Annotated in this window: 57 protein-coding genes (2 of these 57 only partly in view); 28 read left to right on the top strand and 29 right to left on the bottom strand. The window is 74.2% G+C overall.

The window, feature by feature from the left end:
- Positions 1-1,215, bottom strand: the 5' portion of a protein-coding gene (locus tag OG774_RS01385; protein WP_328306156.1) for a bifunctional o-acetylhomoserine/o-acetylserine sulfhydrylase. Its footprint begins 93 nt before the window's first position; 1,215 of the gene's 1,308 nt are visible here — the first part of the coding sequence; it begins with the start codon at positions 1,213-1,215; the stop codon falls past the left edge of the window.
- Between the two features lie 250 nt (positions 1,216-1,465).
- Between OG774_RS01385 and OG774_RS01380 the strand changes: the two genes are divergently transcribed.
- Entirely contained in the window at positions 1,466-2,734 is a 1,269-nt protein-coding gene (locus tag OG774_RS01380) for a cytochrome P450 (RefSeq protein WP_328306155.1), read from the top strand.
- 395 nt (positions 2,735-3,129) lie between these two features.
- On the opposite strand, the gene OG774_RS01375 is transcribed toward OG774_RS01380, so the two are convergent.
- Positions 3,130-3,540 (bottom strand): hypothetical protein, encoded by a 411-nt coding sequence (locus tag OG774_RS01375; RefSeq protein ID WP_328306154.1) that lies wholly within the window; start codon positions 3,538-3,540, stop codon positions 3,130-3,132.
- A gap of 682 nt (positions 3,541-4,222) precedes the next feature.
- Here OG774_RS01375 and OG774_RS01370 point away from each other — a divergent pair.
- From OG774_RS01370 to OG774_RS01345, 6 genes are all read left to right on the top strand, one after another.
- Complete coding sequence (locus tag OG774_RS01370) at positions 4,223-4,819, top strand: TetR/AcrR family transcriptional regulator (RefSeq protein WP_328306153.1); 597 nt, start codon at positions 4,223-4,225, stop codon at positions 4,817-4,819.
- 79 nt (positions 4,820-4,898) lie between these two features.
- Positions 4,899-6,077, top strand: coding sequence for an alkane 1-monooxygenase (locus OG774_RS01365; protein WP_328306152.1), 1,179 nt, complete (start codon positions 4,899-4,901; stop codon positions 6,075-6,077).
- A 28-nt stretch (positions 6,078-6,105) separates the two neighbouring features.
- A complete protein-coding gene (locus tag OG774_RS01360) occupies positions 6,106-7,320 on the top strand; it encodes an MFS transporter (RefSeq protein ID WP_328306151.1) in 1,215 nt (404 codons plus the stop codon).
- Between the two features lie 61 nt (positions 7,321-7,381).
- Positions 7,382-7,810 carry a PPOX class F420-dependent oxidoreductase gene (locus tag OG774_RS01355; protein WP_274195588.1) on the top strand — a complete coding sequence of 143 codons (429 nt, stop codon included), beginning with the start codon at positions 7,382-7,384 and terminating at the stop codon, positions 7,808-7,810.
- Between the two features lie 135 nt (positions 7,811-7,945).
- Positions 7,946-9,043 carry a 2,3-diaminopropionate biosynthesis protein SbnA gene (sbnA, locus tag OG774_RS01350; RefSeq protein ID WP_328306150.1) on the top strand — a complete coding sequence of 366 codons (1,098 nt, stop codon included), beginning with the start codon at positions 7,946-7,948 and terminating at the stop codon, positions 9,041-9,043.
- A complete protein-coding gene (locus tag OG774_RS01345; RefSeq protein WP_328306149.1) occupies positions 9,040-10,590 on the top strand; it encodes an IucA/IucC family protein in 1,551 nt (516 codons plus the stop codon). The genes sbnA and OG774_RS01345 overlap by 4 nt, the downstream gene beginning before the upstream one ends.
- 42 nt (positions 10,591-10,632) lie before the next feature.
- Here OG774_RS01345 and OG774_RS01340 read toward each other — a convergent pair whose 3' ends face one another.
- Together OG774_RS01340 and OG774_RS01335 are read right to left on the bottom strand one after the other, a co-directional pair.
- Entirely contained in the window at positions 10,633-11,967 is a 1,335-nt protein-coding gene (locus tag OG774_RS01340) for an FAD-binding oxidoreductase (protein ID WP_328306148.1), read from the bottom strand.
- A 46-nt stretch (positions 11,968-12,013) separates the two neighbouring features.
- Positions 12,014-12,427, bottom strand: coding sequence for a RidA family protein (locus tag OG774_RS01335; protein ID WP_328306147.1), 414 nt, complete (start codon positions 12,425-12,427; stop codon positions 12,014-12,016).
- A gap of 113 nt (positions 12,428-12,540) precedes the next feature.
- Between OG774_RS01335 and OG774_RS01330 the strand changes: the two genes are divergently transcribed.
- Together OG774_RS01330 and OG774_RS01325 are read left to right on the top strand one after the other, a co-directional pair.
- Positions 12,541-13,668 (top strand): response regulator transcription factor, encoded by a 1,128-nt coding sequence (locus tag OG774_RS01330; protein ID WP_328306146.1) that lies wholly within the window; start codon positions 12,541-12,543, stop codon positions 13,666-13,668.
- A gap of 151 nt (positions 13,669-13,819) precedes the next feature.
- Positions 13,820-13,942 (top strand): hypothetical protein, encoded by a 123-nt coding sequence (locus tag OG774_RS01325; protein WP_328306145.1) that lies wholly within the window; start codon positions 13,820-13,822, stop codon positions 13,940-13,942.
- Here OG774_RS01325 and OG774_RS01320 read toward each other — a convergent pair.
- From OG774_RS01320 to OG774_RS01300, 5 genes are all read right to left on the bottom strand, one after another.
- Positions 13,939-15,624, bottom strand: a complete 1,686-nt coding sequence (locus OG774_RS01320; RefSeq protein ID WP_328306144.1) for a serine/threonine-protein kinase — start codon at positions 15,622-15,624, stop codon at positions 13,939-13,941. The genes OG774_RS01325 and OG774_RS01320 overlap by 4 nt on opposite strands.
- A 79-nt stretch (positions 15,625-15,703) precedes the next feature.
- A complete protein-coding gene (locus OG774_RS01315; protein WP_328310716.1) occupies positions 15,704-16,567 on the bottom strand; it encodes a siderophore-interacting protein in 864 nt (287 codons plus the stop codon).
- A gap of 195 nt (positions 16,568-16,762) precedes the next feature.
- On the bottom strand, positions 16,763-17,971 hold the full coding sequence (locus tag OG774_RS01310; protein WP_328306143.1) for an amidohydrolase family protein: 1,209 nt from the start codon (positions 17,969-17,971) through the stop codon (positions 16,763-16,765).
- Positions 17,968-18,261 (bottom strand): hypothetical protein, encoded by a 294-nt coding sequence (locus tag OG774_RS01305; RefSeq protein ID WP_328306142.1) that lies wholly within the window; start codon positions 18,259-18,261, stop codon positions 17,968-17,970. The genes OG774_RS01310 and OG774_RS01305 overlap by 4 nt, the downstream gene beginning before the upstream one ends.
- Positions 18,248-18,682, bottom strand: a complete 435-nt coding sequence (locus tag OG774_RS01300) for a Rieske (2Fe-2S) protein (RefSeq protein ID WP_328306141.1) — start codon at positions 18,680-18,682, stop codon at positions 18,248-18,250. The genes OG774_RS01305 and OG774_RS01300 overlap by 14 nt, the downstream gene beginning before the upstream one ends.
- A 57-nt stretch (positions 18,683-18,739) precedes the next feature.
- Here OG774_RS01300 and OG774_RS01295 point away from each other — a divergent pair, with 57 nt between their 5' ends.
- On the top strand, positions 18,740-19,627 hold the full coding sequence (locus OG774_RS01295; RefSeq protein ID WP_328306140.1) for a LysR family transcriptional regulator: 888 nt from the start codon (positions 18,740-18,742) through the stop codon (positions 19,625-19,627).
- 100 nt (positions 19,628-19,727) lie between these two features.
- Entirely contained in the window at positions 19,728-20,201 is a 474-nt protein-coding gene (locus OG774_RS01290; RefSeq protein WP_328306139.1) for a protein-tyrosine phosphatase family protein, read from the top strand.
- 198 nt (positions 20,202-20,399) lie between these two features.
- Here the strand turns inward: OG774_RS01290 and OG774_RS01285 are convergent, their stop codons facing one another.
- A complete protein-coding gene (locus OG774_RS01285) occupies positions 20,400-20,960 on the bottom strand; it encodes a TetR/AcrR family transcriptional regulator (RefSeq protein WP_328306138.1) in 561 nt (186 codons plus the stop codon).
- 89 nt (positions 20,961-21,049) lie between these two features.
- Between OG774_RS01285 and OG774_RS01280 the strand changes: the two genes are divergently transcribed.
- Positions 21,050-21,949, top strand: coding sequence for an oxygenase MpaB family protein (locus OG774_RS01280; RefSeq protein ID WP_328306137.1), 900 nt, complete (start codon positions 21,050-21,052; stop codon positions 21,947-21,949).
- On the opposite strand, the gene OG774_RS01275 is transcribed toward OG774_RS01280, so the two are convergent.
- From OG774_RS01275 to OG774_RS01265, 3 genes are all read right to left on the bottom strand, one after another.
- Entirely contained in the window at positions 21,909-22,262 is a 354-nt protein-coding gene (locus OG774_RS01275) for a hypothetical protein (RefSeq protein ID WP_328306136.1), read from the bottom strand. The genes OG774_RS01280 and OG774_RS01275 overlap by 41 nt on opposite strands.
- Positions 22,263-22,445: 183 nt before the next feature.
- The gene (locus OG774_RS01270) at positions 22,446-23,060 is read right to left on the bottom strand and encodes an isochorismatase family protein (RefSeq protein WP_328306135.1); all 615 of its coding nucleotides are present in this window, start codon (positions 23,058-23,060) and stop codon (positions 22,446-22,448) included.
- A complete protein-coding gene (locus OG774_RS01265; RefSeq protein WP_328306134.1) occupies positions 23,057-23,719 on the bottom strand; it encodes a GntR family transcriptional regulator in 663 nt (220 codons plus the stop codon). The genes OG774_RS01270 and OG774_RS01265 overlap by 4 nt, the downstream gene beginning before the upstream one ends.
- A 101-nt stretch (positions 23,720-23,820) precedes the next feature.
- On the opposite strand from OG774_RS01265, the gene OG774_RS01260 reads away from it, so the two are divergent.
- Positions 23,821-24,711, top strand: a complete 891-nt coding sequence (locus OG774_RS01260; protein ID WP_328306133.1) for an isocitrate lyase/PEP mutase family protein — start codon at positions 23,821-23,823, stop codon at positions 24,709-24,711.
- A 64-nt stretch (positions 24,712-24,775) separates the two neighbouring features.
- Here OG774_RS01260 and OG774_RS01255 read toward each other — a convergent pair whose 3' ends face one another.
- The 4 genes from OG774_RS01255 to OG774_RS01240 form a co-directional block, all read right to left on the bottom strand.
- Positions 24,776-25,327 carry a hypothetical protein gene (locus tag OG774_RS01255; protein ID WP_328306132.1) on the bottom strand — a complete coding sequence of 184 codons (552 nt, stop codon included), beginning with the start codon at positions 25,325-25,327 and terminating at the stop codon, positions 24,776-24,778.
- Positions 25,324-25,851 (bottom strand): DUF305 domain-containing protein, encoded by a 528-nt coding sequence (locus OG774_RS01250; RefSeq protein ID WP_328306131.1) that lies wholly within the window; start codon positions 25,849-25,851, stop codon positions 25,324-25,326. Before OG774_RS01250 ends, OG774_RS01255 begins: the two co-directional genes overlap by 4 nt.
- A 125-nt stretch (positions 25,852-25,976) precedes the next feature.
- Positions 25,977-27,641, bottom strand: coding sequence for a class I adenylate-forming enzyme family protein (locus tag OG774_RS01245; RefSeq protein ID WP_328306130.1), 1,665 nt, complete (start codon positions 27,639-27,641; stop codon positions 25,977-25,979).
- The gene (locus OG774_RS01240) at positions 27,641-28,603 is read right to left on the bottom strand and encodes a cyclase family protein (RefSeq protein WP_328306129.1); all 963 of its coding nucleotides are present in this window, start codon (positions 28,601-28,603) and stop codon (positions 27,641-27,643) included. Before OG774_RS01240 ends, OG774_RS01245 begins: the two co-directional genes overlap by 1 nt.
- Before the next feature lie 200 nt (positions 28,604-28,803).
- Between OG774_RS01240 and OG774_RS01235 the strand changes: the two genes are divergently transcribed.
- The 4 genes from OG774_RS01235 to OG774_RS01220 are packed head-to-tail and all read left to right on the top strand — an operon-like array spanning position 28,804 to position 33,778.
- The gene (locus OG774_RS01235; RefSeq protein ID WP_328306128.1) at positions 28,804-30,318 is read left to right on the top strand and encodes a class I SAM-dependent methyltransferase; all 1,515 of its coding nucleotides are present in this window, start codon (positions 28,804-28,806) and stop codon (positions 30,316-30,318) included.
- 25 nt (positions 30,319-30,343) lie between these two features.
- Positions 30,344-31,090 (top strand): Crp/Fnr family transcriptional regulator, encoded by a 747-nt coding sequence (locus tag OG774_RS01230; RefSeq protein WP_328306127.1) that lies wholly within the window; start codon positions 30,344-30,346, stop codon positions 31,088-31,090.
- Positions 31,074-32,729, top strand: a complete 1,656-nt coding sequence (locus OG774_RS01225; RefSeq protein ID WP_328306125.1) for an acyl-CoA dehydrogenase family protein — start codon at positions 31,074-31,076, stop codon at positions 32,727-32,729. The genes OG774_RS01230 and OG774_RS01225 overlap by 17 nt, the downstream gene beginning before the upstream one ends.
- Positions 32,729-33,778 (top strand): alpha/beta fold hydrolase, encoded by a 1,050-nt coding sequence (locus tag OG774_RS01220; protein ID WP_328306124.1) that lies wholly within the window; start codon positions 32,729-32,731, stop codon positions 33,776-33,778. Before OG774_RS01225 ends, OG774_RS01220 begins: the two co-directional genes overlap by 1 nt.
- Before the next feature lie 112 nt (positions 33,779-33,890).
- Here OG774_RS01220 and OG774_RS01215 read toward each other — a convergent pair whose 3' ends face one another.
- From OG774_RS01215 to OG774_RS01205, 3 genes are read right to left on the bottom strand one after another with little or no spacing between them, the layout of a single operon-like run.
- Complete coding sequence (locus OG774_RS01215; RefSeq protein WP_328306123.1) at positions 33,891-34,202, bottom strand: STAS domain-containing protein; 312 nt, start codon at positions 34,200-34,202, stop codon at positions 33,891-33,893.
- Positions 34,202-35,224 carry a cobalamin B12-binding domain-containing protein gene (locus OG774_RS01210; protein ID WP_328306122.1) on the bottom strand — a complete coding sequence of 341 codons (1,023 nt, stop codon included), beginning with the start codon at positions 35,222-35,224 and terminating at the stop codon, positions 34,202-34,204. Before OG774_RS01210 ends, OG774_RS01215 begins: the two co-directional genes overlap by 1 nt.
- On the bottom strand, positions 35,221-36,927 hold the full coding sequence (locus OG774_RS01205; RefSeq protein ID WP_328306121.1) for a PP2C family protein-serine/threonine phosphatase: 1,707 nt from the start codon (positions 36,925-36,927) through the stop codon (positions 35,221-35,223). Before OG774_RS01205 ends, OG774_RS01210 begins: the two co-directional genes overlap by 4 nt.
- A 231-nt stretch (positions 36,928-37,158) precedes the next feature.
- Here OG774_RS01205 and OG774_RS01200 point away from each other — a divergent pair, with 231 nt between their 5' ends.
- Together OG774_RS01200 and OG774_RS01195 are read left to right on the top strand one after the other, a co-directional pair.
- Complete coding sequence (locus OG774_RS01200; protein ID WP_328306120.1) at positions 37,159-37,593, top strand: GlcG/HbpS family heme-binding protein; 435 nt, start codon at positions 37,159-37,161, stop codon at positions 37,591-37,593.
- Positions 37,594-37,829: 236 nt separating this feature from the next.
- Positions 37,830-38,468, top strand: a complete 639-nt coding sequence (locus OG774_RS01195) for an OmpA family protein (RefSeq protein ID WP_328306119.1) — start codon at positions 37,830-37,832, stop codon at positions 38,466-38,468.
- A gap of 14 nt (positions 38,469-38,482) precedes the next feature.
- Here OG774_RS01195 and fdh read toward each other — a convergent pair whose 3' ends face one another.
- Positions 38,483-41,758 (bottom strand): formate dehydrogenase, encoded by a 3,276-nt coding sequence (gene fdh, locus OG774_RS01190; protein ID WP_328310714.1) that lies wholly within the window; start codon positions 41,756-41,758, stop codon positions 38,483-38,485.
- 191 nt (positions 41,759-41,949) lie between these two features.
- Between fdh and OG774_RS01185 the strand changes: the two genes are divergently transcribed.
- Positions 41,950-42,294: a YrhK family protein gene (locus OG774_RS01185; RefSeq protein WP_328306118.1), complete on the top strand. Its 345-nt coding sequence runs from the start codon at positions 41,950-41,952 to the stop codon at positions 42,292-42,294.
- A 91-nt stretch (positions 42,295-42,385) separates the two neighbouring features.
- Entirely contained in the window at positions 42,386-42,613 is a 228-nt protein-coding gene (locus tag OG774_RS01180; protein ID WP_274195624.1) for an acyl carrier protein, read from the top strand.
- A gap of 53 nt (positions 42,614-42,666) precedes the next feature.
- On the opposite strand, the gene OG774_RS01175 is transcribed toward OG774_RS01180, so the two are convergent.
- Positions 42,667-43,596, bottom strand: a complete 930-nt coding sequence (locus OG774_RS01175) for an SDR family NAD(P)-dependent oxidoreductase (protein WP_328306117.1) — start codon at positions 43,594-43,596, stop codon at positions 42,667-42,669.
- Positions 43,597-43,817: 221 nt separating this feature from the next.
- Here OG774_RS01175 and OG774_RS01170 point away from each other — a divergent pair, with 221 nt between their 5' ends.
- Positions 43,818-44,501, top strand: a complete 684-nt coding sequence (locus OG774_RS01170) for a hypothetical protein (RefSeq protein ID WP_328306116.1) — start codon at positions 43,818-43,820, stop codon at positions 44,499-44,501.
- A 75-nt stretch (positions 44,502-44,576) separates the two neighbouring features.
- Here OG774_RS01170 and OG774_RS01165 read toward each other — a convergent pair whose 3' ends face one another.
- Genes OG774_RS01165 through OG774_RS01155 form a run of 3 tightly spaced genes read right to left on the bottom strand, consistent with a single transcriptional unit; the run spans position 44,577 to position 46,587 of the window.
- Positions 44,577-45,593 carry an NAD(P)-dependent alcohol dehydrogenase gene (locus OG774_RS01165; RefSeq protein WP_328306115.1) on the bottom strand — a complete coding sequence of 339 codons (1,017 nt, stop codon included), beginning with the start codon at positions 45,591-45,593 and terminating at the stop codon, positions 44,577-44,579.
- Positions 45,594-45,620: 27 nt separating this feature from the next.
- Positions 45,621-45,980, bottom strand: coding sequence for a hypothetical protein (locus OG774_RS01160; RefSeq protein ID WP_328306114.1), 360 nt, complete (start codon positions 45,978-45,980; stop codon positions 45,621-45,623).
- A 28-nt stretch (positions 45,981-46,008) separates the two neighbouring features.
- The gene (locus OG774_RS01155; protein ID WP_328306113.1) at positions 46,009-46,587 is read right to left on the bottom strand and encodes a superoxide dismutase; all 579 of its coding nucleotides are present in this window, start codon (positions 46,585-46,587) and stop codon (positions 46,009-46,011) included.
- A 126-nt stretch (positions 46,588-46,713) separates the two neighbouring features.
- On the opposite strand from OG774_RS01155, the gene OG774_RS01150 reads away from it, so the two are divergent.
- On the top strand, positions 46,714-48,117 hold the full coding sequence (locus OG774_RS01150; protein WP_328306112.1) for an FAD-binding oxidoreductase: 1,404 nt from the start codon (positions 46,714-46,716) through the stop codon (positions 48,115-48,117).
- Positions 48,118-48,224: 107 nt separating this feature from the next.
- On the opposite strand, the gene OG774_RS01145 is transcribed toward OG774_RS01150, so the two are convergent.
- From OG774_RS01145 to OG774_RS01135, 3 genes are all read right to left on the bottom strand, one after another.
- Entirely contained in the window at positions 48,225-48,812 is a 588-nt protein-coding gene (locus OG774_RS01145; protein ID WP_328306111.1) for a thermonuclease family protein, read from the bottom strand.
- Positions 48,813-48,877: 65 nt separating this feature from the next.
- A complete protein-coding gene (locus OG774_RS01140) occupies positions 48,878-50,071 on the bottom strand; it encodes a cytochrome P450 (protein ID WP_328306110.1) in 1,194 nt (397 codons plus the stop codon).
- A complete protein-coding gene (locus OG774_RS01135; protein ID WP_328306109.1) occupies positions 50,068-50,748 on the bottom strand; it encodes a TetR/AcrR family transcriptional regulator in 681 nt (226 codons plus the stop codon). The genes OG774_RS01140 and OG774_RS01135 overlap by 4 nt, the downstream gene beginning before the upstream one ends.
- 127 nt (positions 50,749-50,875) lie before the next feature.
- Here OG774_RS01135 and OG774_RS01130 point away from each other — a divergent pair, with 127 nt between their 5' ends.
- From OG774_RS01130 to OG774_RS01110, 5 genes are all read left to right on the top strand, one after another.
- Positions 50,876-51,874: a zinc-dependent alcohol dehydrogenase family protein gene (locus OG774_RS01130; protein ID WP_328306108.1), complete on the top strand. Its 999-nt coding sequence runs from the start codon at positions 50,876-50,878 to the stop codon at positions 51,872-51,874.
- Entirely contained in the window at positions 51,871-52,884 is a 1,014-nt protein-coding gene (locus OG774_RS01125) for a phosphotransferase family protein (protein WP_328306107.1), read from the top strand. The genes OG774_RS01130 and OG774_RS01125 overlap by 4 nt, the downstream gene beginning before the upstream one ends.
- A 193-nt stretch (positions 52,885-53,077) precedes the next feature.
- The gene (locus tag OG774_RS01120; protein ID WP_328306106.1) at positions 53,078-53,281 is read left to right on the top strand and encodes a hypothetical protein; all 204 of its coding nucleotides are present in this window, start codon (positions 53,078-53,080) and stop codon (positions 53,279-53,281) included.
- Between the two features lie 450 nt (positions 53,282-53,731).
- On the top strand, positions 53,732-54,157 hold the full coding sequence (locus OG774_RS01115; RefSeq protein WP_328306105.1) for a hypothetical protein: 426 nt from the start codon (positions 53,732-53,734) through the stop codon (positions 54,155-54,157).
- Positions 54,145-55,062, top strand: a complete 918-nt coding sequence (locus tag OG774_RS01110) for an SCO6745 family protein (protein WP_328306104.1) — start codon at positions 54,145-54,147, stop codon at positions 55,060-55,062. Before OG774_RS01115 ends, OG774_RS01110 begins: the two co-directional genes overlap by 13 nt.
- 20 nt (positions 55,063-55,082) lie before the next feature.
- Here OG774_RS01110 and OG774_RS01105 read toward each other — a convergent pair whose 3' ends face one another.
- Positions 55,083-55,230, bottom strand: partial view of a hypothetical protein gene (locus OG774_RS01105; protein ID WP_328306103.1) — the 3' portion only. Its footprint extends 29 nt past the window's final position; 148 of the gene's 177 nt are visible here — the last part of the coding sequence; its start codon lies off the right edge, out of view; the stop codon is at positions 55,083-55,085.

Below are 55,230 nucleotides of genomic sequence, written 5' to 3'. Positions count from 1 at the left end.
CGGGGTCACGCCCGCGGACTCCTGCTCGTTCTCCGAGAGCTGGCTGTGCGTCGTCGACGCCGGGTGGGCGATGAGGCTGCGGACGTCGCCGATGTTCACCAGCTGCGAGTGCAGGGTGGTGCCGTCGACGAACGCGCGCCCGGCCTCGACCCCGCCGCGCAGGTCGAACGACACGATCGCGCCGACGCCGCGGGGCAGGTACTTCTTGCCGGCCTCGTACCAGGGGCTCGAGGGCAGGCCCGCGTAGTAGACCTTCTCGACCTCGTCGCGCTGCTCGAGCCACTCGGCCAGGGCCTGCGCGTTCTGCACGTGGCGCTCGAGGCGCAGCGACAGCGTCTCGATGCCCTGGATGATGAGGAAGGCGTTGAACGGGGCGATCGCCGCCCCGGTGTCGCGCAGCAGCTGGACACGCAGCTTGGCCGCGTACGCGCCCGGTCCGAGGGCCTCCCAGTACTTGAGGCCGTTGTAGCTCGGGTCGGGCTCGGTGAAGCCGGGGTAGCGGTCGCCGTGGGCGCCGAAGTCGAACGTTCCGCCGTCGACGACCACGCCCGCGATCGTCGTGCCGTGGCCGCCGAGGTACTTGGTGGCCGAGTGGACGACGATGTCGGCGCCGTGCTCGATCGGGCGCAGCAGGAAGGGCGTCGGCACGGTGTTGTCGACGACCAGCGGGACGCCGACCTCGTGCGCCACACCCGCGACGCCCTCGACGTCGAGGACGTTCGAGCCCGGGTTGGCGATCGTCTCGGCGAAGAACAGCTTGGTGTTCGGCCGCACGGCGTTGCGCCACTGCTCGAGGTCGTCCTGGTCCTCGACGAACGAGACCTCGATGCCCATCTTGGGCAGTGTGTAGTGGAACAGGTTGTACGTGCCGCCGTAGAGGCTCGGGCTCGACACGAAGTGGTCGCCCGCGTGGGCGATGTTGAGGATCGCGGCCGTCGTGGCCGCGCTGCCGCTGGCGAACGCCAGGGCCGCGACGCCGCCCTCGAGGGCGGCGACGCGCTGCTCGAGCACGTCCTGGGTCGGGTTCATGATCCGCGTGTAGATGTTGCCCGGCTCGGCGAGGCTGAAGAGGTCCGCCCCGTGCTGGGTGTCGCGGAAGACGTAGGACGTCGTCTGGTAGATCGGCGTGGCCCGGGCGTTCGTCGCCGGGTCCGGGCTCGCGCCCGCGTGGACCTGCTGGGTCTCGAACGACCAGCCGGTGCTCGCGTCCGTCATGGGGTGCTCACTCCATCGTGGGGGATCGGGGATTCTCGGTCGTACACGTCGCCGGCGGGGTGCTGCCCCTCAGCGACACCATTCGTCGAACGCGTCACCGCGCCTGCTCGGCCAGAAACCTTCGAGATCAACCCGCACCACGTCGGCGATCCTCCCGCCGCAGAGGACGGGGCACAACCGACACCCCCGGGTCACGGGTGTCACGTCGTGCGCATGGCGGGCGGCACCCAGTGTTGGCATCCTGCCAACTATGACGCTCCCGACCGTCGACCTCGGTGACCGCGAGTTCTGGGCCGCGCCCTGGGCGCGCCGGTTCGAGGCGTTCGACGCCCTGCGCGCCGACGCGGGGCTGCCGTGGTTCGCCGAGCCCGAGTTCCCCGGGTTCGAGCGCGGCCCCGGCTTCCGCGCCGTCACCCGGCACGCCGACGTCGAGTACGTCAGCAAGAACCCCGACCTGTTCTGCTCGGGCCGGGGCGCGGTCTCGATCCTCGACCTGCCCGCCGAGGCCCACGAGTTCTTCGGCTCGCTGATCAGCATGGACGCCCCACGCCACACGAAGATCCGGCGCATCGCCGCGCAGGCGTTCACCCCACGGCGCACGGAGGCGCTGCTGTCCGACGTGACGCGCGTCGCACACTCGGTGGTGGTCTCCGCCCGGGAGAAGGCGTTGGCGGGCGACGGCTCCTTCGACCTGGTCACCGACGTCTCGGCACGGATGCCCCTGCTGATCATCTGCGACATGATGGGCGTGCCGGAGTCCCGGCGCGACGAGGTGTTCGCCCACTCCAACGTCATCCTCGCGGGCGACGACCCGGAGTACGTCACCTCGGACAACCCCCTCGGCGACTACCTCACCGCCGGCGCCGGGCTCTCGGGCCTGATGACCGAGCTCGCCGCCGCCCGCGAGGCGTCGCCGACCGACGACATCACCTCGGCGCTGGTCCACGGCACGGTCGACGGCGAGCGGCTGACGCACCAGGAGATCGCGTCGTTCTTCATCCTGCTCTGCGTCGCGGGCAACGAGACCACCCGCAACGCGATCACCCACGGCGTCTGGGGCATGCACCTCGACCCGTCGCAGTGGGAGCTGTGGTCGGGCGACGTCGACGGGATCACGCCCACCGCGGTCGACGAGATCGTCCGCTGGGCCTCGCCGATCAACTGGATGCGGCGGACGGCGGTGGCGGACACGACGGTCGGCGACGTCGCCGTCTCGGCGGGCGAGAAGCTGCTGCTCGTGTACGGCGCGGCGAACCGGGACCCCGCCGTCTTCGCCGACCCGGACCGCCTGGACCTCCGCCGCTCCCCCAACCCGCACCAGGGCTTCGGCGCCCACGGCCCGCACTTCTGCCTCGGCGCGCACCTCGCCCGTCGCGAGGTCGCGGTGCTCTTCCGCGAGCTCTTCGCCGGCATGCCCGACCTGCGCGTCGCCGGCGAGCCCGACCGCCTGCGCAGCATCTTCGTGAACGGGATCAAGCACCTCCCCGTCGCGCTCGCGGGGACCGACGCGGCGCGGTGATCAGCTAGCCGTGGTCGATGACGATCTCCGGGGCGACCGTGAGGGCTCGGTGACCATGGGCGCGCGAGGTACCCGTTCGTGGAGCGTGCGTGTGGGGCGCGGTCGTGTCCGCGCGAAGGGCACCTCCGGCCGACTAGAGAGGCGAAGGGCGCCCTTGGCCGGAACGGCGCGCCGGGTTCGAGCGCGAGATCCAAGTTCGTGGAGCGAGCGTTCCGCTGAGCGGAGCATTCGCTCCACGGACCCAGATCTCGCGGCTCGGCGCCGCGGTGATCGCCCGATTCGGTGCCGACACATGGCAGATCTGCACTGCTTCGTCACCGACGTCGCGATCATCGCCGCTCCTGGCGTCTTCGGTGGCGAAAGCCGCGCTGAGCGCGGGATTCGCCACCGAGCTCTCAGCCCGCCGACTCGGGCTCCGGAGCGGCGGCGAGCCGGACCCGGCGCAGTACCCGGTGGCGCAGAGCGAAGCCCGCGAGCGTGGAGAGGATCAGCACGCCCAGCACCGCCGGCGTCCCCAGCCCGCTCGGGAGGCCGTCGAGCGCCATCGCCTGGACGTCGCTCGACGTCGTGACCGGCGAGCCCGGGGTGACGCCGGTGAGGGTCCGCAGCGGGCTACCGGTCGGCACCATGAGCAGGCGGGGGTCGACGGTGCCGAAGCCCAGCGCGGGCACACGGGCGGCCAGCCCGCCGGGCGCGGAGACGGCGGGGGTCAGCAGGCCGGCCCGGACGTCGGGGGCCTGGACTCCGGACGGCGCGGGGACGGCGGCCTGGGCCGGCCCGCCGGTCGACGCGGCGGTGTTGCTCACGATTTCCGAAGCATTGCCTGCGTCGTTCGTGACGGCGGGCGAGCCATCGCCTGAGTTCTCGCTGCTTTCAGACGGGGTGCCGGTGCTGTTCCCCGGGATCTCCGGCACGGAAGGCAGGATGATCGGGATTCCTCCGGGCGACGAATCGGCGGTCTCGCCACCCGTGTCGCCCGATCCGGTCTGCGGAACCGGCAACGAGATGCGCTCGCACTCATTGGTCACGGGGTCGCGCCTGTACTCGTCGCCAAGCAGCGTCGGCACGTTGTCGAGAAGACACTTGGTAGACCCGAGGAGATCGGTGATCGGGTCCGCTGACGCGGTCCCCGCCCCCAAGGTCAGGGCGCCAGTGACGAGGGCACCGACGATCACACTCGGCAGCAGACGACCGGATCGAACGACCATGTGCGGACCCCTTCGGCCGGACGGTGGACCACCAGGTGCATCCCGGTGATCTGCGCGGACATCGGCATCCGGTCACCGTTGTTACCCGCGAGTCGGACATCCTGAGGAAGTGGGGCGCTTCGGCCCAGTGACTCTCGGCGACCGGCCGCTGACGTTGCGCCGTCCGCGACGTTTGATCGGCCCAACCTGAGTGCCTCCCGCAGGCCAACCGGCACCACCAACCGGGTGCGAGAGGGCTGCTCCTCGCATCGCGCCGGTTGCGGTGAGTGACACTGACCGGATGAGCGGCGAGTCGTTGCGCCTGGAGTTTCGGCGACAGGTGCGCGAACGGGTCCTCGAGACGGCCCACCAGCACACCGTCGAGCGGGGCTGGGAGCGGGTGCGCGTCGGCGAGGTCGCGGTCGACTCCGGGGTCTCGCGCCCGACGCTCTACCGGGAGTTCGGCAACAAGGACGGCCTGGGCGAGGCGCTGATGACCCGCGAGGCCGAGCGGTTCTTCGCCGCGATCGCCGACGCCCTCGATCAGCACGAGGACGTCCCCCGCGCCGTCGCGGCCGCCACCCGCCTGACCCTGCAGGAAGCGGCGGACAACCCCCTCCTGCGAGCGGTGCTCACGGGCAGCCGGTCCGGCGACGCCGGGCTGCTGCCGTTCCTCACCTCGCGGTCGGAGTCGATCCGCGAGTCCGCCCGCGCCCTCCTCGCGGCGTGGCTCGGACGGCGGCAGCCCGAGCTCCTCCCGTCCCGGGTCGAGGAGACCGTGGACGCGCTCGTCCGTCTCGTCATCTCTCATGTGGTGGCGCCGGCCCTGGACCCCGTAGACGTCGGGGAGCGCATGGCCCATCTGGTCGCAGCGCTGTTGGTCCATCCGCGAAACTGAGACAAAAATCGGGTATTGTCTCTAAGCGCATCACCACGCACACTTCGTCACGAGCCGTCGTGTCGAGGGAGACAGGCCCATGAGTACCGAGTTCGTGCCGGACACCGCGCGGGGGAACGATGCCCCGCAGCACCCCTGGCGAGACCGCAAGCGCTACCTGTGGCCCCTGGCCACCCTGATGCCGGCGATGCCGTTCGTCGGCGCGGGGCTGTCCACCGCCACCGCTTGGGCCGGCTGGTGGTGGGTCGGCCCGATGATCCTCTTCGTGATCCTGCCGGGCCTCGACCTGGTCTTCGGCGCCACCGACGACAACCCGCCGGAGTCCGAGCGCGAGCGCCTCGAGGCCGACCGCTACTACCGCTGGGTGACCTACCTGTTCATCCCGATCCAGTACGCGAGCCTGGTGTTCTCGTGCTGGGTCTGGGCGAGCTGGGACCTGCCCTGGCACGCGGACCTCGGTCTCGCGCTGACCATGGGCGTCGTCAGCGGCGTCGCCATCAACACCGCCCACGAGCTGGGCCACAAGCGCGAGGACGTCGAGCGCTGGCTGTCGAAGATCGCGCTCGCGAGCTCCGCCTACGGGCACTTCTACGTCGAGCACAACCGCGGCCACCACGTCCGCGTCGCGACCCCGGAGGACCCGGCGAGCTCGCGGCTCGGTGAGGGCTTCTGGATGTTCCTGCCGCGCACGGTCTGGGGCAGCCTGCGCTCGTCCTGGCACCTGGAGTCGAAGCGCCGGTCCAAGGGCAGCCACACGCCCTTCGACCACGAGATCGGCGTCGCCTGGGCGATGACCGTCGTGCTGTTCCTCGCGCTCGTCGTCGCGTTCGGGCCGGTGATCCTGCCCTGGCTGATCCTGCAGGCGTTCGTGGGCTTCTCGCTGCTGGAGGTCGTCAACTACCTCGAGCACTACGGGCTCAAGCGCCAGCGCCGCGAGGACGGCCGCTACGAGCGCACCGACCCGCGCCACAGCTGGAACGCCGACCACACCGTGTCGAACCTGCTGCTCTACCAGCTGCAGCGCCACTCCGACCACCACGCGAACCCGCTGCGGCGCTACCAGACGCTGCGGCACTTCGAGGAGTCGCCGCAGCTGCCCAGCGGCTACGGCTCGATGATCGTCGTCGCGCTCTTCCCGCCGGTGTGGCGGGCGATGATGGACCGCAAGGTGCTCGCGCACTACGACGGCGACGTCACCCTGGCCAACATCCACCCGCGCCGGCGTGAGCAGTACCTCTCCCGCTACGCCCGGACATAGAACCGACGACGCGGGTGTTGCGCCGTGGGTGACGGCACCCGCTGACAGCCTCGACCCCGTCCGCCGCGGCCGGCTCTTCGCCGCGGTGGCCGGGGTCGTCGTGCTCTTCCTGGCCGCCTCGAGCGTCCCGAGCCCGCTCTACGTCGTCTACCAGGCGCAGTGGGGCTTCTCGGCCGCGACCCTGACGGCGATCTTCGCGGTCTACGTGGTCTTCCTGCTCGCCTCGCTCCTCGTGGTCGGCGGCCTGTCCGACCACGTGGGACGACGGCCGGTGCTGGCGGTCGCGCTGGGCGTCCAGACCGTCGCCGTGGTGCTGTTCCTGCTCGCGACGAACGTGACGATGCTGCTCGTGGCGCGCGCCGTGCAGGGGGCGGCCACCGGCGCGGCGATCACCGCGATGGCCGCGACGCTGGTGGACCTCAGCCCGCGGCGCGCCGGGCTCGCGAACGCGACGACGCCGCTGATCGGCCTGGCGCTCGGCGCGCTGGGCTGCGGGCTGCTCGTCGAGTACGCCCCGGCGCCCACCCGCCTCGTCTACGGCGTCCTGCTCCTGGGCTTCGCCGTCGTCGGCGTGGTCCTGGCGCTGCTGCCCGAGACGGCCCCGCGACGCACCGGTGCGCTCGCCTCACTGCGTCCACGCGTCCGGATCCCGGCGGGCCTGCGCGCCGAGGTGCTCGCGATCGTGCCGACGCTGGCGGCGAGCTGGGCGCTCGGCGGGCTCTACCTCTCGCTCGGCCCGTCGGTGGCCGCCGAGATCCTCGGGCTGCGCAGCCACCTCGTCGGCGGCGTCGTCGTCACCCTGCTCTGCGGGGTGGGTGCGGTCACCGCCGTCGCGGTGCTGCGCCGCTCCCCCGCGACGCTGCTCGCCCCTGCGGGCGGGCTGCTCGCCGTCGGCACCCTCGTCACGCTGGGCGGGCTCGTGCTCGGTGTCCCGCTCGGCGCCGCCGCGGGCACCGTCGTCGCCGGCGTCGGGTTCGGCATGGCCTCGCTGGCCTGCTTCGGCACCCTCGCCCGGATCGCCGCCCCCGAGACCCGCGGCGAGCTCATGGCCGTCGCCTACGTCGTCGCCTACCTGGCCTTCAGCCTCCCGGCGGTGGTCGCGGGCATCGCGACCGTGCACCTCGGGCTGCGGCCCGTCGCCGAGGTCTACGGCCTCGTCGTCGTGGCCCTCGGCCTGACGGCGGTCGTCGCGCGCGCCCTGGTGGTGCGCCGCCGCCGCTCCGTGGGGGCCGGGCGCGTGTGAGATCGGGGCGCATCGAGCACTCCTGCCCGAGACCGTGCACCACCCCCGACGAGAGGACGACATGCCCAAGCCCCCGCTGCCCGACGAGGTCCAGGAACTCCTGCGCAAGCCGAACCCCAGCGTGATCGTCTCGGTCCGCCCCGACGGCCAGCCGGTGTCGGTGCCGACGTGGTACCTCTGGGAGGACGGCCGGGTGCTGGTCAACATGGACAACGCGCGCAAGCGCGTCGAGTACCTGCGCAAGGACCCGCGGGTGTCGATCTCGATCCTGTCCGAGGACGACTGGTACACCCACGTCAGCATCCAGGGCCACATCGTCGAGTGGGCCGACGACGACGATCTGACGATCATCGATCGGTGCTCGGAGCACTACACCGGCAAGCCCTACCCCATCCGTGACCGTGGGCGTGTGGCCGCGTGGATCGAGGTGGACCGCTGGCACGGGTGGGGCGCGGTCAAGGCCTCGGACGTCCCGGACAACGCGGGCTGATCGACCCTCCTCCGGTCACCGCCGATCACCTGATCGGCACGGCCTCCGCCGTGGTTAGGGTTGCCTGGGTTCGGGGCGGGAGTCCTCCGCGAGGATCTCCCGCTCCGGTCCGGACACGTCGCGACGGAGGTGTGAGTGACCCTCGCCCGTGGGCCCCGACCGGGCCCCGCCGGTGACCTGGCCTGGCTCGATCCAAGTGCCCTCGACCCGGGTGCCCTCGACCCGGGTGCCCTCGACCCGGGGCGCCTCGATCCGGGTCCCGAGGCCGTCCACGGCTCGGTGCTCGACACGGTCGGGGCGACGCCGCTGGTGGAGCTCGGACGGTTGTTCGCCCGGCCGGGGGTGCAGGTCCTCGCCAAGCTCGAGCTGATGAACCCGGGCGGCAGCATGAAGGACCGCTCTGCCCGCTACATCGTGGCGAGCGGACTGGCCGACGGGTCGATCCCGCCCGGCAGCCGGCTGGTCGAGTCGAGCTCGGGCAACTTCGGCGTCGCCGTGGCGATGGCCGCGCAGCTGCACGGCCTCTCGTTCACCTGCGTCGTCGACCGCAACGCCAGCGCCGCCAACAAGACGATCATGCGGGGGCTCGGCGCGGACGTCGAGGTCGTCGACGAGCCCGACGAGGCCGGCGGGTACCTGCACACCCGCCTGGCGCGGGTGCACGAGATCCTCGCGACCACCGCCGACACGGTGTGGATCAACCAGTACGCCAACGAGCGGAACTGGCTCGCGCACTACCACGGCACCGGCGCCGAGCTGGTCGACCAGCTCCTCGTCCCGCCGACCCACCTCGTCGGGGCGGTGTCGACCACGGGCAGCCTGCTGGGCTGCGCGCGCCGGCTGCGGGAGGTGTGCGACCCGCTGCAGGTCGTCGCCGCCGACGCCGTCGGGTCGGTGATCTTCGGCGGACGGGGCGGGTACCGGGAGCTGCCGGGCCTCGGGTCCAGCCGCGTGCCGGAGCTGCACTCCCCCGACGAGATCGACCGCGTCGAGCACGTCGACGACGCCACCGCGGCCGAGGCGTGCCGCGAGCTGCTGGCCACCGAGGCGATCTTCGCCGGCGGATCGACGGGGGCCGTCGTCACCGCGGTGGCGCGCCTGCTCGACGACGTCGTTCCGCCCGCGCGCATCGTCGCGATCTTCCCCGACCGCGGCGACCGGTACCTGGACCGCGTCTACGACGACGCCTGGCTCGACCGGGCGCGGGCGAGGCGGGTGGCCCTGCCGCGGTGAGCGAGCGCCTCGTGATGCGCGACCTGCTCGACGCGGCGGTCGCCGAGGGCCTCGCGGCCGCACCGCTGGTCGCCGGGCGGGTGCGTGTGGCGCTCCCCGACGGCCGGGAGCTCAGCTGGCCGGCCCGGCCGGGCGGGGTCCTGCAGGCCGCGCGCGCCGTCGACGGCCCGGTGCTGCTCGACGGCGTGCCGGTGTCCGCGCCGTCCGCGGTCCTGCGGCTGCTCGCCCCCGACGCCCCGTACGTCGAGGCGGTGGCGCGGGACCTCGACACGGCCGTCGGCCACGCCCTCGAGCCGCCGTCCGGGGACCTCACCGAGAACGTGGGCGAGGTGCTCGCCGCGGTGCGCGGACGGCCGTTCCACCCCACGGCGCGGGCGGTGTCCGGGTGGGGTGCCGACGACCTCGCGCGCTGGGGGCCGGGGCGCACCGTCGCCGTCGACGCGGTCGCGGTCCGGTCCGACCACCTGCGGCTCGGGGTCGGCGGTTTCCCGGACCTGCTCGACGCCCCCGACGGCTACCGGGTCCTCCCCGTGCACCCCTTCGACCGCGCGCACGTGCTGCCGGTCGCGTTCGCCGCCGAGATCGCCGACGGGATCGTCGTCCCGCTCGACCGCGGTGCCGGCGAGGGACGGGTGACGTCGTCGCTGCGGACGCTCGACCTCGGCGGCGGCCGGCACCTCAAGCTGCCCCTCGGGGTGACGACGCTGGGGTCGACCCGGCTGCTCGGGGCCCGCTCGCTGGACTTCGCGCAGCGCGGCGAGCGGGTGCTGCGCGACGTGCTGGCCGCGGACCCGGACCTCGCCGCCCGCGTCGCCGTGACCGACGAGACCGCCTGGGCCGGCTTCGCCCGTCCCGACGGCTCCGACGAGTTCGACGACCGCCCCGGGCACCTCGCCGCGGCGCTGCGCGTGCTGCCGCCCCCGATCGGGTCGCACCGGATGCCGCTCGCCGCGCTCTCCGCGCCCGCCTGGGACGGGCCGCTCGCAGCGATCGGCGACCCGGAGGCGGTGTTCGGGGCGGTCGTGGACGCCGTCGTCGAGGTCGGGATCGGGTTCCTGCGCCACGGCGTGCTGCCCGAGATGCACGGGCAGAACGTGCTGCTGGACCTGGACGCCCGCTCGACGAGCCTGGTCCTGCGCGACCACGACGCCGTGCGCGTCCACCCCGGCCGGCTCACGGTGCCCGGGCCGGGCTACCGGTTCACGCCCGGCGGCAGCCAGTCGCTGGTGCTCGACACCCCGGCGGAGCTGATCGGCTTCTTCGCGACCCTGGCTGTCGAGGTCGGGCTGGGCGGGGTGGTCGACGCGCTCGTCCGGCACACGGGCACGCCCGAGCCGCGGTGGTGGGCGACGATCCGGCGCGCCGTCGAGGGCGCCGTCGCGCGGACCGCCGACCCGGAGGTCCGGGGCACCCTGCAGGCGGTCCTGCTGGAAGCCGACACCTGGCCCTACCGCACGGTGCTGCGCCCGCTGCTCGAGCGCGGGCCCTCGCCCGGCACGAGCATGCCCGCCGGCGTCGCGCGCGTCCCGAACCCCCTGCGCACGTGAGCGAAGTTCCCGGCCAGGCCGGGAACTTCGCTCACGGGTGGGTCAGCGCAGGCCGACGGTCCGGAACACGGCGGTCGGGTCGTACTCCTCGCGGACGGCGGTGAGGCGGGCGAGGGTCTCCTCGTCCCACAGCGCCCCGAGCCGCCCGCCGGACGCGGGGCCCTGGAAGTTCGGCAGCCCGCCGACCGCCCACGGCCGCAGGGCGTCGACCACCCCGCGGGCCGCGGCCGGGGCGATCCCGGCGAGCGGCGGGACCATCGGCGCGAGCGCGTAGAGGTTGAACGCCGCGTCCCGACCGGCGACGGCGTCGAACGCCCGCTCCGGACCGCGCGCGATCGCCCCGCCGAGCTGGCGCAGCTCGGCCATGACCAGCGGCGTCTCCACCCCCGGCCCCGCGACGGCCAGCAGCGCGTCGACGGCCTCGGCGGGCAGCGCCGAGAGCGTCGCCGACTCGTCCCAGATCGGCATCGGATCGGTGGGGTCGGCGTGGATCGCGTCGATCGCCGCGAACGGCATCTCGTCGACCATGTCGGCGATCGGCCCGGCGACCACGCGCATCGGCGCGAGCAGCGCGGCCCCCTCCTCGGCCGACCCCAGGTGCGCGAAGCGCAGGTGCACCACGAACTGCCCCTGCAGCGGCGGCGGCAGCGCCGGGTCCGGGGGCAGGCGCAGCAGCGCGACCGAGCTCGAGGTGTCAGCCGGCAGCGTCGTGACCCACTCGCGCCAGGCGTGCAGCAGCTCGGGGGACGCCGCGCCCGGGAAGAAGATCCCGCCGGCGTAGAGGCGCGCCACGGGGTGCAGCGCGATCTCGATCTCGGTGACGACCCCGAAGCCGGTCTTGCCGCCGCACAGCGCGGCGAACAGCTCGGGCTCGCGGACGGTGTCGACGTCGCGCTCGACCCCGTCGGCGGTGACGAGGCGGACGCGGCGGACCTGGTCGGCGCCCGTGCCGAACGCCCGCGACAGCGGGCCGTGCCCGCCACCGAGGCTGAAGCCGACGACGCCGACCCTCGACGACGAGCCGCAGATCGGGGCGAGGCCGTGCGGGGCGGCGGCCGAGATCACCTGGTGCCATTGCGCGCCGCCGCCGACGACGGCCGTGCGCGCCCCCGGGTCGACGCGGACGCCGTCGAGGTGGCGCGTCGAGACCAGCACCGAGCCGGCGAGGTCGGAGAGCAGCTGGTGGCCGGTGGCCTGGACCGTCACGGGACGACCCTCGGCGCCCGCCCACCGGACCGCGTCGACGACGTCAGCAGGACTGCGGGCCGCCACGACCAGATCGGGGCATGGGGTCAGGGTCGTGACGAACGGGGTGACGGCGGCGGCGAAGGCAGGGTCACCGGGGAGCAGGGCGGCGGGGGCGGTCGGGGCGGTCACGGGAGGTCCTTCCGGGGGTGGATGGGGAGGGGTGGGTGGAGAGGGATCAGCGGCCGGCGGTGGCGTCGATCTCGACGGCCATCCCTGGCAGGGCGAGGCGCGTGACCTCGACGAGGGTCGCGGGCGGGGTGGCGTCGAGGGCCTCGAGCCGCTCGGTGATCGCGCCGTAGGCCGCGAGGGCGGCGTCGACGTCGGTGACGTAGACGACGAGGCGGCTGACGTCGCGCAGGTCCATCCCGGCGGCGGCGAGCAGGTCCTCGACTCCTCCCATCGCGAGCGCCATCTGCGACGTCATGTCGCCCTCGTGCAGGACCACCCCGTCCGCGTCGACCGACCCTTGACCGGCGACGGTGAGTAACTGTCGCGGTGCCGGGCGGAGTTGTGCCTGGTCGTAGCGGAAGGGCGCGTTCCAGGTCGTCGGGTTGATCCTCTGCGTGACGAGGAGCTGCGGGTTCGGCATGAGTAGGAGCCTGCGCCGTCGGTGCGCGCCCGCCCATCCCAGCCTCCTGGTGTCCTGCCCTCCCAGGAATCTGGGATACCTCGTCCAGCCCAGTCAGTACTACGCTGAGTGATATGGCTGTGATGAGCGCCGAGCGGGTGCGCGATCAGATCGACGGGCTGGCCGCGGCGGGCCTGGACTGGACGACCTTCGGCACGGCCGCGATCGAGACGCTGCGGCGGGCGCTCCCGTTCTCCGCGGCGTGCCTCGCCACGCTCGACCCGGCGACCGAGCTCGTCACCGCGACGGTCAAGTGGGGCGACGTCGACGACGACCACGACCTGCAGTGGTCGTACTACGAGTACGAGGTCGACGACGTCTACGACTTCCGGGTGGTGGCCCGGCGTCCCGGTGCCGTGACGGCGCTCGGCACCGAGACCGGGGGCGACCTCGCGCGCTCGCGACGGTGGGCGGAGATGTTCTCGCCGCTCTGGGACTACTCCGACGAGCTGCGCGCCGGCCTGTCCGCCGACGGCGCGACGTGGGGCGGGATCGCGCTCTTCCACCAGGGCGGGCGCACCTTCACCCCTGCCGAGCAGGAGTTCGTCAGCTCCGTGGCCGGCGGGTTCGCCCGGGGACTGCGCGCCGGACTCGTCGCCGGCGCGGTCGACCTGACGGCCGCCGGGGACGGTGACGGTCCGGCGGTGCTCGTGGTCGGTAGCGACGACGAGGTCGTGTCGGCGAACGCCGGCGCCGAGGCCCGGATCTCCGAGCTCGGCGGCGGGACGCTCGGGGAGGCGCCGCTGCCGCAGATCGTGTGCGCGATCGTCGGCGCCGCCCGGCGGCGCGCGCTCGACCCCACGGCGCCGCCGCCCCGGGCGCGCCTGCGGTCGCGGTCCGGGCGCTGGGTGGTCGCGCACGCCTCACCGCTGGTGGGGCGGGGTGACCGCGGCACCGACGTCGTCGTCACCCTCGAGGACGCCCGCCCGCCCGAGGTGATCCCCCTGATCGTCGCGTCCTACGGACTGACCGGCCGCGAGCGCGACGTCGTCGGCCTCGTCCTCGCGGGCGTCGACACCGCGGACGTCGCGCAGCGGCTGCACCTGTCGGCCTACACCGTCCAGGACCACCTCAAGAAGATCTTCGCGAAGGTCGGCGTCCGCAGCAGGCGCGAGCTCATCGCGCGCATCTACACCGACCACTACGTCCCGCGGCTGGTCGAGGGCGGCGCGCTCGCCCCCTCGGGATGGTTCGCGGGCTGATCCCGGCGTTCCTGTCCCGGAGGACGCCCGCGCGGTAGATTCGGCCCGACCACCCGGTGCGCAGCGCCGGAAGTCGCATCCGGGAACGACGATCGGCGCGTGAACCCCCTCGGATTCGATCCACCGTGATCCGAACCGCCGGGAGTGCCCGATGTCCGACAAGTCCCCTCGCCAGTCCTCCTCCAAGAAGTCCGACAAGAGCCTCAAGGAGAAGCGGGCGATCAAGAAGGCGAAGAAGTCCGACGACGGCGGCGGGGCCTTCCCCACGCGCTAGTTGGCCTGCCGCTGCCCGTCGATCTTCCAGATGCCGTCGACGAAGGCCAGCCGGAACACCGTGCGCTCGTCGACCTCGCGGCCGTCGGCGTAGCGGTAGGTGACGGTGGCGTCGACCTCGTCGCCGCCGGCGGGTGACACCCCGCGCACCGTGACCTGCTGGATGGTCGCCCAGAAGCTGCGGTAGTTCTCGATCCCGCCCGCGGTCGAGGACCGGAACGAGGGCGTCAGTCGCTGCCAGCCCTCGTCGAGCTGGTTCGGCAGCAGGCCGTAGTAGTCGATGATCGCCTGCTGGCGGGCCTGGTCGTCCGGACCGCCGGCGAGCGCGCCGCCGCTCCCCGCCCCCGCCCCCGCCTCCGCCTGCGACGTCGTCGCGCTCCCGCCGCCGGCCTCGGGCGATGCGGTGGTCCCGGGGACCGAGGCCCCCGGCCGGCTGCCCGGCGTCCCGAGCAGGGCGGCGAGCACGACGGCGACGACCACGACGACGACGGCCGCCACCGCGGCCACCCACGGCCAGCGCCGGCGGCGTGGGCCGTCGTCCGGGGCGCCGTCCTCCGGGGTGGCGTCGTCGCGGTCCTGCGCGGACACCGGCGCCGTCGTCGCCGGCCGCGTGAGGGGCGGGACGTCGGCGGGCTGCGTCGCCACGACCCTGTCGGGAACCACCTCGGCCGTCGCACGCCCACCGGAGCCGGACGGCTGGGGAACCCCCGTGGACGGGGCGGGCGGAACGGGCGGGGGCGTGGGCGGCCCGGAGCCCGGTCCTGAACCCGGTCCTGGTCCCGGCCCTGGGCCCGGCCCTGGACCCGGCGGAGCCTCAGGACGGACGAAGAACGGCGTGACCGGCCCCTCCTCGGTGCCGGCCTCGGTGGCGACGAGCCGGGCGAGGTCGCCGCGCACCCGCTGCATGCCCGGGCGGCTCGCGGGGTCGGGCTGCAGCAGGTGCTCGATCAGCGGGGTGATCGGGCCCCGCGGGGACGGCGGGGCGTACTCGCCGGAGGCGACGCGGTGCAGGACGGCGAGGGGGTTGTCGCCCGTGCCGAAGGGCGGCACGCCCTCGATCGCCGTGTAGAGCGTCGACCCCAGCGAGTAGACGTCCGAGCGGAAGTCGGCCGTCCCGCCCCGCGCCACCTCGGGCGCCAGGTAGGCCGGGGTGCCCGCCATCATGCCGGTCGAGGTGATGGTGACGTCGTCGACGGCGCGGGCGATGCCGAAGTCGGTGACCTTGGCCAGTCCGTCGTCGGCGAGCAGGACGTTGCCGGGCTTGATGTCGCGGTGCACCATCCCGGCCTCGTGGGCGGCGGCCAGCGCGTCGGCCACCTGGCGCCCGATGTGCGCGACGCGCTCGGGGTCCAGCGGGCCGTCGGCGACGAGGGCCTCGGCGAGGCTGCGCGAGGGCAGGTACTCCATGACCAGCCACGGCTGCCCGTCGTGCTCGATGACGTCGTAGACCGCGATCGCGTGAGGGTGGTGCAGCCGGGCGATCATCCGCGCCTCGCGGAACACCCGGCGATGGGCCTGGTCGCGGGCCTCGTCGTCGGCACCCGCGGGCAGCGACACCTGTTTGAGGGCCACCTCCCGCTGCAGGCGCTCGTCCTCGGCCCGCCACACGACGCCCATGGCGCCCTGCCCGACACGCGTGCGGACGCGGTAGCGCTCGGCGATCAGCTCGCCCTCGTCCGCCACCTGCCACCCCTCGCCTCGGTCCACCGTCGGTGCGGGGAGTCTGCCCGAGACGGGCGGGGATCATGTGGGGGACGTCGGTTCAGACCACCGGGAGCCGGAAACCACCGGTCATGAGCTCGTAGCTCATCTCGTGGACGTCCTGGGTGGTGACCAGCTCGATGCCCCGGCGCGCGGCCTCCGCGCGGGCGGCGCCGAAGGTCTTCTCGGAGTCCTCGTGGGAGCGGCCCTGCGTCCAGTAGCGGATGGCGTGGCAGTGGCTGCGTCCCAGGCCCCGGCCGAGGCGCAGGGTCTCGCGGATGGCCTTGACGACGTGCCCCTCCCCCGCGACCCACGCGGCGGCGCCGTCCGGGACGGGCCGGGCGCGCACGACGTCGACGAGCGTCTCGCCCCGCGCGCGGTGCACCCAGCGCACCGGTCGGGCGAGCTCCTGTTCGTCGAGGGCGTCCTGGACCTCGATCGCCGCGTGCACCAGCGCGTGCTTCGGCAGCCACTCGAGCAGAGCGGCGATCGCGGGCAGGGCCGCCTCGTCGCCCGCCAGCAGGACCTCCGTGGCGTCGGCGGGCGGGGTCCACCCGCTACCGGGCCCGACGATCCCGGCGGGGTCGCCGGGGCGCGCGGCGGTGGCCCAGCGGCCGGCGGCGGAGTCGCCGTGCAGGGCGATGTCGATCGTCATCTCACCGCGGACACCGTCGAGGGAGCGCACGGTCATACTGCGCGCGTAGGGACGGTCGCGGTCGTCGGGCCAGCTCAGGCCGTGCGGCCCGGGAATCGGCAGGACCACCGGCGCGCCGGGCTCGGCGAACAGCAGGCGGACGTGGGCGGCGGGCGGGACGGCATCGAGCGCCTGCAGGGCAGGGCTCCCCGAGCCACCCAGCGTCACGCGCTGCATGCGCGGAGTGAGGCGTTCCGACGCCACGACCTCCAACAGCGGCAGCACCGACATCCGCGCCACGCGGCTCCCCTCCCTCACCCGAATGCGAGGAAGGCTAGCCTCACTTCACCCGTGCGTGCCACCCCACTCCGCGATCGGGGCGCCGATCGACGGATCTCCCGCGCCGGGCGGGACCGGTCACATGATCGATGCGGAAATCCTGGCGTTGAGTGCAAGCGAGGACGCAGGGCTTGCACGCTCCGCGTGCTACAGCCCGAACACCTTGCGGGCCGTCTCGCCGAGGATGTTGCGCTTGGCGTGGTCGTCGAGGAACGGCAGGGACGCGATGCGGCCGGGCACGTCGAAGTCCCAGTGCGGCCAGTCCGAGGAGTACATCAGCGAGTTGGGCGCGTCGATGGCCCGCAGCGTGGACTCGAGCAGGGCGTCGTCGGTCCACTCCATCGGCTGCGAGGTGTAGAACATCTCGCGCATGTAGTGCGACGGCGGCTTCGTGAGCAGCGGCGCGTCGGACTGGCGCATGTAGTACTCGTGGTCGAGCCGCTGCATCATGAACGGCACCCACGCGAGGCCGCTCTCGATCCAGATGGTCTTGAGGCCCGGGAACCGCTCGGGGATCCCGTTGATGACCCAGTTGGTCATGTGGGTCATGTTGCAGGTCACGAAGCTCATGGCGTGCGCCGAGAGGAACTTGTTCATCGTCGACGTCATCGAGTCGGCCTGGTTCGGGCCGGCGTGGAAGCCGATCGGCAGGCCCCGCTCCTCGAGCATCCGGTAGAGCGGCATGTAGGCGTTGCGGTGCACGCCCGCGTGGCGCTGGCTGGTGACGAGGAAGCCGATGACGCCCGGGTGGTCGGCGAACTCCTCGACCGTCGCCAGGCACGCGTCGGGGTCCTCGAACGGGAGGCCCAGCATGGTCTTGATGCGGGGCTCGCGCGGGAGGACCTCCGCGGTGAACCAGCGGTTGTAGGCCTGCAGCAGCGCGGTGGCGATCTGCGGCTGGGGGTGCAGGCCGGTCTCGAGCATCGGCTGCGGGAACACGATCTGGACGTCGATCGACATCGCGTCCATCGCCCGTCGCACCAGGGTGACGTCGCGGTGCGCGCCGTTGTCGGTGCCGGGGGTCTCCTCGCCCAGCGCGGCCTGGTGCGGGATGCGCCCGGAGACGTCCTGCATCGTCAGGCCCGGTGAGTGGTTGTGGAGGGCCAGCCGCGCCGCGTTCGGCCAGTTCTTCATCATCTGCTCGGCCGTGTCGCGCAGGACGGGGCTGTCGAGGTACTTCAGGATCTCCGGCCACGAGTCGAGCTCCACGTGGTGGGAGTCGACGTCGACGATGAAGTACTCGTCGAGCGCGTAGCGCTCGGTGTCGCGGGCGGCGTTCGCGAGGATCTCGCGGCTGTCGGTGTGGGTGGTGATCTCCTGCGTGGGCAGGCGACGCACATCGTCGTCGATGGTCATGACGTGCTCCTCGAGAACCACAGGGCGAGGTCGAAGGGGTTGAGGTCGTGCGCCCGCAGCGCCGCGGTGGCGAGCACGACGGACTCGGTGGGCGTCAGGTCGGTGCCGGTCGGCGGGTGCGCACCCTCCTCGGCGGCGACGGCGTAGAGGCGTCCCGCGACCGCGAACAGGTGCCGGGCGACGTCGGGGTCCAGCGCGGCGATCGCGCCGTCCCCGAGCCCGGCGTCGACCTCCGTGCCGAGCTCGTCGACGAGGGTCGCGATGCGGGTGGCCCGCTCAGACGGTGACACGGATCCGCCCGCCCTCCTCGTCGACCGACACCCCGCGCAGCGCGAAGTCCGGCCGTCCGGGGTGGCGCCCGGTGGTCACGTCGTACTCGAAGCCGTGCCACGGGCAGACGATGTGCATCGTCGTCTCGTCGAACACGGTGCCGAGGCTGCGCTGCTGGTCGTCGAGCCGCTCGCGCACCCGGGAGACGATGCGTCCCTGGCAGGCGGGCCCGCCCTGGTGGGCGCAGCGGTTCTCGTAGGCGTAGAGCCGGCCGCCGAAGCGGAAGACGCCGACGGTGACCGCGTCGGGTCCCCCGCCGAGCGTGACGACGAGACGGCCGCGCTCGGCGACCTCGTCGGACGCCCCGACGTCGTAGGTGCGGGCCGGCGGGGCTGGATCGGACGCCGGGCCGGCCGCCGAGCCGTCGAGCGTGGTGGTCATGGGACCACGGTGCGCCGCGCCACATCCCTTGTAAAGTTCAGGTATGTGGGCTGATACATGAGTAATCCTGCGTATTCGCTCCGGCAGCTCGCGTACTTCGTCGCGGTGGCCGAGGCGGGCACGCTGGCCGGGGCGTCGGCGACGCTGCACGTCTCCGCCTCGGCGCTCTCGCTCGCCCTCGACGAGCTCGAGCGGGCCCTCGACGCCCAGCTCACCGTGCGCCGCCGCGCCCACGGCATCCGCCTCACCCCGGCCGGCCAGGAGACGCTGCGACGGGCCCGGCGACTGCTGCGCGAGGCCGACGAGCTCGCCGACGCCGCGGGCGGCGATCCGGGCGAGGTGGCCGGCACCGTCCGCGTCGGCTGCTACACCACGCTCGCCCCGGGGCTGCTCCCGGCGACGATCGGGCGGTTCACCGCGCGCCACCCACGGGCGCGCGTCGAGTTCGTCGAGGGGTCGCAGGACGTCCTGCAGCGCGGCCTGCTCGACGGCGAGCTCGACGTCGCCGTGCTCTACGACCACCGCCTCGACCCCGTCCTCGAGCTCACGCCCCTGTCGTCGAACACGCCCCACCTCGTGCTCCCGCGGGACCACCCGCTGGTGCACGGGTCCGCGCCCGTCGCCCTCGCCGACCTCGTCGACGAGCCGATGGTGCTGCTCGACCTGCCGCCGAGCTCCGAGCACGCGCTCGGCGTGTGCCTGGCCGCCGGGCTGTCCCCCCGCATCCGGTACCGCACCGTCAACGCCGAGACCGCGCGGGCGCTCGTCGGGCAGGGGCTGGGGTTCACGGTGCTCGCCCAGCCCGAGCCGGGCGGTCGCGACGAGGTGGCCGCCGTCCCCATCGCCGAGGACCCCGCGCCGCTGCCGATCGTGATGGGGTGGTCGGGACGCGTGGCGCCGACCGCGACCGCCCGGGCGTTCGCGGACGCGGCCCGATCGACCTGAGGGTTTCGGAGCGCCCCTCACGGCGGAACAGACAGCGTAACGGGCAGCGTGGAACAGCAGGGCGAAGAGCACGGCGCGCGACGAGGCTGGAGGGCCACCGGTGGCAGAGCTGCGGGACGACGACTACATCCCGGCACACCTGCGTGACGACCTGACCGACGAGCCGCCGCCCTGGCCGCCGCACGAGATCGTGCCGGGCGTCTGGCAGTCGGGCAGCCCCGAGCCCGGCGAGCACTGGGACGCCGTCTTCGACCTGCACGGCAGCGCGCCGCCGCTCGAGGACGTCGAGTTCTACGTCCACTGGCTGATCGAGGACGGGCCCGCGCCGTCGTTCACGACGCTGCGCAGCCTCGCCGACCTCGTCGACGACCTGCGGGCCGACGGCAAGCGCGTCCTGATCCACTGCGCGGCCGGCATCAACCGCTCCGGCCTGCTCTCCGCCGCCGCACTCATCCGCGGCGGCCACGACGCCGACGAGGCCATCGCCCTGGTCCGCGAGGCCCGCACGGGCGCGCTCAACAACGTCAACTTCGTGGATCTGCTCCACGACCCGCGATGGTCCCCACGTGAGTGACATGGGTCGTCAGAGCGACCCACATCGCACACAGGGGCGAAGCCCCTCGGTCCGGCCCAGCGTGGTCAGCACCGTGGCGATCTCACGTGCGGTGCGACACGGCTCGCCCTCCACCTCCTCGGGCCCGTAGACCAGCCGGGCTCGGCCGGCCAACTCGGCGGCGTTCGCAGCGAGGGAGCCTCCGGCTCCACGTGAGTGTTATGAGTCGTCGGGACGACCCAGAACACTCACGTGGCCGAAGGCCCTCAACTCGTCGAACAGCGCCAGGAGCTCGCCGACGTCGGTGGGACCGAGGCGCTGCTGGTGGCCGATGAGCACGGCGAGGGTGAGGTCGGCGAGGCGATCGGCGCGCTCGCCGTCGATCCCCGCCCCGACCAGCGCCTCCGCGACGACGCGCCGGCGCTGGTCGTCGACGCGCGCCTGCACGAGGGCCACCCGCTCGTCGCCGTGCGCCCAGGCACGGATCGCGGTCTCGGCCTCGTGCGGGAACGTCAGCGCGAGGTGCTTGAGGACGTCGAGGCGTCCCTCGGGGTCGGGCTCGCGCGCGGCCAGCTCGGCGAGACGGCGGGTGTCGACGGTCTCCCAGTGCTCGAGCAGCGCGTCGACGAAGCCGTCCCAGCCGCCGAAGTGGTGGTAGAAGGATCCGCTGGTCACCCCCACGTCACGGCACAGCGTCGCGAGCCGCAGCCCCGAGCGGCCGTCGCGCGCCAGCAGCGCCATGGCCGCGGCGAAGAAGCCGTCGCGGTTGGTCACCGTCACGTCCCCACCCCCTTGCCGCGAGAACGTAGCAGCTCCTATGTTCTCGGGCAGCCGAAGATGATCGCTCTGACGTTCCCGGGAGACGCGCCGTGGACCGCTTCGCCTGGCTGCGCCGCATCGCCGCCCTCGACCCCGCGCACCCCACCGAGGCCGAGGAGATCCACAAGATCACCGCGGCGATCGAGTTCCCCTGGGACGTGCGGCAGGCGCTCGGGCTCGCGCTGTTCCGCACCTATGCGGTGCCCTCGGTGGGCGAGCTCCTGGCGCGCACCGGCGAGTTCACCGCGCACACGCAGAAGCGCTACGACGACACGGTGCTGCTGCTCGGCGCCACCGTCGACCGCGGCTTCGACGACCCCGACTCCCGCACCGCGATCCGGCGCATGAACCAGATGCACCGCCGCTACGGGATCGGCAACGACGACATGCTCTACGTGCTGTCGACCTTCGTCGTCACCCCGCTGCGCTGGCTCGACGAGTTCGGCTGGCGGCGCCTGCACCCGCACGAGCGCCGGGCCACCGTGACCCACTACCGCGCGCTCGGCCGGCGCATGGGCATCCGCGACATGCCCGAGGACGAGGCGGGCTTCGCCGCGCTCATGGACGGCGTCGAGGCCGAGCGGTTCGCGCACACCTCCGGCGGGCGGGAGGTGGCCGACGCGACGCTCGCCCTGCTCGCGACGTTTCCCCCCTTCTCGGCGCTCCCGGCCGCGCTCGTCCGGCGCTCGACCACGTGCCTCATGGACCCGCACCTGCTGCGCGCGCTGCACTACCCGGTGCCGACGCGGGCCGAGCGCGCCGCGACCCGGGCCGGTATGCGGCTGCGGGCCGCGGTCGAGCGCCGCATGTCCCCGCGCACGACCCCGATCACCGTCGACGACCTGCCGGAGGTGCGCTCCTACCCGGACGGCTTCGACCTCGCCCGCCTGGGCACGTTCGCGGAGACGGTCAGACCGTCGTCCGCCGCGGCAGGTCCATCCCGTCGGTGAAGTGCTCGGCCGCCGCGCGCAGCCACATCTCACGGCGCTCGTCGCCGTCGGGCACCGGGAAGCGCTCGCACGTGCGCGCCCGGCCGGCCGCCGGCGCCTCGGCCGGCCCCCAGACCTCGGCGAACTCGTAGGCATGCGCCGTCGTCACGGCCTGCGCGACGGCGACGGCGTCGTCGTGCGTCGCGCTCCACGCGAGGCTGTGCCAGCCCTCGACGTCGCGCCGGCGCCCCGGCGGCTCGGCCCACCCCCGGACCTCCCAGGCCAGGACATCGTGCTCGTGGGGACGACGATCGGACAGGGGACGCTCGCTCACGGCGATCACGCTCCTCGCACGGACTCGGGCGGCAAGGGCGGCCCGGTCGGGTCCGACGCACCGGGTCGTCGGGGTCCGGAATACACCCTCTCGGCCACCGCCGTCGAGCACGACGAACCGTACTCGCGGGGACACGCCGGGACACCTCGGCACGCCCCGGCACGGAGCGGCGGGGAAACCTGATCAGGGCGCGCCACGCAGATGGGTCCGGGCATCGGCCAGGTCGATCACGTCGGCGTACTTGGCGTCGAGGTCGGCGAGGTTCTGCTCGTGGAGCGCCGCGCTCCGGTCGGCGCAGGCGCCGGCGACGACGACCGGGCGGAAGCCCGCGGCCGACGCGTCGGTGGCCGTGGCGCGCACGCAGCCCGACGTCGACACCCCGGCCACGACGACGGTGTCGACGCCGCGGGCGCGCAGGGTCGCGGCCAGCGAGGTGCACGCGAACGACGAGGCGTGCTGCTTGGCGACGACGGGCTCCCCCGGCCCGGGCGCGAGGGCGAGCTCGCCCCACCCGCCGGGCGCGCCGTCGGCGAAGCACGAGAGCGCGGGCACCTTCGCGGCGAAGAAGCCCGCGTCGCCCATGTCCGCGGCGAACCGCACGATCGTCCAGAGCACCGGGTGGCCGCCGGCCCGGGCGGCGCCGACCAGCTCCGCGCAGCCGTCGACCACCGACGGTTCGTCGAGCCAGAACGGGCCGTCGGGCTCGGTGTAGGCGCGGACGAGGTCGACGACGACCACCGCGGGGCGGGCGCCCCAGCCGACGCGGCCGGCGAAGGTCGACCCGTGCGGGTTGCTCACCGCGGACCCACCATCACCGCGCGGGCGTTGCCGATGTGGCTCGCCATCACCGCGCCCGCCCAGTCGCCGTCGCCGGCGCGCAGGGCCGCGACGATCTCGACGTGGTGCGCGAGGCTCCGCGCGAGCGAGGCCGGGTCGTAGGCGTGGAAGGTCCGCGTCACCACCGGCGTGTGCACGACACCGGCGAGCGCGGCGGCCAGCGCGGGCGCATGCGCGAGGTCGAGCAGCCGCGCGTGGAACGCCCGGTTGAGCCCGACGAGCGCGTCGAGGTCCTGGCCCGGGCCCGGGGCGCCGATCTCGAGCATGCGGTCGGCCAACGCTGCGAGGTCCTCGAGGTCGTCCGCGGTGGCGTGGTCCGCGGCACGGGCGGTGGCGCGCGGCTCGAGGGCGCGGCGGACGTCGAAGATGGCGTCGAGGTCGTCGCGGGAGAACGACGTCACCCGGGCCCCGCGGTGCGCCGTCGTCTCGACGAGGCCCTCGGCGGCGAGCCGGGTCAGCGCCTCCCGCACGGGGGTGCGCGAGAGGCCCAGACGCTCGGCGAGCTCGACCTCGCCGAGGTGGGCCCCGGCCGCGAGATCGCCGGTGAGGATCGCCTCGCGCAGGTCGGCGAGCGCGCGCTCGGACGCGCGCCCCGCCCCTCGTTCGACCGCCGTCGCCATGACCCTCCCCCTCGGGTTGTACGCAACGTAGGGTGCGCGGCCGCCCGCGACAAGGCACGATCGCCACGCCCCGTCCGTCGTTGTGCACAAGGAGCCGTGCCGTGGGAGATCTGCTCAGCCACCCCGGGAACCGCCGCGCCCGCCTGCGGGAGCTGCTCGGCTCCGGTCGGCCCGTCCTCGCCCCCGGCGCCTTCGACGCCCACTCGGCGCGCCTGGTCGAGCAGGCCGGCTTCGACGCCGTCTACATGACGGGCTTCGGCACCACCGCCTCGCTGCTCGGCCGGCCGGACGTCGGGCTGCTCGGGCAGGCCGAGATGGTCGACAACGCCCGCCGCCTCGCCGGGGCCGTCGACGTGCCGCTGGTGGCCGACGCCGACACCGGCTACGGCAACCCGATCAACGTCGTCCGCACGGTCCGCGAGTACGAGCAGGCGGGCGTCGCGGGCCTGCACCTCGAGGACCAGGTGATGCCCAAGCGGTGCGGACACCTCGCAGGCAAGGTCGTCGTGCCCTGCGAGGACATGGAGGCGAAGATCCGCGCGGCGGTCGCGGCGCGCACCGACCCGGACCTCGTGATCATCGCCCGCACCGACGTCGCCGCCGTCGAGGGCCTCGACGCCGCCGTCGACCGCGCCCGCCGCTTCGCCGACGCCGGCGCCGACGTGCTCTTCGTCGAGGCCCCGACCTCGGAGCAGGACATCGAGAAGGTCGCGACCGCGCTCGCCGGCCACCAGCTCGTCTTCAACTGGGCCGAGGGCGGGCGCACGCCGCCGCTGTCGCTGGAGCGGCTGACCGAGATGGGCTTCGCGCTCGTCCTGTTCCCCGTCTCGACGCTGCTGGCTGCGGACACCGCGATGCGCTCGGTGCTGGCGCGGCTGCGTGCCGACGGCACCCCGGCGGGCGTGCTCGACGAGATCGGCGGTCTCGACGGCTTCGCCGACCGCGAGGGCCTCGCCGAGATCCGGGAGATGGAGACGCGCTTCTCGAGCTGAGGCGCCGGCGTGGTGGAGCGAGGGACGCCCCGGCTGCGTGGGACGCAGCGAGGGTGACCCTCGCTCACGCCTCGGTCGCCACTCCGGGGGTCGCCGCGCCCCCGTCGCGGCGCCAGACGTCGCCCTCGATGTGGTCGAGGTCGAGGTCCGCGGCGGCCTGCAGGGCCGCAGGCGAGCGCGCGACCAGCAGCGCCATCCAGATCGGGTAGTGCTCCTGCTGGCGCAGCGCCACCTCGTGCTGCCCCGCGATGATCATCCCGGGCTTCGGCGGGCGGCACCAGCAGCGCGCCTGGTCCGGCATCGTCGCATCGGGGTGGTGGGTGCAGAGCACGACGTGGTCGAGGAGGTTGGCGACGCGCTCGCGCACCGTCCACAGGGTCCGCACGGCGGTCTGCTCGTCGGTCTCACCGAGCGCGACCCCACCCTGGTGGCTGAACCCGACGATCCGGCCGCCCGCGCCCTTCCACAGCCGCAGGCGCTCGACGGCGTCCGGGAAGACCTCGATGTCGAAGGGGCCCTTCCACGGCCGTCCGAGGTCCTCGGGCGTCTTGCGCAGCACGCCCTCGACCTCGACGAAGAGCATCGGCACCGCGGGCCGCGACGGCGGAGGACTCATGGCCCGGCGATGCTAGTCCTCATCGCGCGCATCGCCTCGATCTCACCGGCCTGGGCGACGACGAGGGTCTGCGCGTACCGGCGGAGCGTGTCGTCGGTGCCGGTGGCGAGGTAGTCGCGGGCCATCATCAGCGCGCCGTCGTGGTGGCTGATCATGGTGTCGAGCCAGAGGCGCTCGAACGCCGGGCCCCGCGACGACCGCAACGTCGCGAGCGTCGCCGGGTCGGCCATCCCGTGCATCATCCCGGCCGCCACCGGCGTGAGCCCGCGGGCGCGCATCAGGCCCTGCATCTGGCCGATCTCCTCGACCTGCTCGCGGTCGATGCGCAGCGCCATCGCCTCGAGCCCCGGCGAACCGCCCCGTCCCCCGACCATCGCCGAGAGCTCGAGCGCCTGCTCGTGGTGCGGGATCATCCCCGAGAGGAACGCCGCGTCGGGGGTCGGCCCGGGCGCGGTCACGGGCTCGTCGGCACACCCCGCCACGGCGACGAGGGCGAGCAGCACGGCGGCGAGCACACGGAGCATCGCGAGCGATCTTGGCGGACTCCGCGTGACGCCGCCGTGCGGGGCCCGGTGCCGGAGCGAACGGGGAGTTCGTGCGCCTAGAAGCAGCGAGATACCCGTTCGCTCCGGAACCTCAGGACCGAACCTCAGGACCGCAGGGCGCGCCGCAGCAGCTTGCCGGTGACGGTCTTGGGGATCTCGTCCATCAGCTCGACCTGGCGCGGGTACTTGTACGCCGACATCCGCTCCTTGCAGAACGCGATGAGCTCGTCCGGGTCGACCTCCTGTCCCGGGCGCACCGAGACGAACGCCTTCACCGTCTCGCCGCGGTACTCGTCGGGCACGCCGACGACCGCCGCCTCGCGGACCGCGGGGTGCTCGTAGAGCACGTCCTCGACCTCGCGGGGCCAGACCTTGTAGCCGCCCGCGTTGATCTGGTCCTTCTTGCGGTCCACGACGTAGAACCAGCCCTGGTCGTCCATGTAGCCCACGTCGCCGGTCTTGAGCTCGACCGAGCCGTCGGGGGCCCGCAGGGCGTTCTGGGTCTCCTCGGGCTTGTTCCAGTAGCCCGGCACCACCTGCGGCCCGCGGGTGACGATCTCGCCCACCTCGCCGACGTCGGCGTCGGTGCCGTCGTCGCGCACGATGCGCACGACGGTCGAGAACACCGGCACGCCGACCGAGAGCGCGCCCGACGCCGTGTCGACCGGCGCGTCGGCCTCGCGCGGCACGCCGTGCGAGGGCGAGCTCGTCTCGGTGAGCCCGTAGAAGTTGTGGATGTAGAGCCCGAACTGGTCGGAGAACGCCTTGATCGTCGACGGCGGGATCGGCGCGCCGCCCGAGTAGAGCCGGGTCATCGACGCGAGGTCGTCGCGCTGCGCGCCCGGGGCGTTCATCAGCGCGATGAACACGGTGATCGAGCCGATCGAGAAGGTCGGCCGGTGCTCGCGGATCGCGTCGAGCACCACCTGCGGCTCGAAGCGGTAGGCGAGCACGAGCGGGATCGGGACGAGCAGGGCGATCGCCAGGTGCCCGATGACCCCTGTGATGTGGAACAGCGGGGCGACGCCGAGCACGGAGTCCCCGGGGCCCAGCTGGATCCAGTCGCGGTAGGTGCGGGCGTTGAACACCACGTTGCGGTGGGTGTTCATCGCGCCCTTCGGCGGGCCGGTCGTCCCCGACGTGTAGCCGAGGAAGGCGACGTCGTCGAGGCCGAGCTCCACCGGCTCGGGCGTGCGGTCGCCGACGGCGGCGAGCACCTCGGTGAGGTCCTCGGTGCCCTCGTGGCGCACGCGTTCGACCGACGCGAACAGCCGGGGGTCGTGACGCGTCTGGTACTCCAGCGGCGAGGTCGTCCACGCGATGCGCAGCGACGGGATCGTCGGGACGACCTCGGCGGCGACCTGGCCGAAGAGGTCCTCCTCGGCGAGCAGCGCGGTGGCCTCGCAGTCGCCGAGCAGCGTCGTCAGCTCGCGCTGCCGGCTCATCGGGTTGATGGAGACCACGATGCCGCCGGCCTTCCACGTCCCGATCACGGCGATCAGCACCTGCGGGATGTTCTGCAGGTAGGTCGCGAGGCGGTGGCCCTTCTCGAAGCCGCGGTCGGCGAGCGCGACCGCGAACCGGTCGGAGAGCCGGTCGAGCTCGCGCAGGGTCAGCGTGCCGTCGAAGTACCGGACGATCTCGGTGTCCGGGGAGCGCTCGAGCGACGCCGAGAACATCGCCAGCGCGTTCGGGTACTCCGGCTCGACGTCGTGCGGGTAGTCGTCCCGGTAGCGCGGCAGCCAGGGCCGTTCATCGTAGATCCCCATCAGCGGATCACCACCGGGTTGACCGGGGAGCCGGTCGCCTCGTGGATCTTCAGCGGGGCCGCGGTGTAGAGGAAGTCCCAGCGCCCGTCGGCGGCGCAGGCGTCGGCGAGGTCGTCCAGCCAGATGATCTCGGCGAGGCTGACTCCGAGGTTGCGCAGCAGTGACGCGTGCAGCGGCAGCAGCACCCCGGTCTCGGGGTCGGCCGTCACCTCGTTGGCGATGGTGTCGGTGACGAGGTTCGGGATCTCCTTGTCCTGGAACCACTCCACGAGCTCGCGCGAGTAGGTCAGCCCCGGCTCGATGAAGCCCTCGTAGAACTCCTCGGCCGGGGTCGCGTAGAAGTACTTCAGGAAGCCCGTGCGCACGAGCAGGATGTCGCGGTCCTCGATCGTCGTGCCCTGGGTCGCGGCGGCGTCCTCGAGGTCGGTGTGCGTGAACGTCTCGCCCTTGTCCAGCCAGTCCTTGCCGCGGTGGCGCGCCATGTCGATCAGCACGCCACGTCCGGCGACGCCCCGCTCCGCGATCGGGAGGATCGACGCCCAGCTCATGCCGCCGCCGTTGGTGGTGTCGGCCGAGCGCCCGTTCCAGAGCGTGTCGTCGTACCAGGCGTGGCCGAGCGCGTCGTACTGCGACGACCCCTGGAGGAAGATCTCCGCCTTGTCGTCGGTCGCGCGGATGCCGCCCGGGAAGCTCGGGCCGTTGCCCGACTCGAAGAGCTCCTGGTCCCACACCATCTCGCGCTTGATGCCCTCGCGGCCCGGGAAGACGGGGTCGCCGTGCGGGTGGCCCATCGGGCACTGGAGCGTGAAGACCTGGCCGTCGCGCACGCTCGCCACGCCCCGGAGCACCTGGGCGGGGTCGAGGTAGTTCAGCGAGCCGACCTCGTCGTCGGAACCCCACTTCCCCCAGTTCTGAGGGGGGTTGTCGCCCAGCAGTTCCCGCATCGACGGGACGTCGGCCATGTGTCTTCTCCTCTTCGAGAACGCGGTCACCACGCGGGTGATCCGGACCACCGTGCCCCCTCGCCCGAGGCCGGGACAAGGGGCCAGCACATCGGCCGACGAGATCGACGAGGGGCCGGGCGGGTCCCCTGTCTGTGATCGGCTCGTACGGTCCGCGGCGCTTCGACGAGGTTGCTGTGACGCACCACCTGGGGGAACCGATGACGAACTCTCTGCTGCTGCCGGAGGAGACCGCCACCGCCGCCGGACACGGTCGGTGCCCGCTGCGCTGCCCGGACTGCCGGGCCACCCCGACCTTCACCCCCACCCCCACCCAGCCCCTGCCCGGCGGGTGGTTCGGGGTCCTGCGGTGCGACTGCCACACCGACCCCGTGCTCGACTCGATCCCGATCCTGCGGCGCGGACCGATCGACGTGCAGGACCACGTCACCGGACGCACGGAGATCGAGGGCCCCGACCACGACACGCTCGTGGCGATGCTGGAGGCCGACCGCGGGCTCGACGCGCTGGTCGAGATGCTGACGTTCCCGCCGGCCGTGCCGTTCGGCCTCGCGCGACGCCGGGGCCTGCGCCTGCCGTTCACGCGCGGCCCGTGGCCGCGCCTGGCCCGCGAGGCCCGCCGCGGCGAGGTGGCGGAGATGCTGGCCGACCTCGAGGCGCTGACGGCCCAGGACTGGATGGAGCTCTGCTACGCGCGCTCCTCCGAGCAGATCGCCGGCGACATCTTCCCGTACTTCTTCGCGCGCTTCGGCCAGCCGCGCTACGTCGCCTCGATCGAGATGGCCCGCCACCTGCCGGTCGGCCGCGGCCCCGTGCTCGACCTGGCCTGCGGCTTCGGGCACCTCATGTACCACCTGGGCGCCCGCGACGAGGCCGTCGAGACGGTCGGGGTCGACCGCAACTTCTTCCAGCTCTGGGTGGGCCGCCGCTACATCGCCCCCGACCAGCGGTTCGTGTGCGCCGACCGCGTCGACGCCCTGCCCTTCGCCGACGACGCGTTCGCGGCGTCCCTGTGCTCCGACGCCTTCCACCTCTTCGACGCCCAGCAGGGTGCCGCGGACGAGATGCGCCGGGTCGCCGCCGACGACACGATCATCCTCGACCGGCTCGGCAACCGACTCCTCGAGCCGTTCGACAGCGCCTTCGAGCGCTCCCCCGAGGGCTACGCCGACCTCGCCGGCGACGCCCCCGTGCGCCTGACCTCCGAGGACGAGCTGATCGGGGCCTACCGCGCCGGCCGGGGGCTGGACCTCACGCGGGAGCGCGACACCGCCGGGCTCGCCGAGCAGAAGTGGCTCTACCTCGTCAGCTCGCGCGACGAGCGGGTCTTCGCCGACACCGACGAGATCGCCGGCACGCCGCACGGCGCCGGGTCGCTGCGCGTCAACCCGATCTTCCGCGTGGATCGCGACGACAGGGCGGTGCACCTCGTCTTCGACTACCCCTCGGCCTGGTACGCCTTCGAGAACGCGGTCATGCGCACCTACACCTCGGCGGGCGAGCGCCTCGATCCCGACGCGTTCGAGGAGGTCGCGGCCGGGCGCCCCGTCCCGGAGACCCCGCGCCTGCTGCGCCGGTGGGTGGTGCTCGGCATGCCGCCGCGCTACGCCCGTCCGCCCGGCGCGCCGGGTGCGATCGGCTCGGTCGCCCGCGGCCTCCTGCGCGGTGCCGTTCGGCGACTGCGCGATCGGCGGTCTTCCGATCGGGTGCAGTGATCGTCAGCCACGCTAAGGTTCGGCCATGCGGCCGACGGTCGAGGAGCTCGGAGCGATCGAGTGGTTCCGTCGCCTGGATCCCGGTCACCTCGCCGCGGTCGCCCGCCTGTGCACGGTGGAGACGCTGGGCCGGGAGGCGGTGCTCTACGGGTCCGGTCATGCCCCGGACGCGTTCTTCGTGCTCCTGCAGGGGCGGGTCGGGGCGTGGCGGGGCGACCCGACCGATCCCGGGTCGATGCTCTACTTCGTCAGCGACCGCCGGTTCGAGAGCCTGTGCCTGGAGAACGTCGTCGCGGACATCCCGTACTACGCGACGATGCGCGCCCTGGTCGACGGCACGCGCGTGCTGCGCATCCCCGCGTCCGTGCTGCCCGGGCTCCTCGAGGCCGACCGCGAGCTGGGCATCGCGATCGCCCGCCACATCGCCGAGCGTCTGCAGACCTTCACCGAGCAGATGGCCGACCTCGGCTCCTTGCCCGTGACCCGCCGGGTGGCCAAGTTCCTGCTCGCCTCGCAGCAGGCCGGCTCCGACCTCATCGTCATCCCCCTGCGGCAGGCGGAGCTGGCCAGCCGGCTCGGGGCCGCCCGGCAGTCGGTGAACCAGGCGCTGGCGGCGATCGCGGCGCGCGACATCGTCGAGCCGGTCGGGCGCGGCGTCTACCACCTGCGTGACCGCCCCGCGCTCGTCGCGCTGGCCCGCGGCGAGCCCGCGCCCGGGCCTGGCTCACGGGCGCGCGGCGTGGTCGGATCGTCCCGTGCCCGCGACGCATGAGGTCTCGAACCAGGTGCCCGATCTCGTCGGCCACGACGTGGCGGCCGACCCGCCGCTGCTCGAGGGCCTCGAGCGCGAGGGCGCCGGGTGGGCCCGCGACGACCTGCACGCCGTCGGCAGGCTCGCGGGCTCGGCCCTCGCGACCGAGTGGGCCGACGCCGCGCACCGGAACGAGCCCCGTCTGCGCACCCACGACCGCGTCGGGCACCGCGTCGACGAGGTCGACCACGACCCCGGCTACCACGCGCTGCTGACCGAGGCCGTCGGTCACGGCTTCGCCGGCGCGCCCTGGGCCGACGAGCGGCCGGGGGCCCACGTCGCCCGCGCCGCGGGCTTCCTGACCTGGTCGCAGCTCGAGGCCGGGCACGGCTGCCCGATCTCGATGACCTACGCCGTGCTGCCCGCCCTGCGCGCCGCCCCCGAACTGCTCGCGACCTACGGGCCGGGGCTGACGAGCCGGACGTACGACCCCGGCCTGCGGGTGCCGTCCACCAAGCGGGGCCTGCTCGCCGGCATGGGCATGACCGAGAAGCAGGGCGGCTCGGACGTGCGGGCGAACACGACCCGGGCCGTCGCCACCTCGGACGGGACGTACCTGCTCACCGGCCACAAGTGGTTCACCAGCGCCCCGATGTGCGACCTGTTCCTGGTGCTGGCCCAGGCTGGCGGGGCGAGCGGAGCGACGGGACGAGGCGGAGGAGCCGGGCTGACCTGCTTCCTCGTGCCCCGCGTGCTGCCCGACGGCACGCGCAACACGTTCCGCATCCAGCGGCTCAAGGACAAGCTCGGCAACCGGTCGAACGCGTCGAGCGAGCCCGAGTTCGAGGACACCGTCGCCTGGCGGGTCGGCGACGAGGGCCGGGGCGTGCGCGCGATCATCGAGATGGTCGCCTGCACGCGCCTGGACAACGCGCTCGGCTCGGCCGCCGGCATGCGGGCGGCGGTGTCGCGCGCGGCGCACCACGCCCGGTACCGCTCGGCATTCGGGCGGACGCTGCTCGAGCAGCCGCTGATGCGCGAGGTGCTCGCCGACCTGGCCCTCGAGTCCGAGGCCGCGGTGACGCTGGCGCTGCGGCTGGCCGGGGCGCAGGACCGGGCACCGCGCGACGAGCACGAGGCCGCGTTCCGGCGGATCGGCGTGACGCTCGGGAAGTACTGGATCTGCAAGCGCCAGACCGCCGTGGTCGGCGAGGCCCTCGAGTGCCTCGGCGGCAACGGCTACGTCGAGGAGTCGGGGATGCCGCGGCTGTTCCGCGAGTCGCCACTGAACTCGATCTGGGAGGGCTCGGGCAACGTCAACGCCCTCGACCTGCTGCGGATCCTCGCCCGCGAGCCGGCCTCGCTCGAGGCGTGGCGCACCGAGGTCTCGGGCGTCGACGACCGGATCGACGCGGGCCGCAAGGAGGTCGAGGCCGACCTCGTCCACGCCGACGAGCGCGACGCCCGGCGTCTCACCGAGCGGATGGCGGTGCTGCTCTCGGGCGCGCTGCTCGTGCGCCACGCGCCGACGGCCGTCGCCGACGCCTACGTGTCCTCGCGCGTCGCCGGCGACCACGGCCAGGCGTTCGGCACGCTCCCCCGCGGTGTCGACGTCGCCGCCCTGCTCGCCCGCCTGCCCGACACCTCCAGGAGCGCCTGATGGATCTCATGCCCGGTGTGCGTGCCGCCGAGGTCGACGGGCGCATCCGCACCCACTACCTCGAGTCCGGCCCGTCCGACGGCGAGCCCGTGGTGCTCGTGCACGGCAACCTCTCGACCGGCCGGTTCTACGAGCACCTCATGCCCGGCGCGCCGGAGCGCTACCGGCTGCTGGCCCCGGACATGCGGTGCTTCGGGCGCAGCGAGGCGGCGCCGATCGACGCCACCCGCGGGCTCGGCGACTGGGCCGACGACCTCGGGGGCTTCCTCGACGCGCTCGGCATCGACCGCCCCGTGCACCTCGTCGGCTGGTCCACCGCGGGCGCCGCGATCGCCCTGGTCGCCCGGGCCCGGCGGGTCGCGTCGCTGACGTTCCTCGACCCGGTCTCGCCGTACGGGTTCGGCGGTGTGTTCCGCGACGGCCGGCCCTGCTGGCCCGACGTCGCGGGCTCCGGCGCCGGCGTGGCCAACCCCGAGTTCGTGCAGCGCCTGCGCGACGGCGACCGCTCCGAGGACAGCCCGCTCTCGCCGCGCAACGTCATGAACGCGACGTACTGGCGCGCCGGGCACCGTGAGCCGCCCGCGCGCGAGGACGTGCTCCTCGACGAGATCCTGCTGACCACCATCTCCGACGACGGCTACCCGGGCGACGCCGTGCCGTCGGACAACTGGCCGGGGGCCGCGCCGGGGACCCGGGGCCTGCTCAACGCCCTGTCGCCGAAGTACTGCGACTGGTCGTGGCTGCCCACGCTCGCCGAGAAGCCGCCGGTGCTCTGGACCCACGGCGGCGCCGACGTCGTGGTCGCCGACAACTCGGCGCTCGAGCTCGGCACCCTCGGAGCGGGCGGCGTCGTCCCCGGCTGGCCCGGCGCCGACGTCTTCCCGCCGCAGCCGATGGTCACCCAGATCCGCGACGTCCTCGAGGCCTACCGCGCCGCCGGTGGGCGCGCCGAGATGGAGGTCTTCGAGGAGTCGGGGCACGGTCCGCACGTCGACGACGCGCAGCGGTGGTCGGCGACGTTCTTCAGCTTCCTGGACTCGGTGCGCTGACGCATGGGAGCACTCGCTCACGTGCGCGGGCCGGCGTGGTCCTCGTCCGGGTCCGGCTCGCCGTGACGTCGGTCGACCTCGACCGCCGCACGCCGCTGCCGACCCCGGCGTTCTAGCCGAAGACCTGGTCCAGGCCCGTGAGCTTCAGCGCGCGGGCGGGCTGGCCGTGCGCGCCGCGCAGGACGAAGGTGGCGCCGACGTCGTGGGCGCGGGCCTGGGCGCCGAGCAGCACGCGCAGCCCGCAGGAGTCGCAGTAGGTGACCTCGGCGAGGTCGAGGACCAGCCCTGACGGCGGCCGCCCGCCGTCGAGCGCGGCGTCGACCGCCTCCTCGAGGCGGCCGTGGGAGTCGTAGTCGAGGTCGCCGCCGACGGAGACGACGGCGTCGGTGTCGGTCCGCTCGGTCCGGATCGTCAGGTCGGTCATCACGCCACCGGCGTCGGCAGGCCGCCGTGCGCGCCGCGCAGCAGCGCCGCGGTGCGCGGCGAGTCGGCGAGGGCGTCGGCGAGGGCGTCGAGCACCGGACCGACCTCGTCGAGCCGCAGGCCCGTCGGGATCGTCACCGACCCGACCCAGCGCACGAACGCGTCGAACAGCGACGGGTCGTCGACGAACACGGCGGCGGCCAGGAAGTCGACGAGGTGCCCGAGGTCGTCGGCGAGCTCGTCGGGCACGCCGTCGTCGTCGGGACGGACCGCGGCGGCCGCGAGCCGGACCAGCTCGGCGCGACGGGCGTGCAGCACGGCCTGCTCCTCGCGGGCGGTGCGGTCGACGGGCGTCCCGTCGGTGGGCTCCTCGGTGAACCAGGGCCCCTCCGGATCGGCCGCGAGCATCGCGGCGGCGGCGCGGGCGTCGGGCGCCCAGCCGTCGGCGCCGACGGCCCGGGCCCAGCGGCCGTCCTCACCGAACGCGGGTCCGCCGGCGAGCACGGGCGTGCCGGTGGCCCGGCAGGCCTCGACCATCCGGCGCGCCGCGGGCAGCCGCGAGGCCAGCGAGCTGGAGATGGCCACGAGGTCCGGGCCCGCGCGGTGCACGTGGGTGGCGAGCTGCGCGGCGGGCACCGAGGCGCCGAGGAACTCCACCCGCCAGCCGTGCCGGGTGAGGACCTCTGCGAGCAGCCGCGCCGGCAGGCCGTGCCACTCGCCGTCGAGGCAGGCGACGGCGACGGTGTCCGGCCCGGCCGGCGGGGGCGTCGGGGCGTGCCGTGCGACGGCGGCGACCACGCGCTCGCTGATGTGGGTCGCCACGTGCTCCTGGACGACCGTCCACTCCCCCGCGGCCCAGCGCTCGCCGACCTCGCGCTGCGCCGCGGCGACGACGTCGAGCAGCACGACCTCGGGGTCGACGCCGGCGTCGAGCGCGTCGACGGCCACCGCGATCGCGCCGGGCTCGTCGGAGACGGCGACGCGCTCGAGGTAGGCGACGCGCAGGGCGTCGGGGGTGGTCACGCGGGCGCCTGGATCGCCAGGAGGGCGACGTCGTCGTGGTCGTGCCCGTCGAGCCACTCCACGACGGTCTGCTCGAGGTGCTCGCACACCACCGCGGCGGGCGCGCCGGCGCAGGCGGGCAGGGCGGCGGCCAGGCGCTCCTCGCCGAAGAAGCCGCCGGCGCCGCGCGCCTCGACCACCCCGTCGCTGTAGAGCAGGCAGGTGTCGCCGGGGCCGAGCAGCACCTCGGCCTCGCCGAACCGGGCCTCGCGCAGGCCGCCCACGAGCATCCCGGCCACCGGCACCGTCTCGACGGCACCGTCGGCGCGCAGCACCAGCGGCGGTGGGTGGCCGCCGGTGGCCAGCCGCAGCGCGACCGTGCCGTCGTCCTCGGGCCGGGCGTCGCCGAGCACCATCGTCGCGAAGCGCGGGCCCTCGTCACGGGTGGCGACGGCGTCGAGCAGCGCGGTGTTGAGCAGCGGCAGCAGGCGGGCCGGGCGGTCCTCGAGCAGGCGCAGCGCGTGCCACGACTGGCGGACCCGGCCGGAGAGCACCGCCGCCTCGATCCCCTTGCCGCAGACGTCGCCCAGCAGGAAGGCCGAGCGGCCCTCGGGCCCGCGCGGCCCCGCGACCTCGTAGAAGTCGCCGCCGACGCGCATCGTCTCGCGGGCCGGGCGGTAGGCGGCGCCCCAGACGACGCCGTCGGTGTCGGGCAGGCGCGGGGCGGCCAGGCTCTCCTGGAGGACGGCGCCGAGGTGGGCCTGCTCCGCGTGCAGCGCCGCGGCCGCGAGGGCGGCACCGGCGCGCGCGACGTAGGAGGAGAGCAGGTCCTCCTCGGGATCGGTCGCGTCGTCACCCGCCGCGCGGGGGGCGGCGAGCACGACGAGCGCGTCGACGACCCCGGTGACGGGCACCGGGCAGGCGCGCAGCGGCGCCCCCGACCCGGGGCCCTCGAGACCGGTCAGCGTGGCGAGCTCCTCGGCGAGCCACGGGTCGACGTCGACGCCGCCGCCCTCGTCGGCCAGCGCCGCGGCGACACGCGGGACCCGGGTCAGCGCGGACGCACCGGTGTGCCCGAGGCGCGGCCGGCCGGCGCCGAGCTCGGTGGCCGCCCAGCTGACCTGGTCGTCGTGCCGCACCACGAGTACGGCCCCGGTGGCCAGGCGCGGTACGGCCAGGGCGACGACGCGGCGGGCCGTCCGGTCGAGGTGCAGGACGCCGTGCAGCGCGCGCCCGGCCTCGGCGAGGAACGCGGCGCGCTCCTGGGCGGCGAGCAGGGTGTCGGTGCGGGCGTGCTCGCCGGTGACGTCGCGCAGGAACCAGGTGGAGTCGCCCTCGCCGGGCTCGGGCGGCGGGGGCGGCGTCGGCCCGAGCACCGGGCCGCGGCGGCCCCGCACGTGGCGCTCGCCCTCGGGGTGGTCGACGACGGCCTCGAAGCTGCCCGTTCCCGGGCCCTCGCCGCGGACGGCGCGGGCGAGGACCTCGCAGCGGGCGACGTCGACGACCTCGCCGACGCGCAGGTCGGGCAGCAGGGCACGGGCGGCGGCGTTGGCGGCGCGCACGACGCCGGCCCGGTCGCAGACGACGACGCCCTCGTCGAGCCCGTCGATCAGGCCGGGATCGACGGTGGTCGGCGGCGCGGTGGACGGGGCCGTGGAGGCGGTGTCGTCCGCGGGGGTGCGCACGTCGGCGACACGGGTGGGGACGCCGTGACGTCCGTCCATCGCCGTCGCCTCCCTCCGTGACGGTCGCGAACACCCTAATAGATGCCGATCACCACCGACCCGGCGAACGCGCGACGGCACGACGAACCGTCGGCGAGGAGCGGACGAGCGGTGGGCGTACGGGGACCACCGAGTCCGTCACCCGATCGCGCACGGCGACCGGCCGGTGACGCGACGACGTCGCGCGGGGTCCGGTGTGATCCGTGGGCGCCGGGTGGGTACCGGCCCGCCATGAGCATCCACCTCGAGCAGGCCCAGAGCATCGTGTCCGCCGCGCTCGCCCACGCCCGGGCGCAGGGCTTCAAGCCGCTCACCGTCGTCGTGCTCGACCCCGGGGGCGCGCCGGTGGCGCTCGGGCGCGAGGACGGGTCGGGGTTCTTGCGCCCCGACGTGGCGACGGCCAAGGCCTACGGGGTGCTCGGCCTGGGCATGGACAGCCGGGCGATCGCGGCGCGGGCGGCGGACTCGGCGGAGTTCTTCACCTCGGTCGCCTCGCTCACCGGCGGCAAGGTGTTCTCGGTGCCGGGCGGGGTGTTCATCCACGACGAGGCGGGCGAGCTGCTCGGCGCGGCCGGGGCCAGCGGCGACGCGTCCCTGGCCGACGAGGAGGCCGTCGTCGCCGGCGTCCGCGCCGCGGGCCTGGTGCCCCGCACGGGCGCGGAGTAGCCCCGAGCGAATCTCGTGGCCATCGGCACGAGATTCGCTCACATGGTCAGGGCTCGAGGACCGTGCCGAGGTCGCGGGCCGACGGCACCGGCGCCCCCACACACCGACCCCCGTGAGCGAGCGCCGTTCGGCCCAGCCACTGAGCGCCGTCCGGCCTCTTTCCGTCCGGACCCGGGCGAGTCGGGCACCGGACCGGGCACAGTGCGTCACGACTGCGGAGGAGGTGGCGAGGTCCGGTGACGGGCGGAGGCGGCGGGCTGCATCGCGGGCGCGTCACGGGCGGGCCCGGCACGGGCGCGCACTGGTGGGGCGGCCGGGGCCCGGCCGGCGGCGGCACCCACGCGGCGCGGGTCGGCGGCCGGCGGGGCGTGCTCCTGATCGCCCTGCTCGCGGTGCTGCTCCTGGGCGGGGTGGCCGCCGCGGTCGCGCTGACGCGGACGTCCAACACGCCCTCCCCCACCGCGGCGTCGCCCGTCGCGCCGGCCCCCGGGCCGTCCACCACCTCCCGCGCCGCGGGCGCCCCCGACGTCGCGGTGCTCCAGCAGACGATCGACGAGGTCCTCGTCGCGACGCCCCTGCGCTTCCCCGCCGACAGCGCGACGCCGAACCCCGGGGCGGACGACGTCGTCGACCGGCTCGCCGCCGTGCTGGAGGCGAGCCCCGGGCCGGCGGTCACCGTCGAGGGGCACACCGCCCCCACCGGGGAGGACAGCGGGGACGCGCGGGTGCTCTCGCAGCAGCGCGCGGAGGACGTCGTACGCAGGCTGGAGGCCGCCGGTGTGCCCGCCGGGAGCCTCACCGCCGTCGGCGTCGGCCCGCGGGACCCGCTCGGCTCGCTGGAGGCCAGCCGGCGGGTCGAGCTGCGCGTGGGGTAGGCGCGTGGGGTAGGTCAGCCGGTCGCGTCGGTGAGCCCGGCCCGCTGCCGGTACCCGTCGACGAAGGACAGCAGCGCCGGTCCCCGCGGGCGACGCCCGGCCACGACGTCACAGGTGCCGGTCTTGGTGTCCATGATGTGGACGTTCGGATCCAGCGAGATGCCGATGATCTCGTTGGCCGCGTCGCCGGTGACCAGCCCGTTCGGCCCCCAGTGCCACGGCAGGCCCACCTGGTGGATGGTCTCGCCGGCGATGCGCAGCGGCTTCATCCGCGCGGTGACCACCACCCGCGCCTCGATGGCGCTGCGCGCGGTGACGATCGTCGCCCACCCCGTGTGCTCCAGCCCGCGCTCAGCGGCCAGCTCCGGGGAGACCTCGACGAACATCTCCGGCGCCAGCTCGGCGAGGTAGGGCGTCCACCGGCTCATCCCGCCCGCCGTGTGGTGCTCGGCGATGCGGAACGTCGTGAACGCGTACGGGAAGACCTCGGATCCCGGCTGGTGGTCCGACGGGTTGTAGAGGTTGTCGGGCCGCTCGAAGCGCTCGCGGGCCGGGTTGGACCGCGTCTTCGGGTGCAGCGCGTTGCGCGTCGGGGCCTCCTCCGGCTCGTAGTGCACCGGCATGGGCCCGTCGGCCAGCCCCGTCGGCGCGTAGAGCCAGATCCGGCCGTCGGCCTGCATGATGAACGGCTCGTCCCCACCGATCGCGTCCTGCGCCTCGGCGCCTTCCGGAGGGCGGTACGACGGCGGCTTGTCGGCCTCGAAGTCGGGCACGTCGTGGCCGGTCCAGCGCTGCTGGTCCTCGTCCCACCAGACGTAGGCCTTGCGCTCGCTCCACGGCCGGCCCTCGGGGTCGGCCGAGGCCCGGTTGTAGAGCACCCGCCGGTTCATCGGCCACGCCCAGCCCCACTCCAGCGCGGCGGGACTCTCCCCGCCGGCGGGCTCGCGCCGTGCCGCCTGGTTGACGCCGTCGGCGTAGACCCCGGAGTAGATCCAGCAGCCGCACGAGGTGGAACCGTCGTCCTTCAGGGCGGTGTAGCCCGAGACCGGCTCGCCGTGCTCGTCGACGCCGCTGATCTCCTTGAGGATCGCGTGGGCGTCCGGGTCCTCGTGCACACCCTCGGTGGGGTAGTCCCAGGTCAGGTTCTTGATCGCCGCGTCCCGCGTCAGGCCGGAGTCGGCCAACCGCGCCCGGATCCGACGGCCCAGCTCCCAGACGAACCAGAGGTCGCTGCGGCAGTCGCCCGGGGGCTCGACGGCCTTGTGCCGCCACTGCAGCAGCCGCTGGGTGTTGGTGAACGACCCGGCCTTCTCGACGTGCGTCGCGGCGGGGAGCAGGAACACCTCGGTGTCGATGTCCTCGGTGCGCATCTCCCCGGTCTCGACCTCCGGCCCGTTCTTCCAGAACGTGGCGGTCTCGATCTCCTGCAGGTCGCGCACGACGAGCCACTTCAGCGCCGCGAGCCCCTGGCGCTGCTGCTTGGAGTTCGTCGTGCCCACCGCGGGGTTCTCGCCGAGCACGAAGTAGCCCTCGCAGTGCCCGTCGATCATGTTGAGCACGGTCGTGAACGTGCTGTGGTCCCCGGTGATGCGCGGCATCCAGTCGAAACCGAAGTCGTTCTCGGGCGTCGCCGCGTCGCCGAACCACGCCTTGAGCAGGCTGACCATGTACGCGGGCATGTTGCCCCAGAAGCCCTTGGAGGCCGCGTCGGCCTCGAGGAAGTCCGCCAGCTCCATCTGCTTGTGGGCGTGGGGCATCGGGATGTAGCCCGGCAGCAGGTCGTAGAGCGTGGGGATGTCGGTCGAGCCCTGGATCGTCGCGTGCCCGCGCAGGGCCATGATCCCGCCGCCGGGCCGCCCGACGTTGCCCAGCAACCCCTGCAGGATCGAGGCGCAGCGGATGTACTGCACGCCCACCGTGTGCTGCGTCCACCCGACCGAGTAGACCCACATCGTGGTCCGCTCGCGCCCGGAGTTCGCGCAGATCGCCTCCGCGACCCGGGTGAACTGCTCGGGCGACATCCCACAGACGCGCGAGACCATCTCCGGGGTGTAGCGGGAGAAGTGGCGCCGCAGCACCTGGTAGACGCAGCGCGGGTGCTGGAGCGTGTCGTCGCGGCTCGGCTCGCCGGAGAAGTTCGCCCCGCCCGAGCCCGCGGCCTCGGACTGCCCGAGCAGGTGGGTCAGTCGGTTCGACTCGCGGCGCATCTCGGGCTGGTGGGCGTCGGAGTCCCACTGGTCGCGGTCCCCCGAGGCGGCCGCGACGTCGGCGCCCTCGTACTGCCAGGTCGAGGTGTCGTACGACGCGGTCTCCGGATCCCAGCCGGAGAACAGGCCGTCGTCGTCACCGGCGTCGACGAACTCCTCGCTGACCAGCATCGGCGCGTTGGTGTAGGCGACGACGTACTCGCGGAAGTCGCGCTCGTTCTCCAGCACGTAGCGGACCAGCCCGCCGAGGAAGGCGATGTCCGTGCCGGGGCGGATGGGCACGTGCGCGTCGGCGACCGCGCTGGTCCGCGTGAACCGCGGGTCGACGTGGATGATCTGCGCCCCGCGGGCCTTGGCCTCCATCACCCACTGGAAGCCGACCGGGTGCGCCTCGGCCATGTTCGAGCCCTCGAGCACGACGCAGTCGGCCTGCGCGATGTCCTGCTGCGTGTTGGTGGCGCCGCCGCGACCGAAGCTGGTCCCCAGACCGGGGACGGTGGAGCTGTGTCAAATGCGCGCCTGGTTCTCCACCTGGACGGCACCGAGCGCGGTGTAGAGCTTCTTGAGGAGGTAGTTCTCCTCGTTGTCCAGCGTCGCGCCCCCGAGGTGCGCGAGCCCCAGGGTGCGGTTGAGGACGCGGCCCTCGTCGTCGGTGTCCTGCCACGTGCGTGACCGGGTGTCGACGACGCGGTCGGCGATCATGTCCATCGCCGTGTCGAGGTCGAGGTCCTCCCAGTCGGTCCCGCCCGGGCGCCGGTAGCGCACCTTCGTGATGCGCGACGGCGAGGTCACCAGCGACAGGCTCGACGACCCCCGGGGACAGAGCCGGCCGCGGCTGATCGGGGAGTCGGGGTCGCCCTCGATGTGGGTGACCCGGCCCTCCTTGGCGTAGATCTTCTGGCCGCAGCCGACGGCGCAGAACGGACACACCGAGCGCGTCACGGAGTCGGCCTCGTCCGTGCGCGCGTGCCACTCGTCGGACGAGTTGGACTCCACCGCGGCGCCACGGCCCAGCGGGTCCGGGCCGGTCAGCTGACGGAACAACGGCCACGACCGGACGAGGTCGGCAGCACGACGGGGCAGGCTCACGGCAGGCGCCTCCGGGACGTTCCGGGTGGTGGTCGGCGCCGGCTGCATCGGGTGAACCGGTCGGGAGAACGGTGTCACCGACCCACCACCACCGCAAACGCAGAGGGCAGGCGGTCGAGGTTTGTCCGGCTCCCGGATCACCCACCTCGTACGACGCACCGACCGCCCGACCCCGTGGAGGATCGATGAGCCAGGACACGAGCAAGGACACCGAGAAGACCGAGGACGGTCAGCAGGACCCCGACGCCGGCCACGAGGGCGGGCCCATCACCCTGACGCTCGGCAACCAGGAGCTCGTGCTCCGTCAGCGCTACGAGCTGCTCAGCATCATCAACGACATCGGGATCTTCCTCTTCTTCACCGTCGGCAGCGTCGCCTTCTACTGGCACGAGCTCTTCAACGTCGGCGTCACGCTGTTCGTCATCGGCAGTGTCCAGCTCGGCATCCGGCCGCTGATCCGGCTCACCCGGCGGATCCGGCTCCGGAGCCTCACCCGGGGCACGCCGAACGAGGTGGCACGGGACTTCTGAGGGGCGTTACCGGCGCACCCGTGGACGGGTACGCCGAAGGCCCCGAGTTGAGCGAGCAGCCCGGAGCACACCCTCGTTCCTGGAGGTTCACATGGCCACCGGAGAGACCGGCTTCGACGACGTCAACTTCGACCTCGTGTCGGTGCAGTACCACGCCCTCAAGGCCGGGCACGACTACGGGCAGTACGTCCGCGACGCGGAGAACGCCGGCCTGGACGAGGTCGCCGACTTCTTCCGTCAGGTGATGAGCCAGGACTCCGATCGCGCGCACCAGTGCCACCGGTTCCTCGCCCAGCTCACCTCGAAGACCTCGAGCTGACCGACGACGTGCGTGATCTTCCCGGTGCCGACCGGGAAGATCACGCACGTGGGTCAGCGGCGCGGGATCTCGTCGTCGAGCTCGTGGTGGCGGACGGCGGCGCGGCGGTCGAGCGTGGTCAGCAGGCGCTGCCACCAGGGCTGCTCGGGGAGCGTGTGACCCGGCTCGGGCAGCGCCTCCCCCGGCTCCGGCAACAGGCGATCGAACAGGCCGAGCGCCCTCTGTGTCAGCCCCGGGGCGATCCCGTGCACCCGCAGCCCGACCTTCGCCGCCGGCGTCAGCACGACCTCGGGGCGCCCGGCGAGCCCGCCCGCGACGATCCGGCGGGCCGCCGCCCCGGCGTCCATCGACAGCAACGGCAGCGACGCCAGCGCGGTGAACCACCGCAGCTCGGCCTCCCGGTCACCGCCGACGAGCGCGTTGCGGGTCGACCCGGTGCGCATCAGCCCGGGCACCACCGTCGTCACGGTGATGTCGTCGCGCCCGGCCTCGGTACGCAGCGACTCCGCGAACCCGACCGCCGCGAACTTCGCCGCCGTGTACGGCAGCAGCCGCGGCGTGGGGATCTTCCCGCCGATCGAGGTGATCACCACGATCCGCCCGCCGCCACCGCGGCGCAGGATCGGCAGCGCCGCCATGACGGGGTACACGGCGCTCCAGAAGATCGCGTCGTGCGCGGTGGCGATGTCGCCCGCGTCCAGGGCGCGCAGTGGCGCGACCTGGATGATGCCGGCGTTCGCCACCACGACGTCGAGACGCCCGAACCGCTGCGCGACGGTCTCGACGACGGCCTCGGCGCCGGGTCGCGACGACAGGTCCGCCGGCAGGGCGAGCACCGTCGCCCCCGTGGCCTCGAGGTCGGTCCGCGCCGCCTCCAGGCCGTCGGCGGAGCGGGCGACGACGGCGAGGTCGTGGCCCCGCCGACCCAGCTCCTGCGCCAGGAGGAAGCCGAGCCCCCGGCTCGCTCCGAGGACGAGCGCCACCGGGCGCCCCTGATCTGCGGAAGGCTGCACGCGGTCGGCTACCCGACTCCCCGAGGTGGCTACCGACGCCCCGAGGACGGTTTGCGCGGCGCCTGACCGGATAGCCCAGGCGCAACGGGTTGAGCAGCTCAGCCCCGTCCGGCGGTCCGTCCGCCACCCCCGTCACGACATCCGCGATGGTCCCGCGGCGCTCTGACGTGTCCTGACACGAGGGAGTCCTCATGAGCACTCGCAACACCGTCCTCCACGCCATGCACGACGTCGGCCTCGCGGCCTGGTTCGGCGGCTCGCTGTTCGGCCTCGCCGGCCTGAACGCCGCGGCCGAGGAGTCGGGCGACCGCCGCACCGCCGACCGCGTCTCCAGCATCGGCTGGGCCAAGTGGAGCCCGGTGAACACACTGGCCATCGGTGCCCACGTCGTCGGCGGCGCCGGCCTGCTCGCGGAGAACCGCAAGCGGGCGGTGGCGCAGAAGGGCCACACGGGCACCGTCAACGCCAAGCTGGCGCTGACCGCGGCCGCCCTCGCCGCCTCGGCCTACACGCGCCTCGTCGGCAAGAAGGTCGAGGACGCCGTGATCCACCAGTCGAACGGCGTCTCGTCGTCGACCACCTCGCCGGTGCCGTCGGACACCGCCAAGCAGGGCGGGGCGAGCGACGCGGCCGAGGCCGTCCGCGAGGCCGACAAGCGCGTCGGCCAGTCCGTCAGCGCCGCAGCCGAGTCGCTGCCCGTCGACGTCGCCCGCGCCAACCGGCAGCTGCACGCCCTGCAGTACGCGATCCCCGCGCTCACCGGCGCGATCGTCGTGCTCTCCGCGCAGGCCAGCGAGCAGCAGCGTCCCGGCGACCAGATCCGCGGCATCGCCCGCCGGGCGTCCGAGGCCGTCAGCAACGCCGTCGCCGCCTGACCCTCCGCACCACACCACCTCCGGCCGGGACCGCCACGCGCGGCCCGGCCGGAGGTGTCTCGCCGGAGGTGTCTCTCAGCCCGGACGCACGACCGCCTTGATGGCATCGGGGTCGCGGCGGGCCGCGAGCAGCGCGTCGACCGCGCCGTCGAGGTCGTGGTGCGAGGTCACCATGTCGTCGAGACGCACGGCGCCGGACGCGGCGAGCGCGATCGCCGCCGGGTAGACGTGGGCGTAGCGGAACACGCCCTTGAGCACGAGCTCGCGGGACTGGACGACGTCGAGGGGCAGCGTGACCTGCGCGCCCGTGCCCACCAGCACGACGGTCGCGGCCGGGGCCGTCGCGGCGACCGCGAGGTCCACGGCCGGCTGCACCCCGCTGCACTCGAGCACGACGTCGACCGGCGGCACGTCCTGCGCGGTCTGCACGGACGGGTCGAGCACGGCGTCGGCCCCGAAGTCGCGCGCCACCGCCCGCCGACGCTCTACCGGGTCGGACACCGTCACGTGCTCGGCGCCGCGGGCCCGCGCCACCTGCAGGCACAGCAGACCCACCGGGCCGCCGCCGGTGACGAGCACCCGCGTCCCGGGCCCGATGTCGGCCTTGCCCGCCGCGTGCACGGCGACGGCCAGCGGCTCGATCATCGCGGCGGCGTCGTCGGAGAGCGCGTCGGGCACCGGGTGGGCCCGGTTCGCGGGCACCACGACGTACTGCGCGAACGACCCGTCCACCGGGGGCGTCGCGAAGAACGAGATGTATGGGCAGAGGTGGTAGCGCCCGCGGACGCACTGCTCGCAGCGGCCGCAGTTGCGCTGCGGCTCGACGGCCACCCGCGTCCCGACGACCGGCTCCTCGACGCCGTCGCCGACGGCGCTGACCACGCCCGACGTCTCGTGACCCAGCACCAGCGGGGCGTGCATGACGAACCCGCCGATGCGCCCGTGGTCGTAGTAGTGCACGTCGGAGCCGCACACGCTCACGGCGCGGACGGCGACCTGCACCTCGCTCGGGCCCGGCGTCGGCACCGGGCGGGTCTCGACGGTGATGTGCTCGGGTTCCTGGAGCACGGCCACGCGCTGCTCGTCGGTCATGTGACCCTCTTACACGGCCGTCGGGGCTCAGTCGACGGCGGCGCGGACCTTCCGGGCCGGCGTGAAGATCCGGAGGTCGAGCAGGCCCGGCGGCTCGGCCACCCCGGGGCCGCCGGCCTCGACCCACGCGACGACCTCCGCCTCGGTCTCGTCGTCGAGCACGCCGAAGAGCCACACCGGGCGGGCGCCGGCGGCGCGGCCGGCCGGCGAGGGCGACACCACGACGACGTTGGAGTAGGCGCAGGCGTCGAGGCAGTCGCTGACCCGGACCCGCCCGGGGGCGCCGCGGAAGCGGTCGAGCTGGGCGCGGTGATCGACGCCGGGGTGCTTGCGCGAGGTGCCGCAACAGCAGTCGCGGCACACGGTCAGGGTCGGTCCGGCGCTCATCGAGCGGGAACGCTAGCCGCTGGGGCGGTCAGCGCCAGGTCGATGTGAGGCACGCCAGACGTCCGCCCGCGGTGCCGGCCTGGCCCGGGGCGGTCGCCGTCATCTCCTTCTCGTGCACGACGACCGAGGCCGGCGCCCTGTCGGGGAACGCGAACGGCACGGTGGTCGTCGCCGTCCCGGCGCCGTCGCCGTCGGTGCGCAGGTCCAGCCAGACCTCGTTCTGCGGGTTGGCGTAGGCGGGGTCGGACGACGGGGCCTGCGGGGTCGCGGCCGGGTCGACGCGGTTCTGGAAGTGCGGGCCGGCGTCGTTGCCGGCCGTCCCGCACGGGCGAACGTGCGCGTGCACGGCGTAACCGCGGTCCGGGAGCATCCCCGTGACGCGGAAGGTCGCCGTCGTCGACCCGTCGCCGGGCACGACCTCGAGGGCGACCTGCGCCCCCTCGGGTGCGGTGGCCGGCGCGTAGGTCAGCGCCGGCCCCCCCTGGGCAGGCGTGGCGAGGGCGCCCTCGGTGACCAGCGGGCCCGCGGCGTCCGCGGGTCCGGAACAGGCGGCGACGAGGGCGGCTCCGCCGACGAGCAGGGCGAGACGGGCGATCGGGCGCGACACGGGACGATCCTGGCACGGTGCGTGCCTGCGCTCTCACTCGGTGTGTGCGGTGGCGTCACGTCGCCCCTTCGGTGGACGCCCGACCGCGGTTACCGTGGATCGACCGACCCGACGAAGGGGCGCGCCATGAGCACCACCGCCGTACCTCCGGCCGCGACACCGGCCCCCGTCGTGGGAGCGCTCCTGGCGGCGCTGCCCGCCGGACACGTGCTCGACGACCCCGACGTGCTGGCGAGCTACGCCCACGACGACGCGGAGTGGGCGCCGCACGCGGTGCCCGCGGCGGTCGCGCGCCCGCGCACGTCCGAGGAGGCCCAGGCCGTCGTCCGCGCCTGCCTCGAGCACCGCGCGCCGCTGGTGCCGCGCGGCGCGGGCACCGGCCTCTCGGGCGGGGCGAACGCGAGCGAGGGCGCCGTGGTGCTCTCCACCGAGCACATGACCGACATCGTGGAGATCGACGGCTCCGAGCGCCTCGCGGTCGTGCAGCCCGGTGTGGTCAACGACGACCTCCGCGCCGCCTGCGCCGAGCGCGGGCTCTGGTACCCGCCGGACCCCGCGAGCTCCCCCTGGTCGACGATCGGCGGCAACGTCGCCACGAACGCCGGCGGGCTGTGCTGCGTCAAGTACGGCGTCACCCGCGACTACGTGCTCGGCATGCAGGTCGTCAACGGGCTCGGCGAGCTGGTGCGCCTGGGCCGCCGCACCGCCAAGGGGGTCGCGGGGCTCGACCTCGCCGGGCTGATGGTCGGGTCCGAGGGCACGCTCGGGGTGATCACCGAGGTCACCGTGAAGCTGCGTCCCGCCCGCGCGCCCGAGCACACGGTCGCGGGCTACTTCGACTCCGTCGTCGACGCGGGCCGGGCGGTCGCCGCGATCACCGCGGCCGGGCTCACGCCGTCGGCGCTCGAGCTGGTCGACCGCACGTGCCTCGAGGCCGTCGACGCGTGGAAGAACATGGGGCTGGCCGCGGAGGCCGACGTCGTGCTGCTCGGGCGTTCCGACGCGCCCGGCGCGGCGGGCGACGCCGAGGCGGCGGAGATGCTGGCGCACTTCGAGGCGGCGGGCGCGACGTTCGCCGCGCAGGCCGCCGACGCCGAGGAGGCCGACGCGCTCTTCGCCGCCCGCCGGCTGGCGTACCCGGCGCTCGAGCGCCTCGGCCCGGTGCTCACCGAGGACGTCTGCGTGCCCCGGGCCGCGGTACCCGAGATGCTCGGGCGCATCCAGGACATCGGGCGCCGCTACGAGACGACGATCGCCAACCTCGCCCACGCCGGCGACGGCAACCTGCACCCGCTGCTGATCACCCCGGTCGGCGACGAGCCGGCCCGCCGGCGCGCCCAGGCCGCGTTCGAGGAGATCCTCGCCGACGCGTTGTCGCTCGGGGGCACGGTGACCGGCGAGCACGGCGTCGGGCTGCTCAAGCGCGAGGGGCTCCAGCGCGAGCAGAGCCCCGAGGTGCTGGCGATGCAGCGCGCGGTCAAGGCCGCCCTCGACCCGCAGGGCATCCTCAACCCGGGCAAGGTCCTCTGAGCTCGAGGTGAGCCCGCACGGCGTGTCGCGCTCGCGACCATGTGGCCCGATCGGCGTGCTCCCCTTGATCTGGCCTTGAGTGTCAGCGTGGACGCAGGGCTGGCACGTCAGGAACCGGGCGCGCTGCTCGTCGTCTCCGCGCCGCGGCAGGGCTCGCCCCAGACGCCGCGCTCGGCCGCACGGGCGCGGTCCTGCGCCGCGCGGACCGGGGCCATGGCCTCCGGCCGGGCATCGGCGGCGTAGGCGCGGGCGATGCCGGCCTCGGAGGCGAGCACCGCGTAGTCGGCGCCGCCGACGAGGGCCACGGCCGCGAGCCGGCGGTCGAAGCGGTCGGTCGCAGGTCCCGCCCCGGCGCCCAGGATCACCGCGCGGCCGTCGAGCACCTGCGCCGCGAACGCCCTGGCCTGCGCGCCGTAGCAGGCGCCGGGCGGCTGCACGCCCAGGGCGCGCACCCGGACGACCGGCCCGCCGTCGGGCAGGCGCGCGTCGAAGGTGACCGCGTCGACCACGGTCTGCACGACCACTCGCTCGCCCACCGGCGCGGCCGCCGGGCCGCTCAGCACGGCGGCCGGATCGGGTGCCGGCACGGCGGCCACCACGGGCCCGCGCAGGGTCACCAGGGTGAACACGGCGGCCGAGGCGCACACGGCGACGGCGACCCCGAGGACGAAGCGCGCGAGCGCGGCACGGGACACCGGGTCATAGTGACTGGTCGTGATCGGTAATCGACGTTCGGTCACCGGGGGTGGCGGTCACCCGATCAGGTCGCGACCACCGGCAGCCGCCGCGTCCCGAGCACACGACCCGTGTACGGGCGTTGCTCCCCCTCGCCCACGGACAGCCCAGCCCACCGTGAGGTCATCTCCTCGAGCGCGACGCGCGCCTCGAGTCGGGCCAGTGGGGCGCCCAGGCAGAAGTGGATGCCGTGCCCGAACGCGAGCTGCGAGCCGCCGCCGATGCCGGTGCGCGTCGGGTCGAAGCGCTCGGGGTCGGGGTGGGCGTCGGGGTCGTGGTTCGCCGAGAGCAGCCAGGGCATGACGATCGACCGCGCCGGCACCGTCGTCCCCGCGATCTCGACGTCGCGGGTCGTCGCGCGGGCGGTCATCGGGAAGGGCGGGCGCAGCCGCAGCACCTCCTCGACGACGGCCGGGATCGTCGACGGCTCGGCGCGCAGCCCTGTCCAGGTGCCCGGGTTCTCGTCGATCACCCGGACCGCGTTGCCCAGCAGCAGCGTCGTGGTGATGTGCCCGGCGAGCAGCAGGAGCATCGAGAAGTTGGCGGCCTCCTCGTCGTCGAGGCGCCGCCCCTCGACCTCGGCGGTGACCAGCGCGGAGATGAGGTCGTCGGTGGGGTCCGCGCGCCGTGCCCGGCACCAGTCGCCGAGGTAGGAGGTGATCTCGTCCATCGCGGCGCGGACCTCCGGGTCGACGACGGCCTCCTTCGGGTCGTCGACCTGCATCGAGAACAGGCCCTCGGCCCAACCGCGGAAGCGGGGACGGTCCGAGGCGGGCAGCCCGAGCATCTCGGCGATCACCGTGACCGGCAGCGGGAACGCGAGCGTGTCGACGAGGTCGAACGACGCGCCCGCCCCGTCGAGCATCGACCGGGTCAGCTCCCGGATCCGGGGCTCCAGGGCCGCGACGCGACGGGGCGTGAACGCGGCGCTGACCAGGTGCCGCAGGGCCTTGTGCTCCGGCGGGTCGAGCCGCGTCAGCATCCCCTTGCTCATCGCCTCGGAGCCCGGCATGACCGCCGAGAAGTCGGAGCTGAAGGTGGCGACGTCGCGCAGGACGACCTCGACGTCGGCGTGCCGGAAGACGTGGTGCAGGCCGTAGCGGTCGCGCCAGACGGGGGCGTCGGCGCGGTGTGCGGCGAGCCAGTCGAGCAGGACGGGCAGGTCGGCAGTGTCAGGAGGCAGGTCAGGAGGCAGGTCGAGATCGGGGTGCGTGGTCATGGCTCCTCCGGGAGGGCCGAGGTGAGGTGGTGGATGGTGCGCTCGTAGAGCGCGGCGAGCTCGGGCGCGGCCGCGGCGAGCGCGGCCGGGTCGGGCTCGCCCGGCGGGGTGAACCCCGCGCGGACGAGGGTGGCCAGGGCGTCGGCCCGGGCCACGAGACCCATCCCGTCGGTGGGCACGAGGTCGTCGAGGAAGAAGCCGAGCACCGCGGCGCGCAGCCGGTAGGTCAGGTCCGGCGTCGTCGCGGGGTCGTCGGCGAGCAGGCCGTGGCGGTGGAGCATCGCGAAGTGCTCGGCCGCGAACTCCGTCTTGTCGGTGACGACCTCCAGGCCCGCCTTGGTGTCCGTCACGACCGCGCCCAGGATCTCGACGTCACCGGTGTGCAGCGCCCGGCTCAGGGGCCGGCGGTGCACCGCGAGGAACGTCGAGCGCAGGGTCGCGTCCAGGGCGGCCTCGCGTGGATCGGCGTGCAGTGCGGCCAGCAGGTCGCGCGTCGTGCCGATCGAGTCGCGGACGAGGACCCCCGCGAAGAGGTCGAGCTTGCTCGCGAAGTGCAGGTACACGGTGCCCTTGCCGACGCCGGCGCGACGGGCGACGTCCTCGATCGTCACCCGGCGGTAGCCGTGGGCGAGCAGCAGCTCCCCCGCCGCGTCCAGCATCCGTGCCACCCGGCTCACGCGGGACCTCCTCGTGACTCGTGACTCGTGACCGGAATTCGTATCCGGTCACGAGTCACGGTAGACCCGCGGCGGGCGCGGCGACAGACCGTGCGTCGTGATCGTCGAGGCGGCAAGCTCTGCGCTCATGACGAGGACGGTGCGGTTCTCCGAGCTCGGCGACCCCGATGTGCTGCGGATCGAGGAGGAACCCGACCCGGCCCCGGGGCCCGGCGAGGTGGCCGTCGACGTCGCCGCCATCGGCCTCAACCGGGCCGAGTCGATGTTCCGGCGCGGCGAGTACATCGAGGCCACGCAGCTCCCGGCCCGCCTCGGCTACGAGTGCTCGGGCACGGTCGCCGCGCTCGGCGAGGGCGTCACGCGCTGGTCGGTGGGCGACCGGATCAGCGTCGTCCCGGCGTTCTCGATGAACGACTACGGCGTCTACGCCGACCGCGCCGTCGTCCCCGCCCGCGCGCTCGTGCCGCTGCCGGAGGCGACGAGCTGGGTCGACGGCGCCGCGGTGTGGATGCCGTTCCTCGTCGGGTACGGCGGTCTGGTCGAGACGGGCGGGCTCCGGGCCGGCGACCACGTCCTGATCACCGCCGCCACGTCGAGCGTGGGGCTCGCGGCGATCGCGGTGGCGAACCGCGTCGGCGCGGTCCCCATCGCCACCAGCCGGTCGAGCTCGAAGGCGCCGCAGCTGCGCGACGCCGGCGCCGCACACGTCGTCGCCACCGGCGAGGAGGACCTCGTCGAGCGCGTCCTGGAGATCACCGACGGCCGGGGCTGCGAGCACGTCTTCGACGCCGTCGCGGGTCCCGCCGTCGCCGACCTGGCCCGGGCGACCGCGGCGGGTGGCACCGTCACGATCCACGGCCTGCTCTCGGGGCAGCCGACGCCGTTCCCGGCCGAGACGCTGCCCGATCTGTGGATGCGGACCTATACGTTGTTCGCGATGACCCACGATCCCGAGCGGCTCCGCCGCGTCGGCGCCTTCGTCGGCGCCGGTCTGCGTGACGGCTCCTTCTCCCCGCAGGTGGACCGCGTGTTCGACGGCCTCGACCAGGTGGTCGACGCGCACCGTCACCTCGAGTCCAACACCCAGGTCGGCAAGATCGTGCTGCGCCCGGGCGGTGCGTCGTGAGCGCCGAGGAGGTCCCCGACGTCGTCGTGCGCTGGTTCCGCGACCACATCGACGAGATCGAGGGCGCGCTCGAGTTCACCCGCATCGCCGGCGGGCGCTCCAACCTGACCTACCGCGTCACCGACGAGGCCGGGCACGCGTGGGCGCTGCGGCGGCCGCCGCTGGGCGGGGTGCTGGAGACGGCCCACGACATGGGCCGGGAGTGGCGGTTCCTCTCCGCGCTCAACCCGACGGACGTCCCCGTCCCGACGCCGCGGGCGTTCTGCGACGACCACGACGTCTGGGGCGCCGACCTCTACGTCATGGACTTCGCGCCCGGGAAGGTCCTCAACGACACGGAGTCCGGCGAGAAGGTGCCGCAGGAGGCGCGCGCGGTCGTCGGCACCTCGACGATCGACGTCCTCGCCGCCCTGCACGCGGTGGAGCCCGGCGAGGTGGGGCTCGACGACCTGGCCCGGCCCGGCAACTTCGTCGCGCGCCAGCTCAAGCGCTGGCACCGCCAGGCCCACTCGTCGGCGATGGACGACCTGTCCGCCCTCGACGCGGCCCACGACGCCCTCGCCGCGCGCGTCCCCGAGGGCGCGGTGGGGATCGTCCACGGCGACTACCGGCCCGGCAACATCGCCTACTCCCCCGAGGGGCAGGCCGTCGCCGTCTTCGACTGGGAGCTGGCGACGATCGGCGACCCGCTCTGCGACCTCGGGCACCTGCTCGTGTCGTGGACCGAGCCGGGCGACACGGTGCCCGAGGCCCTCCCGAGCCCGACCCCGGCCGGCGGCTACCCCACCCGCGGCGAGCTCATCGAGCGCTACACCGCGGCGACGGGCGCGGACGTCGACATCGCCTACTACCTGGCCTTCGCGCGCTGGCGGGCCGCGTGCATCCACGCCGGCGTCTGGACCCGCTACCGCGCGGGCGACATGGGCGCCGACGCCGACCCGGACGAGGTCACGGGCCCCGAGGCGATCATCGTGCAGGCCGAGACCGCGCTGGCGGAGCTGGGCGACTGACCCCCACGTGAGCGAAGTTCTCGGTCATAGCCGTGAACTTCGCTCACGGGTGGGCGCGCGTCACAGGGTGGGCGCGGTCACGGGACGGGATCGCACGGGCACGTTCGGGCACCACACTCACGGGCGGTCCCGCGCTCAGCGTCGACGCGACGGGGTCGTTCCCCCGAGATCGCCGACGTGCCCGGAGTTCCCGATGATCACTGGCGAGTGCCACTACTGCGAGTCCGTGCGGGTCTGGAAGCTCTACCCGATCCGCCACGAGGACGGCTGCCCCACCGGCGGACGCCACCCGCAGCGGCTGAGCCCCGACGAGTCCCTGCTCTTCCGACACCCCGACCTGGCCGAGCTCGACCTCACGGTCAGTGCCTGGTACCCGGAGCTCGCGTCGGCGCTCTGAGCGCGTCGTCGGGCAGGGCCTCGGCCAGGCCGACGAGCAGGTCGGCGACCCGCGCCGCCGCGTGACCGGTGAGCTCGCCGGTCCACGAGACGGGCGGATAGCCCACGGTCCGTCCGACTGCACTCCGACAGCGCCCCGCACAGGAGCTCGTCGCTGAGGCATGCCCCGCCGCGCCCACCGAGGAGACTCTCCGTCACCAGTACCGCTGCGCGTTCGGGGGATACCGGACATCCGGGGGGTTTCCCCGATGCAGAGAGCGACCGAAGCGCTCTACCGTCCGTCGACGACGGTCCCGCAGTGGGCCGTTCGGGCGCGTCGGGGGGGGCATCGATGGGGGACGACGATCAGGCGGTCCAGCATCGGGAGGCGGCGGTTCCGCACGCGCGCTCCGCCGCCGACGACGCGGCTGACCACACCTCCACGCCGCCCGGCACGCGTCGCGAGTGGGTCGTGGCACTCGAGCAGGTCTCGGGGCTGTTGCTCTCCCTGCGCGAGACGGAGGCCAACGGCGCGACCCCGCCCGACCCCCTTGCGGGCGGCCTGGCGCTGCGGGCCTGGAGCGCGCTCACCCGGCCGGTCCTCCGCGACCCCGACCGCATCACGATCACCGGCGCGCGGCCCGAGGTGCTCGCCCTCGTGGGGCGCACCGCCCGCGTGCTCGCGACGTCGCTGTGCCGCTGGCGGGTCAGCGGCGTCGCCGACGTCGTCACGGCGGTCCTGCGCGAGGAAGCGGCCGTCCACGAGCGCGAGCCGGAGCGGCTCGTCGCGCAGGTCGCCCGCGTCCACGGCGTCCTGTCGGCGCCGGACGCCGTCTCGGCCGGGGTCGTCTGGAACGCCCTCGACGACGAACCCGAGGAGACCCCGTGGACTACCTGACGATGCGCGGCCTGTTCTTCGCCCCGCCCGACCGTCCCCGTCCCGTCGACCCGCCCGCCGGGCGCGATCCCTCGCCGGCCCGCGCGCTGCGGGACGCGATGGAGCCGCTGGCGTGCCTGTCGATCTGGTCGCCCGAAGCCGCGGAGGGCTACGCGCGGCTGGGCCTCGACGACTACTTCGCGGCCTACGTCCGCGAGCGCACCGCGCCGCTGGGGACACCGCCGACGGCCGTCGCGGTGGAGGCGCTCGGCGTCTTCGCGCCGGACCTCGTCGGGCCCGAGTACGAGGCGGGCGTCGCCGCGGTGCCGCTCGCCGACCTCGTCCGGGTGCGCATCGACGCCCCGGGCGCCACGTTGCGCCGCCTGCTCGGGGACGTCGACGCCGAGGCCGCGTCCGTCGTCGAGGGCCTGCGCCGGGGCATCGACGCCGCCGGCCGCACCGCCCGTCCCCTGTTCACCGGCCTGACGACCGAGCCGTGGCCGGCCGACCCGCTCGCCGGCGTCGTCCACGCGTCCCACGTCCTGCGCGAGCACCGCGGCGATTCGCACCTCGCCGTGTGCGCGGTGGACGGGCTCGACGCGGTGCAGATGAACGTGCTCACCGAGCTCTGGTGCGGCTATCCGCTCGGCGCCTACACGGCGTCGCGTGGGTGGAGCCCGGCGCAGATCGACGCCGCGGTCGCCGGGCTGGGTCGCCGCGGGCTGCTCGAGGGCCAGGAGCTCAGCGCTGTCGGACTGCGCCATCGCGCCGACCTCGAGGGACGGACCGACGCGATGCAGCAGTCCGTGGTCGACGCGATCGGCCCCGACCTGCCCGGGATCACCAAGCAGCTCGACGACTGGTCGGACGCCCTCGTCGCCCTCGACGCGGCGCCGTCCGACCCCGCGAAGCGGCTCGCCGGATGAGCAACCTCGCCGACTGAGAGTCAGCTCTCCGGCTCGGGCTCCGGCCCGTCGATCGGTTCCTCGTGGTCGGAGCCCCGCACCGCGCCCGGGACGTCGCCGCCCGGCCCGACCGTGGGGCGGTGGTCGGGCTCGCCCTGGGTCGGCGGCTGGTCGGCCGTCGCGAGCGGG

Source organism: Actinomycetospora sp. NBC_00405, assembly GCF_036044095.1.
GTDB classification, from domain to species: domain Bacteria; phylum Actinomycetota; class Actinomycetes; order Mycobacteriales; family Pseudonocardiaceae; genus Actinomycetospora; species Actinomycetospora callitridis.
The sequence above is the reverse complement of the archived record's forward strand: the minus strand, read 5'-3'. Positions and strand labels throughout refer to the sequence as shown.

Coding starts and splice junctions, on each gene's coding strand:
- OG774_RS01230 (WP_328306127.1), top strand. CDS start 30,344: ATGCGGCCGACGGTCGAGGAGCTCGGAGCGATCGAGTGGTTCCGTCGC.
- OG774_RS01240 (WP_328306129.1), bottom strand. CDS start 28,603: ATGGCCGACGTCCCGTCGATGCGGGAACTGCTGGGCGACAACCCCCCT.
- OG774_RS01295 (WP_328306140.1), top strand. CDS start 18,740: ATGAGTAATCCTGCGTATTCGCTCCGGCAGCTCGCGTACTTCGTCGCG.
- OG774_RS01370 (WP_328306153.1), top strand. CDS start 4,223: ATGAGCGGCGAGTCGTTGCGCCTGGAGTTTCGGCGACAGGTGCGCGAA.
- OG774_RS01130 (WP_328306108.1), top strand. CDS start 50,876: ATGACGAGGACGGTGCGGTTCTCCGAGCTCGGCGACCCCGATGTGCTG.
- OG774_RS01325 (WP_328306145.1), top strand. CDS start 13,820: ATGTCCGACAAGTCCCCTCGCCAGTCCTCCTCCAAGAAGTCCGACAAG.
- OG774_RS01140 (WP_328306110.1), bottom strand. CDS start 50,071: ATGACCACGCACCCCGATCTCGACCTGCCTCCTGACCTGCCTCCTGAC.
- OG774_RS01310 (WP_328306143.1), bottom strand. CDS start 17,971: ATGACCATCGACGACGATGTGCGTCGCCTGCCCACGCAGGAGATCACC.
- OG774_RS01185 (WP_328306118.1), top strand. CDS start 41,950: ATGAGCCAGGACACGAGCAAGGACACCGAGAAGACCGAGGACGGTCAG.
- OG774_RS01335 (WP_328306147.1), bottom strand. CDS start 12,427: ATGCCGAACCCGCAGCTCCTCGTCACGCAGAGGATCAACCCGACGACC.
- OG774_RS01220 (WP_328306124.1), top strand. CDS start 32,729: ATGGATCTCATGCCCGGTGTGCGTGCCGCCGAGGTCGACGGGCGCATC.
- OG774_RS01150 (WP_328306112.1), top strand. CDS start 46,714: ATGAGCACCACCGCCGTACCTCCGGCCGCGACACCGGCCCCCGTCGTG.
- OG774_RS01355 (WP_274195588.1), top strand. CDS start 7,382: ATGCCCAAGCCCCCGCTGCCCGACGAGGTCCAGGAACTCCTGCGCAAG.
- OG774_RS01255 (WP_328306132.1), bottom strand. CDS start 25,327: ATGAGTCCTCCGCCGTCGCGGCCCGCGGTGCCGATGCTCTTCGTCGAG.
- OG774_RS01160 (WP_328306114.1), bottom strand. CDS start 45,980: ATGAGCGCCGGACCGACCCTGACCGTGTGCCGCGACTGCTGTTGCGGC.
- OG774_RS01180 (WP_274195624.1), top strand. CDS start 42,386: ATGGCCACCGGAGAGACCGGCTTCGACGACGTCAACTTCGACCTCGTG.
- OG774_RS01205 (WP_328306121.1), bottom strand. CDS start 36,927: ATGGACGGACGTCACGGCGTCCCCACCCGTGTCGCCGACGTGCGCACC.
- OG774_RS01300 (WP_328306141.1), bottom strand. CDS start 18,682: ATGACCACCACGCTCGACGGCTCGGCGGCCGGCCCGGCGTCCGATCCA.
- OG774_RS01330 (WP_328306146.1), top strand. CDS start 12,541: ATGGCTGTGATGAGCGCCGAGCGGGTGCGCGATCAGATCGACGGGCTG.
- OG774_RS01165 (WP_328306115.1), bottom strand. CDS start 45,593: ATGACCGACGAGCAGCGCGTGGCCGTGCTCCAGGAACCCGAGCACATC.
- OG774_RS01235 (WP_328306128.1), top strand. CDS start 28,804: ATGACGAACTCTCTGCTGCTGCCGGAGGAGACCGCCACCGCCGCCGGA.
- OG774_RS01215 (WP_328306123.1), bottom strand. CDS start 34,202: ATGACCGACCTGACGATCCGGACCGAGCGGACCGACACCGACGCCGTC.
- OG774_RS01365 (WP_328306152.1), top strand. CDS start 4,899: ATGAGTACCGAGTTCGTGCCGGACACCGCGCGGGGGAACGATGCCCCG.
- OG774_RS01170 (WP_328306116.1), top strand. CDS start 43,818: ATGAGCACTCGCAACACCGTCCTCCACGCCATGCACGACGTCGGCCTC.
- OG774_RS01265 (WP_328306134.1), bottom strand. CDS start 23,719: ATGGCGACGGCGGTCGAACGAGGGGCGGGGCGCGCGTCCGAGCGCGCG.
- OG774_RS01380 (WP_328306155.1), top strand. CDS start 1,466: ATGACGCTCCCGACCGTCGACCTCGGTGACCGCGAGTTCTGGGCCGCG.
- OG774_RS01120 (WP_328306106.1), top strand. CDS start 53,078: ATGATCACTGGCGAGTGCCACTACTGCGAGTCCGTGCGGGTCTGGAAG.
- OG774_RS01250 (WP_328306131.1), bottom strand. CDS start 25,851: ATGCTCCGTGTGCTCGCCGCCGTGCTGCTCGCCCTCGTCGCCGTGGCG.
- OG774_RS01245 (WP_328306130.1), bottom strand. CDS start 27,641: ATGGGGATCTACGATGAACGGCCCTGGCTGCCGCGCTACCGGGACGAC.
- OG774_RS01200 (WP_328306120.1), top strand. CDS start 37,159: ATGAGCATCCACCTCGAGCAGGCCCAGAGCATCGTGTCCGCCGCGCTC.
- OG774_RS01315 (WP_328310716.1), bottom strand. CDS start 16,567: ATGTCGGTGCTGCCGCTGTTGGAGGTCGTGGCGTCGGAACGCCTCACT.